54 protein-coding genes (2 of these 54 cut by a window edge) are annotated in these 56,603 nt (G+C 66.3%); 41 read left to right on the top strand and 13 right to left on the bottom strand.

The annotated features are described in order from the left end of the window. Nucleotides 1-23 carry the end of a RidA family protein gene (locus tag ASF45_RS10965; RefSeq protein WP_056661428.1) on the top strand. It extends 370 nt beyond the left edge of the window, so only the last 23 of its 393 coding nucleotides appear in the window; its start codon lies beyond the left edge, outside the window; it ends in the stop codon at nt 21-23. A gap of 31 nt (nt 24-54) precedes the next feature. Here the strand turns inward: ASF45_RS10965 and ASF45_RS10960 are convergent, their stop codons facing one another. Next, a complete protein-coding gene (locus ASF45_RS10960; RefSeq protein ID WP_082550943.1) occupies nt 55-1,593 on the bottom strand; it encodes a gamma-glutamyltransferase family protein in 1,539 nt (512 codons plus the stop codon). A 196-nt stretch (nt 1,594-1,789) separates the two neighbouring features. On the opposite strand from ASF45_RS10960, the gene ASF45_RS10955 reads away from it, so the two are divergent. Next, nucleotides 1,790-2,788 carry an aminopeptidase gene (locus ASF45_RS10955; protein ID WP_082550945.1) on the top strand — a complete coding sequence of 333 codons (999 nt, stop codon included), beginning with the start codon at nt 1,790-1,792 and terminating at the stop codon, nt 2,786-2,788. Nucleotides 2,789-2,792: 4 nt separating this feature from the next. Here the strand turns inward: ASF45_RS10955 and ASF45_RS10950 are convergent, their stop codons facing one another. The 6 genes from ASF45_RS10950 to ASF45_RS10925 form a co-directional block, all read right to left on the bottom strand. Beyond that, nucleotides 2,793-3,050 carry an acyl-CoA-binding protein gene (locus ASF45_RS10950; protein WP_056661419.1) on the bottom strand — a complete coding sequence of 86 codons (258 nt, stop codon included), beginning with the start codon at nt 3,048-3,050 and terminating at the stop codon, nt 2,793-2,795. A gap of 56 nt (nt 3,051-3,106) precedes the next feature. Beyond that, complete coding sequence (locus ASF45_RS10945; protein WP_369802114.1) at nt 3,107-3,553, bottom strand: hemerythrin domain-containing protein; 447 nt, start codon at nt 3,551-3,553, stop codon at nt 3,107-3,109. Between the two features lie 101 nt (nt 3,554-3,654). Next, entirely contained in the window at nt 3,655-4,428 is a 774-nt protein-coding gene (locus tag ASF45_RS10940; RefSeq protein WP_056661416.1) for a hypothetical protein, read from the bottom strand. A gap of 36 nt (nt 4,429-4,464) precedes the next feature. After that, a complete protein-coding gene (locus ASF45_RS10935) occupies nt 4,465-5,142 on the bottom strand; it encodes a TetR/AcrR family transcriptional regulator (RefSeq protein ID WP_056661413.1) in 678 nt (225 codons plus the stop codon). Nucleotides 5,143-5,189: 47 nt separating this feature from the next. Next, nucleotides 5,190-5,606 carry a hypothetical protein gene (locus ASF45_RS10930; protein ID WP_063887638.1) on the bottom strand — a complete coding sequence of 139 codons (417 nt, stop codon included), beginning with the start codon at nt 5,604-5,606 and terminating at the stop codon, nt 5,190-5,192. Nucleotides 5,607-5,612: 6 nt separating this feature from the next. Continuing rightward, nucleotides 5,613-6,134, bottom strand: a complete 522-nt coding sequence (locus tag ASF45_RS10925; RefSeq protein ID WP_056661407.1) for a phasin family protein — start codon at nt 6,132-6,134, stop codon at nt 5,613-5,615. Nucleotides 6,135-6,232: 98 nt separating this feature from the next. Here ASF45_RS10925 and rfbB point away from each other — a divergent pair, with 98 nt between their 5' ends. The 18 genes from rfbB to ASF45_RS10835 all read left to right on the top strand — a co-directional run bounded on the left by rfbB (nt 6,233) and on the right by ASF45_RS10835 (nt 28,684). Beyond that, nucleotides 6,233-7,303: a dTDP-glucose 4,6-dehydratase gene (rfbB, locus tag ASF45_RS10920; RefSeq protein WP_056661404.1), complete on the top strand. Its 1,071-nt coding sequence runs from the start codon at nt 6,233-6,235 to the stop codon at nt 7,301-7,303. Next, nucleotides 7,300-8,208 carry a dTDP-4-dehydrorhamnose reductase gene (gene rfbD / locus ASF45_RS10915; protein ID WP_056661401.1) on the top strand — a complete coding sequence of 303 codons (909 nt, stop codon included), beginning with the start codon at nt 7,300-7,302 and terminating at the stop codon, nt 8,206-8,208. The genes rfbB and rfbD overlap by 4 nt, the downstream gene beginning before the upstream one ends. Then, complete coding sequence (rfbA, locus tag ASF45_RS10910; protein ID WP_056661398.1) at nt 8,205-9,095, top strand: glucose-1-phosphate thymidylyltransferase RfbA; 891 nt, start codon at nt 8,205-8,207, stop codon at nt 9,093-9,095. Before rfbD ends, rfbA begins: the two co-directional genes overlap by 4 nt. Next, the gene (rfbC, locus tag ASF45_RS10905) at nt 9,092-9,637 is read left to right on the top strand and encodes a dTDP-4-dehydrorhamnose 3,5-epimerase (protein WP_056661395.1); all 546 of its coding nucleotides are present in this window, start codon (nt 9,092-9,094) and stop codon (nt 9,635-9,637) included. The genes rfbA and rfbC overlap by 4 nt, the downstream gene beginning before the upstream one ends. Then, entirely contained in the window at nt 9,634-10,485 is an 852-nt protein-coding gene (locus tag ASF45_RS10900; protein ID WP_056661391.1) for an ABC transporter permease, read from the top strand. Before rfbC ends, ASF45_RS10900 begins: the two co-directional genes overlap by 4 nt. Next, nucleotides 10,475-11,866: an ABC transporter ATP-binding protein gene (locus tag ASF45_RS10895; protein ID WP_063887637.1), complete on the top strand. Its 1,392-nt coding sequence runs from the start codon at nt 10,475-10,477 to the stop codon at nt 11,864-11,866. Before ASF45_RS10900 ends, ASF45_RS10895 begins: the two co-directional genes overlap by 11 nt. Further along, nucleotides 11,853-15,650 (top strand): glycosyltransferase, encoded by a 3,798-nt coding sequence (locus tag ASF45_RS10890; RefSeq protein ID WP_056661387.1) that lies wholly within the window; start codon nt 11,853-11,855, stop codon nt 15,648-15,650. The genes ASF45_RS10895 and ASF45_RS10890 overlap by 14 nt, the downstream gene beginning before the upstream one ends. Next, nucleotides 15,647-16,987, top strand: a complete 1,341-nt coding sequence (locus ASF45_RS10885) for a glycosyltransferase family 4 protein (RefSeq protein ID WP_056661384.1) — start codon at nt 15,647-15,649, stop codon at nt 16,985-16,987. Before ASF45_RS10890 ends, ASF45_RS10885 begins: the two co-directional genes overlap by 4 nt. Nucleotides 16,988-17,040: 53 nt before the next feature. Further along, a complete protein-coding gene (locus tag ASF45_RS10880) occupies nt 17,041-17,997 on the top strand; it encodes an NAD-dependent epimerase/dehydratase family protein (RefSeq protein ID WP_056661381.1) in 957 nt (318 codons plus the stop codon). Beyond that, nucleotides 17,994-19,334: a glycosyltransferase gene (locus ASF45_RS10875; RefSeq protein WP_056661378.1), complete on the top strand. Its 1,341-nt coding sequence runs from the start codon at nt 17,994-17,996 to the stop codon at nt 19,332-19,334. The genes ASF45_RS10880 and ASF45_RS10875 overlap by 4 nt, the downstream gene beginning before the upstream one ends. Continuing rightward, nucleotides 19,331-20,287: a glycosyltransferase family 2 protein gene (locus ASF45_RS10870; protein ID WP_200932147.1), complete on the top strand. Its 957-nt coding sequence runs from the start codon at nt 19,331-19,333 to the stop codon at nt 20,285-20,287. The genes ASF45_RS10875 and ASF45_RS10870 overlap by 4 nt, the downstream gene beginning before the upstream one ends. Nucleotides 20,288-20,364: 77 nt before the next feature. Then, nucleotides 20,365-22,308, top strand: coding sequence for a hypothetical protein (locus ASF45_RS10865; protein WP_156472949.1), 1,944 nt, complete (start codon nt 20,365-20,367; stop codon nt 22,306-22,308). Nucleotides 22,309-22,421: 113 nt separating this feature from the next. Continuing rightward, a complete protein-coding gene (locus ASF45_RS10860) occupies nt 22,422-23,621 on the top strand; it encodes an NAD(P)/FAD-dependent oxidoreductase (protein ID WP_200932146.1) in 1,200 nt (399 codons plus the stop codon). Then, complete coding sequence (locus ASF45_RS10855) at nt 23,618-24,304, top strand: glycosyltransferase (protein WP_056661366.1); 687 nt, start codon at nt 23,618-23,620, stop codon at nt 24,302-24,304. Before ASF45_RS10860 ends, ASF45_RS10855 begins: the two co-directional genes overlap by 4 nt. A 3-nt stretch (nt 24,305-24,307) precedes the next feature. Beyond that, nucleotides 24,308-25,303, top strand: a complete 996-nt coding sequence (locus ASF45_RS10850; RefSeq protein ID WP_082550941.1) for a lysylphosphatidylglycerol synthase transmembrane domain-containing protein — start codon at nt 24,308-24,310, stop codon at nt 25,301-25,303. A gap of 82 nt (nt 25,304-25,385) precedes the next feature. Continuing rightward, nucleotides 25,386-26,357: a glycosyltransferase family 2 protein gene (locus ASF45_RS10845; RefSeq protein WP_056661360.1), complete on the top strand. Its 972-nt coding sequence runs from the start codon at nt 25,386-25,388 to the stop codon at nt 26,355-26,357. After that, the gene (locus tag ASF45_RS10840) at nt 26,347-27,063 is read left to right on the top strand and encodes a methyltransferase domain-containing protein (RefSeq protein ID WP_056661357.1); all 717 of its coding nucleotides are present in this window, start codon (nt 26,347-26,349) and stop codon (nt 27,061-27,063) included. The genes ASF45_RS10845 and ASF45_RS10840 overlap by 11 nt, the downstream gene beginning before the upstream one ends. Further along, the gene (locus ASF45_RS10835; protein WP_056661354.1) at nt 27,056-28,684 is read left to right on the top strand and encodes a hypothetical protein; all 1,629 of its coding nucleotides are present in this window, start codon (nt 27,056-27,058) and stop codon (nt 28,682-28,684) included. Before ASF45_RS10840 ends, ASF45_RS10835 begins: the two co-directional genes overlap by 8 nt. A 36-nt stretch (nt 28,685-28,720) precedes the next feature. Here the strand turns inward: ASF45_RS10835 and ASF45_RS10830 are convergent, their stop codons facing one another. The 3 genes from ASF45_RS10830 to ASF45_RS10820 form a co-directional block, all read right to left on the bottom strand. Beyond that, the gene (locus ASF45_RS10830; protein WP_082550940.1) at nt 28,721-29,668 is read right to left on the bottom strand and encodes a GDP-L-fucose synthase; all 948 of its coding nucleotides are present in this window, start codon (nt 29,666-29,668) and stop codon (nt 28,721-28,723) included. Nucleotides 29,669-29,670: 2 nt separating this feature from the next. Continuing rightward, on the bottom strand, nt 29,671-30,786 hold the full coding sequence (gene gmd / locus ASF45_RS10825; protein WP_056661347.1) for a GDP-mannose 4,6-dehydratase: 1,116 nt from the start codon (nt 30,784-30,786) through the stop codon (nt 29,671-29,673). Nucleotides 30,787-30,864: 78 nt separating this feature from the next. Further along, nucleotides 30,865-31,614 carry a glycosyltransferase gene (locus tag ASF45_RS10820; protein WP_056661343.1) on the bottom strand — a complete coding sequence of 250 codons (750 nt, stop codon included), beginning with the start codon at nt 31,612-31,614 and terminating at the stop codon, nt 30,865-30,867. Between the two features lie 40 nt (nt 31,615-31,654). On the opposite strand from ASF45_RS10820, the gene ASF45_RS10815 reads away from it, so the two are divergent. From ASF45_RS10815 to ASF45_RS10725, 19 genes are all read left to right on the top strand, one after another. Continuing rightward, nucleotides 31,655-32,758 (top strand): glycosyltransferase, encoded by a 1,104-nt coding sequence (locus tag ASF45_RS10815; RefSeq protein WP_056661340.1) that lies wholly within the window; start codon nt 31,655-31,657, stop codon nt 32,756-32,758. A 70-nt stretch (nt 32,759-32,828) separates the two neighbouring features. Next, on the top strand, nt 32,829-33,734 hold the full coding sequence (argB, locus tag ASF45_RS10810; protein WP_056661337.1) for an acetylglutamate kinase: 906 nt from the start codon (nt 32,829-32,831) through the stop codon (nt 33,732-33,734). A 20-nt stretch (nt 33,735-33,754) separates the two neighbouring features. After that, the gene (gene slmA, locus ASF45_RS10805) at nt 33,755-34,411 is read left to right on the top strand and encodes a nucleoid occlusion factor SlmA (RefSeq protein WP_056661334.1); all 657 of its coding nucleotides are present in this window, start codon (nt 33,755-33,757) and stop codon (nt 34,409-34,411) included. Between the two features lie 107 nt (nt 34,412-34,518). Next, nucleotides 34,519-35,496 (top strand): nitronate monooxygenase family protein, encoded by a 978-nt coding sequence (locus ASF45_RS10800; RefSeq protein ID WP_056661331.1) that lies wholly within the window; start codon nt 34,519-34,521, stop codon nt 35,494-35,496. Then, entirely contained in the window at nt 35,493-35,810 is a 318-nt protein-coding gene (locus tag ASF45_RS10795; RefSeq protein WP_056661328.1) for a PaaI family thioesterase, read from the top strand. Before ASF45_RS10800 ends, ASF45_RS10795 begins: the two co-directional genes overlap by 4 nt. Before the next feature lie 2 nt (nt 35,811-35,812). Beyond that, nucleotides 35,813-37,333, top strand: a complete 1,521-nt coding sequence (locus ASF45_RS10790; protein WP_056661325.1) for an AMP-binding protein — start codon at nt 35,813-35,815, stop codon at nt 37,331-37,333. After that, the gene (locus ASF45_RS10785) at nt 37,333-37,746 is read left to right on the top strand and encodes a PaaI family thioesterase (protein WP_056661322.1); all 414 of its coding nucleotides are present in this window, start codon (nt 37,333-37,335) and stop codon (nt 37,744-37,746) included. Before ASF45_RS10790 ends, ASF45_RS10785 begins: the two co-directional genes overlap by 1 nt. A 129-nt stretch (nt 37,747-37,875) precedes the next feature. After that, on the top strand, nt 37,876-38,889 hold the full coding sequence (locus ASF45_RS10780) for a tripartite tricarboxylate transporter substrate binding protein (protein ID WP_056661320.1): 1,014 nt from the start codon (nt 37,876-37,878) through the stop codon (nt 38,887-38,889). A 78-nt stretch (nt 38,890-38,967) separates the two neighbouring features. Beyond that, nucleotides 38,968-39,993: an AraC family transcriptional regulator gene (locus ASF45_RS10775; RefSeq protein ID WP_056661317.1), complete on the top strand. Its 1,026-nt coding sequence runs from the start codon at nt 38,968-38,970 to the stop codon at nt 39,991-39,993. A gap of 163 nt (nt 39,994-40,156) precedes the next feature. After that, nucleotides 40,157-41,341 carry a lipid-transfer protein gene (locus ASF45_RS10770; protein WP_056661314.1) on the top strand — a complete coding sequence of 395 codons (1,185 nt, stop codon included), beginning with the start codon at nt 40,157-40,159 and terminating at the stop codon, nt 41,339-41,341. 2 nt (nt 41,342-41,343) lie between these two features. Further along, entirely contained in the window at nt 41,344-41,787 is a 444-nt protein-coding gene (locus ASF45_RS10765; RefSeq protein ID WP_056661311.1) for a MaoC family dehydratase N-terminal domain-containing protein, read from the top strand. Between the two features lie 10 nt (nt 41,788-41,797). Next, nucleotides 41,798-42,214, top strand: coding sequence for a MaoC family dehydratase (locus tag ASF45_RS10760; protein ID WP_056661308.1), 417 nt, complete (start codon nt 41,798-41,800; stop codon nt 42,212-42,214). A 15-nt stretch (nt 42,215-42,229) separates the two neighbouring features. Next, a complete protein-coding gene (locus tag ASF45_RS10755) occupies nt 42,230-43,051 on the top strand; it encodes an SDR family NAD(P)-dependent oxidoreductase (RefSeq protein ID WP_056661305.1) in 822 nt (273 codons plus the stop codon). Further along, complete coding sequence (locus tag ASF45_RS10750) at nt 43,048-44,211, top strand: acyl-CoA dehydrogenase family protein (RefSeq protein ID WP_056661302.1); 1,164 nt, start codon at nt 43,048-43,050, stop codon at nt 44,209-44,211. The genes ASF45_RS10755 and ASF45_RS10750 overlap by 4 nt, the downstream gene beginning before the upstream one ends. 5 nt (nt 44,212-44,216) lie before the next feature. Next, complete coding sequence (locus ASF45_RS10745; RefSeq protein WP_056661299.1) at nt 44,217-45,872, top strand: long-chain-fatty-acid--CoA ligase; 1,656 nt, start codon at nt 44,217-44,219, stop codon at nt 45,870-45,872. A 23-nt stretch (nt 45,873-45,895) separates the two neighbouring features. After that, nucleotides 45,896-46,876, top strand: coding sequence for a tripartite tricarboxylate transporter substrate binding protein (locus ASF45_RS10740; protein ID WP_056661296.1), 981 nt, complete (start codon nt 45,896-45,898; stop codon nt 46,874-46,876). Then, nucleotides 46,873-47,667 (top strand): SDR family oxidoreductase, encoded by a 795-nt coding sequence (locus tag ASF45_RS10735; protein ID WP_056661293.1) that lies wholly within the window; start codon nt 46,873-46,875, stop codon nt 47,665-47,667. The genes ASF45_RS10740 and ASF45_RS10735 overlap by 4 nt, the downstream gene beginning before the upstream one ends. Nucleotides 47,668-47,680: 13 nt before the next feature. Further along, nucleotides 47,681-48,457, top strand: coding sequence for an enoyl-CoA hydratase/isomerase family protein (locus ASF45_RS10730; RefSeq protein ID WP_056661290.1), 777 nt, complete (start codon nt 47,681-47,683; stop codon nt 48,455-48,457). A gap of 176 nt (nt 48,458-48,633) precedes the next feature. Then, entirely contained in the window at nt 48,634-50,391 is a 1,758-nt protein-coding gene (locus ASF45_RS10725; RefSeq protein WP_056661287.1) for a diguanylate cyclase, read from the top strand. 7 nt (nt 50,392-50,398) lie between these two features. Here ASF45_RS10725 and ASF45_RS10720 read toward each other — a convergent pair whose 3' ends face one another. Then, nucleotides 50,399-51,550 (bottom strand): alpha-hydroxy acid oxidase, encoded by a 1,152-nt coding sequence (locus tag ASF45_RS10720; RefSeq protein ID WP_056661284.1) that lies wholly within the window; start codon nt 51,548-51,550, stop codon nt 50,399-50,401. A gap of 205 nt (nt 51,551-51,755) precedes the next feature. After that, on the bottom strand, nt 51,756-53,417 hold the full coding sequence (locus tag ASF45_RS10715; protein ID WP_056661282.1) for an L-lactate permease: 1,662 nt from the start codon (nt 53,415-53,417) through the stop codon (nt 51,756-51,758). 315 nt (nt 53,418-53,732) lie between these two features. Here ASF45_RS10715 and ASF45_RS10710 point away from each other — a divergent pair, with 315 nt between their 5' ends. After that, on the top strand, nt 53,733-54,695 hold the full coding sequence (locus ASF45_RS10710) for a tripartite tricarboxylate transporter substrate binding protein (protein WP_056661279.1): 963 nt from the start codon (nt 53,733-53,735) through the stop codon (nt 54,693-54,695). Here the strand turns inward: ASF45_RS10710 and ASF45_RS10705 are convergent, their stop codons facing one another. Further along, a complete protein-coding gene (locus ASF45_RS10705) occupies nt 54,696-55,646 on the bottom strand; it encodes a hydroxymethylglutaryl-CoA lyase (protein WP_056661276.1) in 951 nt (316 codons plus the stop codon). It lies immediately after the preceding gene. Between the two features lie 139 nt (nt 55,647-55,785). Here ASF45_RS10705 and ASF45_RS10700 point away from each other — a divergent pair, with 139 nt between their 5' ends. Then, nucleotides 55,786-56,603, top strand: partial view of a CaiB/BaiF CoA-transferase family protein gene (locus ASF45_RS10700; RefSeq protein ID WP_056661272.1) — the 5' portion only. It continues 346 nt past the right edge of the window; only the first 818 of its 1,164 coding nucleotides appear in the window; its start codon is at nt 55,786-55,788; its stop codon lies beyond the right edge, outside the window.

Below are 56,603 nucleotides of genomic sequence, written 5' to 3'. Positions count from 1 at the left end.
CCACGGCCGTGCTGCCCGATTGACAAAAAATGGCCGCTGCCGCGGCCATGCCCCCTACCAGGCCACGGCATGCGCCTGCCGGCGCAGGTCGGCGACGGCTTCCAGGCCGCCATGCGCATGGGCGCGCACCGCCTTGACGGAGCCGAAGTACAGCGGCTGGCCCGCGTCCTCCTGCACGGTGAGTCCGTGCGCGCGCAGGGCTGGCGCCACGGCCGCGTCCATGCCGGCTTCCAGCAGCACCTCGCCCGCATCGTTGAAGCTCCAGCGCGGCCGGCCCGCGAGCTCGCCCAGCGTGGCCTCGCTTTCCAGCGCGCCGCTGGCCAGCTGCAAACCGCCGGTGGTCTGGCCGATGCCACCCGGCGAGATGGCGGCCAGCTCGACCCGGTTGCCGTGCACCACGATCCAGGGCGACAGCGTGTGCGCCGGACGGGCGCGCGGCTGCACGCTGTTGGGCAGGCCGGGTTCGGCGCGGAACTCGGCCATGCGGTTGTTCAGCAGAACGCCGGTGCCGGGGTCCACGGCGCCGCTGCCCAGCGGCTGGAACACGCTTTGCAGCAGGGCGACGGCGTTGCCGTCCACGTCCATGGCGACGAAGCCGGTGGCATCGGCGGGCGTGAGCCGCGTGGCGGTGGCGTCCAGTGGGCCGTTGCCGATGTGGCGCTCGCCGAGCTCGAAGTCGGCCGGCATGAGGCGTCGGCGCGCGGGGTCGCCCAGCCGGGCGCGGTAGCGCTGCAGCACGGCCACGGCGCGCAGCACGTCGTGCGCAGGGTCGTTCTGCGACGCGCCGGCGGCGGCCCGCAGGTTGAGCTGGCGCAGCATCAGCACGCCGGCCGAGTTGGGCGGCGCCACATGCACCTGGCGGCCGGCGTAGTGCGTGCTCCAGCTTTCCCACCAGTCGGCCTGGGCCTGCGCCAGGTCGTCCTGGCCCAGCCAGCCGCCGTGCTCGGCGCAGAAGGCGGCCAGGCTGCGCGCGACCCAGCCGGTGTAGAAGCCCCCCTCGCCCTGCCGCGCGATGGCCTGCAACACTTCGGCCAGCTGCGGCTGGCGCATGGGCTGACCCGCGGCGAGCGGCTGGCCGTTGCGGTGGAATGCGTCGGTGAAGCCTGGTTGTGTCGCGATGCTGGGATCGGCCTGCAGCAGGTTGCGCGCAAGCTCCTCGGAGGTGCCGATGCCGGCCGAGGCCGCTGCGATGGCGGGCGCCAGCAACTGCGCCCAGGGCAGCCGGCCGAAGCGCTCGTGGGCGCGGGCCCACAGCCGCGCCAGCGTGGGCGTGACTGCGGCGCGCACCCCGTGCCGTGGCAGGCCGGTGCTGGCCAGCCCCTCCACCGGCGTGGCGGCCGGCGCCCGGCCGGTGCCGTTGAGTACCTGCACCTGGTGCGACACCGCGTCGTAGACCAGCAGCACGCCGCAGCCGCCCAGCGATCCGGCGTGCGGCAAGGTCACTGTCAACATTGCCGACGCGGCCACCATCGCGTCCACCAGCGAGCCGCCTTGCTCGACCACGCGCTGGGCCGTCAAGGTGGCGAGATGGTGGCCGCTGGCAAGCGCGGTGAGTCGACCGTATTGGCTCTTGGGACGGGGAGGCTTTGGCATGTCAGCAGTTCGACGCTGGCGGGGCGTCTTGGTTCACGGCCGTTGCACGGAACACGGAGGGCGTGCCGGACCGCCAGCAACCTGCGTGCCAGGGTGCGGATGGTCTGCCCGTAAACTGCCCGATGTGTGGAATCGTGCATTGTTCAAGCGCGTCGGCGCCGCGCTGGCGCTGTCGGCCCTGGCGGGGTGCGCCGACATGTCCTACTACCTGCAGTCGGCCCGCGGCCACCTGGCGCTGATGCAGGCGGCCCGGCCGATCCAGGATTGGCTGGACGACCCCGCGACGCCGCCCGAGCTGCGCCAGCGGCTGGAGCTGGCGCAGCGCATGCGCCGGTTTGCGGTGGAGCGTCTGCATCTGCCCGACAACGCGAGTTACCACCGTTACGCTGACCTGCACCGCCAAGCGGCTGTGTGGAATGCCGTAGCGGCGCCACCGTACGCGCTGACCCTGAAAACCTGGTGCTTCCCGTTCACGGGCTGCATCGGGTACCGCGGCTACTTCGACGAGGCCGAGGCGCGCGCGCTGGCGGACCGGCTGCGTGCCGAGGGCCTGGAGACGAACGTCTATGGCGTGCCCGCCTATTCCACGCTGGGCTGGATGAACTGGCTGGGCGGCGACCCGCTGCTCAACACCTTCATCCGCTCCAACGAAGGCGAGCTGGCCCGCCTGCTGTTCCACGAGCTTGCGCACCAGGTCGTCTACGTGAAGGACGACACCACCTTCAACGAGTCCTACGCCACGGCGGTCGAGCGGATGGGGGGGGCGGAATGGCTGGCCAGCGAAGCCGGCGATGTTGCGCGCGAGGCCTACCTGCGCTTCGACGGGCGCCGCCGCGAACTGCGCGCGCTGATGCTGCAGACGCGCCAGGCACTGGCCGCGGTATACGCGGACGACGCCAATCCGGAGCCCATGGAGCAGCGCAAGGCCCGCGCGATGGCGGACTTCCACGCATCCTATGCGCGGCTCAAGCGCGAGCACTGGGCGGGCTTTGCGGGCTACGACGCTTACATCGCGCGCGCCAACAATGCCGTGTTCGGCGTGCAGGCCGCCTACGACGGGCAGGTTCCAGCCTTCGAGGCCTTGTTCGCGCGCGAAGGCCGCGACTGGGCGCGCTTCCATGCCGCCGTGGCGGCGCTGGCGGCGCAACCCAGGGCCGAGCGTGACGCCGCCCTGGCAGCGCTGGCAGCGCGCTGAAACCTCAGTCGTCGAGCGCGGCGATGGCGTCGATGTATTGCTGCATCGCGTCTTCGGCCGAAATGCCTTGCAGCTTGTTCCAGGCGTCCCACTTGGCGCGGCCGACCATGTCGGAGAAGCCGGGCTTGGGAACCTTGTTGTCGCCGGTGCTGGCCTGCTTGTACAGGCCATACAGGCGCAGCAGTGTGGCGTTGTCGGGGCGCTGGCTGCGCTGCTGGGAGGCGACGACGGCGGCCTGGAAGGCGGTCTGCAGTTCGGACATGGCGGGCTCCTCTTCTTGGACTTCAGCGGGCACACGGCGCTTGGGCCCCGACGGCATCAGGCCTGCACACGCTGTGTGGTGAATTCTGCCTCGTACTCTTTCGCCAGCGCCGTCTTCTGCGCGGCACTGAGCACTTTGCCGGCCAGCTGGAAGAACTTCTGCTCCTCCTCGTCCAGGTGGTGGTGCAGCTTGTGGTGCAGCGCACGCGCCTTGACGAGCCAGGCCGGCGAGGACATGTCCAGATCCATCAGCTCCTCGACCATCTCGTCCATCTCGTGGTGCTCCGCGATGCCGTGGCGCGAGGTGTCGACGGCGGCGTCGTGCTCCATGAGTGGGGCGTAGAAGCAGCGTTCCTCCGCGGTCTCGTGCGCCGCCAGCTCGCGGCGCAGATCACGGAACAGCCGCTGGCGCTCGGGGCTGTCGCCGCTGGTGGCGACCAATTGGTCGGCCAGCGCGCGTTGCAGCGTATGGCTGATGCGCAGGGCTTCGAAGATGTTCAGCATGGCAAGGGCTCCGGGATGGGTGCCTGTGCATGCTCGCTGCGCCACGCAGCCGACGCCAGCGCCTCGGGCCGGGTCGCGCTGTAGGACAGGTGCGCGTGCTGTCAGTCGGCCAGGGCGGCCTGCGCGACGTCCACGTCCAGCCGCTCGGTGGCGTCCTGCGGCTCGGCAGCCGCGGCACGCTCGTAGAGACGGTTGGCCTCGTCCATGCGGCTGTCGCCTTCGAGCATCAGCAGCGCGTGGGCGTATTCCACCATGCCGATGACCGAGGCCGGATGCAGTTCCAGGCCCTGACGGAACATGCGCAGGCCGACCTCCTTCTTGGCGCCGTAGGTCATCGAGCCGATCAGCGCGCCGACCTTGTCGATGACTTCGGCATGGAAGGTGCCCAGTGCGAGGTGGGCATCGGCATGCCGCGGCGACAGCGCGATGACCTTTTCCAGCGATTCCTTGACCTTGGTGCCAAGGCCCTGGGCCAGGGCCTTGGCGATGCTGATGCCCTGGCTGTAGCGGCCTAGCGCGTAGGCGTGCCAGTACCAGGCGTTCGGGTCGTCCGGCGTGGCCTGGGCCTGCTGCTCGGCCCGTGTGGCGACCAGCCGGAACAGGTCCAGCCGCTCCTTCTCGCTGGGCTCCAGGTAGTTGGCGTAGATGGCGGTGGCCTTGTTGGCCACGGTCATCCCTTTGCCGCCGGCCGCCAGGCCCGCCGCGCAGGCCTGTGCGAAGTCGCCGTTGTGGAACAGTACCCAGGCCTGCAGCACGGCGGGGTCTGAGGGTGGCGGCTCGGCATCGCCAACGTGCAGCCTGGTCCAACATTGGAGCACGCCGGCTGCATCGAAATGGAATGCGCCCGCATGCGGGAATGCGCTCCAGTCGCCCATCGTGGTCTCCTCTTTGTGGCGGGTGTCGCGCCAAGTCTAGGTGGTTTGCATGACAGGCGCTTCGCGGGTGTAGGCCGCGACCAGCGCGAGCAAGTGTTCACGTTGCGCCAGCACCAGATAAGGCGCCAGCAACATCAGCACATGGTGGGCGCCGCGCAGCAGCGCGGCCTGCGCCGCGGCCGGTTCCAGCGCGTCGCGCGGCGCGCGGGCGTATTCGTAGCTGAGCCACCAGCTCAGCACCACCACCATGCTGGTGGCGGTGGGCTCGGCCGTGCGCGGGTCGATCTGCAGCGCGCCGCTGGCCGAGAGGCTGGCCAGCATGTCGCGCACCGCCCGCGTCTTGGCCTGCAGCACCTGCTGGACCTGCTGTTCGAGCCGGCGGTGGTTGCTGAGCAGGTCGTTGAGGTCGCGGTAAAGGAAGCGGTATTCCCAGATGCGCTCGAACAGGCTGTGCAGGAAGAACCAGGCGTCTTCCACGTCGCGGACCTCGGCACCGGCGTCCAGTAGCTCGTGCATGTGCTGGGTGTAGCGATCAAACAGCGCACCCAGCAACTCGTCCTTGGCGGGATAGTGGTAGTAAAGATTGCCGGGGCTGATGCCCAGTTCGGCGGCGATCAGCGTGGTGGAGACATTGGGCGCGCCGAAGCGGTTGAACAGCGCCAGTGTCACTTCCAGGATGCGTTCGGCCGTGCGGCGCGGGGCTTTCTTCGGCATCGGTCCTCCCTGGGAGGCAGCATGCCGCAGCCAGCGCCCGCCGGCCGCTAGGTATTTCCCGGTGCCGGGGCAGTCAGGTCCACCAGGGCCGGCACGACACGGCGGATGCGTTCTTCCTCGAAGTAGCCTCCGTGCTCGGCATAGCGCAGGAACACCGTGGCGCAGGTCCGGCAGCGCCAGACGCCGCAGCGGTTGTAAGGGAACCACGCCGGCGCGATGGGCGCATCGGCCGACCAGTAGCGCGTGTGCTGAGGGTGGTATTCCTCCAGCGTGGCTTCGAGCGGGTTGCCGGCCTGCGGGTCGTAGAGCGTGCCCAGGGGCTCCAGGCGCTGGCGGTCCAGCGAGACGGGGACGGTCTCCCAGCCGGTGGTGGGCAGCGTGGCGCAGGAAGGGCAGGGCGTGGTGTGGGCCTGCGCGGCGACATCGCGCAGGGCCTCGGCACCCCAGATCTTGTCTTCGGGCATTGCCATTCAGTCCTTGCGTGGCGCCGCGCGCTTGCGGGGGGCGCGCTTGGTCGGTGCAGACGGCGGTGGCGTGGCTGCGGCGTGGCGGGGCCGGGCGGCGGCCTTGCGCGCCGGTGCCGGGCGTTTCGCCGCGCGCTCCAGCGCATCGACACGGGCGGCCAGCTGTTCCAGCTCGTCGATCCGCGGCACACCGAGCTTGCGCAGCGCCTTGGCCACGCGTTCCTCGAAGATGCCTTCCAGCTTGTCCCACTGACCGGCAGCGCGCGCACCCAACTCGCTGGCCATGCTGCCAAAGCGGGTGCCAGCTTCGTGCAGTCCTTCCCGGGCGGCCGCCTGGGTCTTGTCCTGCATGTCGGCGCCCTCCTTGACCAGCCCTTCGAAGACCTTGCTGCCCTCGGCCTGGGCCTTGGCGAACGCGCCCAGGCCTGCCAGCCAGATCTGCTGCGCCGAGGCGCGGACCGACTCGGCGAACTGGGCGGCCGAGGCGTCGTCGCCGAACGGATTGAAGGGGTTGGGCTTTTTGGCCATGGTGGGATCCTCGAACGGGTGGATGCCTCCAACTGTAAGCGCCGACTGGCCCGATTCCTGCCTGCGATAATCGCCGGTTCGTTTTGCGGATACTTCCCATGATTCTTGTCACCGGCGGCGCCGGCTTCATCGGCACCAACTTCGTTCTGGACTGGATTGCCAGCGTTGGCGAACCCGTCCTGAACCTGGACAAGCTCACCTACGCGGGCAACCTGGAGAACCTGGCCAGTCTGGCCGGCGACGCACGACACCGGTTCGTGCAGGGTGATATCGGAGACACGGCGCTGGTTGGCCGCCTGCTGGCCGAGAACGAGGTCCGCGCTGTCGTGAACTTCGCGGCCGAATCGCACGTGGACCGTTCCATCCATGGCCCGGCCGCCTTCGTCGAGACCAACGTAGTGGGCACCTTCGGCCTGCTGGAGGCCGTGCGCGCCTATTGGGGGGCACTGCCGGCCGAGCGCAAGTCGGCCTTCCGTTTTCTGCATGTGTCCACCGATGAGGTCTACGGCTCCCTGGATGCACATGCGCCAGCCTTCACCGAGCAGCACCGGTACGAGCCGAACAGCCCGTATTCGGCCAGCAAGGCTGCCAGCGATCACTTGGTACGTGCCTACCACCACACCTATGGTCTCCCGGTGGTCACCACCAACTGCAGCAACAATTACGGTCCGTTTCATTTCCCCGAGAAGCTGATCCCGTTGATGATCGTCAATGCACTCGCTGGCAAACCGCTGCCGGTGTATGGGGACGGGCAGCAGGTGCGGGACTGGCTCTACGTCGGTGACCACTGCAGCGCCATCCGCCGCGTGCTGGAGGCCGGCCAGCTCGGCGAGACCTACAACGTGGGCGGTTGGAACGAGAAGCCCAATCTGGAGATCGTGCGCACGGTCTGTGCACTGCTGGACGAGAAGCGGCCGCGTGTTGACGGCAAGTCGTATGCCGAGCAAATTGCCTATGTGACCGACCGGCCCGGGCACGACCGGCGCTATGCAATCGACGCCCGCAAGATCGAGCGCGAACTCGGCTGGAAGCCGGCCGAGACCTTCGACACTGGCATCCGCAAAACCGTGGACTGGTACCTGGACCACGCCGAGTGGGTGGCGCGTGTGCAGAGCGGTGCCTACCGCGAATGGGTGTCCACCAATTACGGCGAACGAGAGAGCGCATGAAGATCCTGTTGCTGGGCAAGGGTGGCCAGGTTGGCTGGGAGTTGCAGCGCAGCCTTGCGCCGCTGGGCGAACTGGTGGCGGTGGATTTCGACAGCACCGATCTGTGCGGCGACCTCAGCAAACCCGAAGAGTTGGCTGCAATGGTGCGCCGTGTCGCGCCGACCGTCATCGTCAACGCCGCCGCCCACACGGCAGTGGACAAGGCCGAGAGCGAGCCTGAGTTCGCCCGCACGTTGAACGCGACGGCGGTGGGCGTGCTGGCGCGCGAGGCGCAGGCACTCGGTGCCTGGATGGTCCATTACTCGACCGACTACGTCTTCAACGGCAGCGGCAGCGCACCCTGGAGCGAAGACAGCCCGACCGGCCCTCTGTCGGTCTACGGCCGTACCAAGCTGGAAGGCGAACAACTGCTGCAGCAGCATTGCGCCCGGCATCTGATCTTTCGCACCAGCTGGGTCTACGCCGCGCGCGGCCAGAACTTCGCCAAGACTATGCTGCGGTTGGCCGGCGAGCGCGAGCGGCTGACCGTGGTGGATGACCAGTTCGGCGCCCCCACAGGCGCAGAATTGCTGGCCGATGTGACGGCCCTGGCACTGCGCAGAGTGCAGGCAACCGATGGCGACGCGTTGGCCGGCCTTTACCACGTGGCGGCCGCAGGCGAAACCTCCTGGCATGGCTACGCGCGCTTCGTGATCGACTTCGTCCGGCAGCGCGGGATCGCGCTCAAGGCGTTTGGCGAGGCGGTGCAAGCCGTTCCGTCGAGCGCATTCAAAGTCGCGGCGCCGCGCCCCGGCAATAGCCGGCTCGATACAAGCAAGTCACGCGACACGTTCGACCTGGTGCTGCCCCATTGGCAAACCGGCGTTGCGCGCATGCTCACTGAAACCCTGGAACGCTCCGCATGACAGCAAATCGCAAGGGCATTATCCTGGCCGGCGGCTCGGGCACCCGGTTGCACCCGGCGACGCTGGCCATCAGCAAGCAGCTGCTGCCGGTGTACGACAAGCCGATGATTTATTACCCGCTTAGCACGCTGATGCTGGCCGGGATACGCGAGATTCTCGTGATCAGCACGCCGCAGGACACGCCGCGGTTCCAGCAGCTGCTGGGGAACGGCAGCCAGTGGGGAATCAATTTGCAGTACGCCGTGCAGCCCAGTCCAGACGGACTGGCGCAGGCGTTCCTGATCGGGGAGGCGTTTCTCGCGGGGGCACCAAGCGCCTTGGTTCTCGGCGACAACATCTTCTATGGCCACGACTTGGCCCACTTGCTGGGTGCAGCCAGTGCCGAGGAGCATGGCTCCACCGTGTTCGCTTACCACGTCAACGATCCTGAGCGCTACGGAGTGGTGGCCTTCGACAAGGCGGGCCGGGCCAGCAGCATCGAGGAAAAGCCGGTACAGCCCAAGAGCAGCTATGCCGTGACGGGCCTGTACTTCTACGACGAACAGGTTGTGGACATTGCCAAGGCTGTGAAGCCCAGCGCACGTGGCGAGCTGGAGATCACTGCGGTGAACCAGATTTACTTGGAGCGAGGCCAACTCAATGTGCAGGTGATGCAACGCGGCTATGCCTGGTTGGATACAGGCACGCACGAAAGCCTGCTGGAGGCGGGGCAGTTCATCGCTACCTTGGAAAATCGGCAGGGGCTGAAAATTGCTTGTCCTGAAGAGATCGCTTGGCGGGCAGGGTGGATCGACGATGCCCAGGTCTCTCGACTTGCCGACACAGTGCGCAAGAACGGCTATGGCCAGTACCTGCTGCGATTGGTCAAAGAAGGACGTGCTCGATGAAGATCGTGCCGACGGACATCCCCGACGTTGTCATCATCGAACCTCAGGTGTTCGGCGATTCGCGTGGGTTTTTCTTGGAAAGCTTCAACAGCCAGCAGTTCGAGTCCACGCTTGGCCGGCGTGTCGACTTTGTGCAGGACAACCATTCCCGGTCTGCCAAGGGCGTGCTGCGCGGGCTGCACTATCAGATCCAGCGTCCGCAGGGCAAGCTGGTGCGCGTGGTTCGCGGCGCGGTGTTCGATGTGGCTGTCGATGTGCGCAGGTCGTCGCCCACCTTTGGGCGTTGGGTAGGCGTGGAGCTGACAGAAGACAACCAGCGCCAGTTGTGGATTCCCGAAGGCTTTGCGCACGGATTCCTGGTGCTGAGCGACGTGGCCGACTTCCTGTACAAGACCTCTGAGTACTACGCGCCGGAACACGAGCGCTGTATTGCATGGAACGATCCGGCCATCGGGATCGATTGGCCGCTTGAGGGTCTACCCAACTTGTCTGCCAAGGATCAGCGGGGTCTGCCTCTGACGGATGCGGACCAATTCCCATGACAGCATCGTCCGTCGTGACGGATCCCCACGCGGCGCCATCCACCTCTCCTTCGGCACTGGTATGCAGCATCCACAGGAATCGCCATCTGGTCCTCCAGTTGGCCAAACGCGAGGTCGTTGGGCGCTACAAAGGCTCTTTCCTTGGAATGACCTGGTCGTTCTTCAATCCCGTGCTGATGCTGGCGGTCTACACGTTCGTCTTCTCAGTCGCGTTCAAGGCGCGCTGGGGCGCGGGTACCGAAGAAGGGAAGGCGCAGTTCGCGATCGTGCTGTTTGTGGGCCTTATGGTGCATGGCTTGCTGTCCGAAGTGCTCAACCGGGCGCCGGCCCTCGTGCTTGCCAATGCCAACCTGGTTAAGAAGGTGGTTTTTCCTTTGGAGATCCTGCCGCTTGTAAGCGTTCTGGCGGCGCTGTTCCACTGCATGGTGAGCCTGGGTGTCCTACTGGCCGCGATCCTGTTCTTCACCGGATACCTGCACTGGTCCGTGATTTTGGCCCCTCTGGTTTTCTTGCCACTGCTGGTGTTGACGACGGGGTTGGCTTGGATCCTGGCCTCGCTGGGCGTCTACCTCCGTGACGTCAGCCAGACCGTGGGCATCGTCACGTCGGCCATGATGTTTCTGGCGCCGGTGTTCTACCCGGTGACCGCATTGCCGCAAAGCATGCAGTCTTGGCTCTTCCTCAATCCACTCACCTTCATCATCGAGCAGGCCCGTCTTGTTTTGATCTGGGGAAGCGCGCCGGATTGGCTGGGGCTCGGTGTCTACATGCTTGTCGCTGTCTTAGTTGCCTGGGCTGGATATGCATGGTTCCAGAAGACGCGCAAAGGTTTCGCGGATGTCCTCTGAGTTTTCGGTACAGGTCGACGGCCTTGGGAAGTGTTATCAGATCTACGAACTTCCGCGCGATCGCCTGAAGCAGTTCATCGTGCCGCGGCTGCGGCGCATGCTCGGCCGCCCCTCCGCGGTGCCCTACTACCGCGAGTTCTGGGCATTGAAGAACGTTTCGTTTGCAGTCGAGAAGGGCGAGACAGTCGGCATCATCGGGCGAAACGGATCGGGCAAATCAACCTTGCTTCAGATGATCTGCGGCACTCTGACACCGTCAAGCGGCTCAGTCCGCACGTCTGGTCGTATCGCCGCGTTGCTTGAATTGGGGTCTGGGTTCAATCCAGAGTTCACAGGCCGTGAGAACGTGTATCTCAACGGCGCAGTGCTTGGCCTGCGGAAGGACGAAGTCGATGCCCGTTTCGACGATATCGTGGCATTCGCCGACATTGGCGAGTTCATCTCTCAGCCCGTCAAGAACTATTCGAGCGGCATGGTTGTCCGCCTGGCCTTTGCTGTGCAGGCGCAGTCGAACCCTGACATCCTGATCGTGGACGAGGCCCTTGCCGTCGGTGACGCCAAGTTTCAGGCCAAGTGCTTTGCCCACCTCAAGAAGCTGAAGGCGCAAGGCACGTCCATCCTGCTCGTGTCGCATTCGACCGAGCAGATCGCCACCCATTGCGATAGGGCCGTTTTCCTGAAATCAGGCGACGTGGTGACCATCGGCAAGCCGCGCGAGGTTATCAATCTGTATCTGGACGACATGTTCGGCGTGGAACGAGTGGGGGAGGTCGAGGCCGCCACCTTGCCAGCCGAAGACGTCGTGGAACAGAGCTATGGGTTGTCGGTCAGCGACGACCGCTTCCACCAGCATCCCACGTACAACGCCCATGAATACCGATGGGGCGATGGTGCCGCCCTGCTGTTGGACCATTGCCTGCAAGAGGGTGGCCGAGCCGATGTCGGCGCCGTGCGCTCGGGGGCGGCGGTCCAGCTGAAGCTGTCCATTCGGTTTGTCTCGCACATCGTGCGGCCCATCGTGGGGTTCACCATCAAGACCAAAGAGGGCGTGACCCTGTACAACACCAATTCGGAGCTGCAGCGTTGCGGCGGTATCGGCGGTTCCGGCGACGCGGGCCATGCTTTGGGGGTCGAAATCTCCTTCTTGGCATCCTTCGCGCCAGGCGACTACTTCATCTCAGTCGGCGTGGCATCGCGCCAGCCCAATGGCGATGTGGTGCCGCATGACCGCCGCTATGACGCCATTCTGTTCACCGTGCTCGCCGAAGAGCACCAGGCTTTCAGCGGCATCTTCGACGTCGGCGCGCAGATGCAATCGTATTTCCACCGCGCTACCGGTTCCGGCGGTCGCGCAACAGGAGTTGTCGATGCAACTGCCTGAAGCCTATTCGTTTGACGCGCGGACGGGCGTCTGGCGCCGCCCCGACCTCCACGCGTTCGCTTATAGCGACGGGGATGCTGTGGAGCAGCGGATCCTGGGCATCGTCCGTGGTTGCGCCGACCTAAGTATCTTCTCCGAAGAGCTTGCCGCTGCAATCAATGACTGGCCAAGCCTCTACCACCTCGGGCGCGGACGCATCAATCTATTGCGGCCGTTTCGCAGCATGCTGGCGGGCTCCGTGCTTGAGATCGGGTGCGGCTGCGGTGCCATCACGCGGGCGCTGGGTGAATTTGGCGCGGATGTGGTGGCACTGGAGGGCAGCATCGTGCGTGCCGAGATTGCCGCCGCGCGTTGCCGTGGTCTCGACAACATCTCAGTGATCTGCGACAGCTTCGACAGTTTCGAGTCGAAAGAACGCTTCGACGTTGTCACTTTGATTGGTGTTCTTGAGTACGCGCGCAAGTACTTCGCTGCTGGGCCGGGACAGGATCCTGTTGCAGCGACCCTCGCGCGAGCCCGGAGCATGCTGAAACCGGGCGGGGTGCTGCTGCTGGCCATCGAGAACCAGCTCGGTCTCAAGTACTTCGCAGGCCGACCGGAAGACCACAACGGTGTGCCCATGTACGGCATCGAGGACCTCTACGGCAGCTCCGACGCCGTGACGTTCGGTGAGCATGAACTGCGTGGCCTTCTGAGCGCTGCGGGCTGGGATCACCAGCGCTGGTGGTATCCGTTTCCCGACTACAAATTTCCGATCAGCATCCTGTCAGAGTCCGGCGTGCATGCCTCGGCCGATCTGGCGCCGCTGTTGCAGAACTCGGTGCTTGCCGATCCCCAACGCGGTGCCACCAGCTTCTCGCTCGAAAGCGCATGGGCGCCGGTGTTCCGCAACGGCTTGGCTGGCGCATTGGCGAACTCGTTCGCGGTCGTGGCTTCCGATCGACCGCTGCCAGAGCCGCAGGCGCTTGCCTTCCACTACGCCAGTGCGCGTCGCCAGTCGTTCGCGAAAGAGGTGGCCTTCACACAGGGCGCTGCGGACAACATCCTGGTGCAGCACCGACCACTTGTCGGGTTTGAAGGGTCACGGGAACAGGCAGCGGACGGCTTGGCTGTCGAATTCGAGCAGGTCGAGTTCGTTTCCGGCCAGCATTGGCAGAAGGAACTGGTGCGCATCCTGAATCGTCCGGGCTGGTCCATGGACCAACTGCTGCCCTGGGCGGCAACCTGGTTCAGCGCATTCGTCCGGCATGCGGGCCTGGCTGTGGGCGCCGAACTGGACAAGCACACGCCCATCGACGGCAGCCACTTCGATGCCGTGCCGCGTAATTTGATCGTGCGTTCGCCCGACGATGCCGTGTTCTTCGACCAGGAATGGCATTTGAGCGAGCCCTGTACGCTCGGCTTCATCGTGTTTCGCAGTCTGGGTTTGAGTTTCTTCGGTGTGACATCGGTGGCCCAGGCCGCGCCGGAATGCAGCGTTGCGTTGCAGGACATTCTGCTCAGCTTGGCAAGCGGCATCGGCATCCCTTTGGCTAAGGATGATCTGCCGGCCTATGTGGCCCAGGAAAACTCCATACAGGGCCGGGTCGGTATACAGCCGACCGCCGCGCTCACGACCGAACTCGTCGCACAGTGGCGTTTGAATGTGCGCGTCTCCAGCTGGAACCCGGAGAACCTCTACCGCCTGGAAGCGGAGGTGGCTCGCAAGGACGGAGAGCTGGCGCAACTCGGTGCGGAGATCCACCGCCTCGAGGCGGTCGTCCTCTCCAAGGACCAGCGGCTCGAGGAGGTTGGTCTGGAGTTGCAGGCGCTTCGCCAAATGCAAGGTGCCGCACCGTCCGATGTGGCTGGTCTGATCACGGTCATTGCGGCGAAGGACCTGCGGCTCTCCGACATTGGACAGGAGCTTGCGAATACCCATGAGGTATTGGCGCGCAAGGACCGGGATCTCGGTCTGCAGGCCGCGGAGATCGCGCGACTGGAAGCCGAGATCCATGACAAGCACGACCGCCTGCAAGCGCTTGGTGTGGAGTTGAGCGGTCTGCACGTTGTTCTGGGAACCACGGTGGAAGCCAAGGACCAACGGCTGCAGGAGATCGGTCAGCAACTGGAGGGCGCCCATGAAGTGTTGTCGCGCAAGGAGCGGGAGCTGGCCCACCAGGCCTCAGAGATCGCGCGGCTCGAGGCCGCAGTGCACGAGAAGCAGGAGCGGCTCCACGCACTGGGTCTGGAGTTGAGCAGCATGCAGGCCGACCATGCGCTGCAACTGAACACATTCCAGCAGAACGCCCTGCAGGAAGCCGAGTCGCTGCGTGAGAGCTTGGCAGCACTGCCCGTGCGGATCGAAAGACTCGAGCACGAGATCGCAGTCCACGCGCAGCGCACTGACGAGGAGCGCCATTACTTCTATGCAGAAGTGGCCAAGCGCGACCAATTGCTGGCGGACGGACAAGCACGCCAGGACCAACTGAAGGCGGAACTGCAGAACGCTGCCACGACGCTGCAGGCTCTGAAGCTGACGCGCTGGTTTCGGCTGCGCGACATTCTGCTCACGCATCCTTTCGGGTTCCGCAAGCTGTTGCTGCTTGCCGCCACCATTGGCGGCGGCTTGCTGCCCCGCCGTTGGCGTTCCAGCATCGTGCCGCGCATGCAGCGCCTGCTTGGACTCGCGCCCGTGGCGCCCACTGCCAAGAGCAGTGATTCAAGCGCTTACCAAGTGAAGGTGCCGCCAGCCGCCCCCGCTGCCGCGCCCAAGATCATCCATGCGATCGCCAACTTCATGACGGGGGGCTCGTCGCGCCTGGTGATCGACCTGGTCGAATATTTGGGCAGCCAGTACCGGCAGACCGTGCTGACGAGTTTTAACCCGGATCCGCCTGCATACGTGGGAGTGGACATCGAGGAGTGCCGCTTCCCGCAGGACATCGGACCGCTCGTCGCGTACTTCCAGCGCATGCAGCCAGACGTGGTGCACGTGCACTATTGGGGAGACTGCGACGAGCCGTGGTATGCCAAGGTCATCGAAGCAGCCAACCACCTTGGCTTGCCGGTGGTCGAAAACATCAACACGCCGATTGCGCCGCACCGCTCCGCCGCCGTGGTGCGCTACGTCTATGTGAGCGACTACGTCCGCAATGTCTTTGGGTCGCCCGGCGCCGAGCATGTGACGGTGTATCCGGGTTCAGACTTCGGGCTGTTCACACGTGGCCCCGCTGAACACGCACCGGCCGATTGCGTTGGCATGGTCTACCGGCTCGAGCGCGACAAGTTGAACGAAGACGCCATCCTGCCTTTCATCCGCATCGCGCAGTTGCGACCGCAGACGCGCATCCTGATCGTGGGCGGCGGCAGCCTGTGCGAGCCCTACCGCGAGGCGGTACAGGCCGCAGGCGTGGCGGACAATTTCGAGTTCACGGGCTATGTCAGCTACGACAAGTTGCCGGCGCTATACCGGCGCATGAGCCTGTTCGTCGCGCCAGTGTGGAAAGAGAGCTTCGGCCAGGTCAGCCCGTTCGCGATGAGCATGAAGGTGCCAGTGATCGGCTACGACATCGGCGCAATCGGCGAGATCGTCGGCGACCCCGCACTGTTGGCCCCCCCAGCGGATGCGGAGCGTCTCGCCCAGATCGCGGTTGATCTGCTCGAGACCCCCGACAACATCCACCGCCTGGGTGATGCGCAGCAGCGCCGTGCCCAGGAAAACTTCTCCATACAGGCCATGATTGCCAGCTACGCGCAGATCTACGCTGAAGTCAGCGGACAGGCGCGCAAGGATCTCCCGTGAAAGTTGCATTCTTCGTCCACTGCTTTTTCCCGGAGCATTTCTACGGTACCGAGACGTACACACTGGATCTGGCCAAGCACTACCGCGCGGCTGGTCATGAGGTCGTCGTCGTTTCAGCCGTGTTCCAGGGCGAGCCGGCGCGCGATGGGCTTGTGAGTCGCTATGAGTACCAGGGGATCCCGGTCGTCTGCATCGACAAGAACGCGGTGCCCCACACGCGCGTCAAGGAAACCTACTACCAGCCCGATATGCGGCCGGTTCTTGAGGCCGTACTGCGCGAGCTCAAGCCGGACATCGTGCACGTGACGCACCTGATCAACCACACGGCTGCGCTGCTCGAGGTCACCCAGCAACTCGGCATCGCCACCTACGCCACGTTCACCGATTTCTTCGGGTTCTGCCTGAACAACAAGCTGGAGGCTGCCAACGGCGACCTGTGCGCGGGGCCCTCACCCTCTCGCACGAACTGCATGGCCTGCTATCTGAAGGATGCCGCGCGCAGCCCTTATGCAGATCGGTGGGTCCGGCAAGCCACGTCCCCGCGATCCGCCCAGTGGATCGCCAGCCTGTCCAACGTAGGCAGGCGGCTGCCCGGCCTGCGAAACGGGCCTGTGGATGGCTTGCTGGAAGACATTGCCCGACGGCCGGACACCCTGCTAGGCCTGTACAACGGGGCATACCGCGGCGCCGTTGCGCCCACGCGCTTCCTGAAGACAGCCTACGAGAGCAACAGCATCACAACCCCCATGCGTGACATCTGGTTCGGGGTCGACATCGACCGTAGCCCGAAAACGCCCCGGGTTGCCAGCCAGCGGCCTGTCATCGGCTTCATCGGTCAGATCGCACCGCACAAGGGCACGGACCTGCTCATCGAGGCGTTCGCGCGGCTGCCGCGTGGTGCAGCGGAACTGCACATCTATGGCCCAGCAGATCAGGACCCCGTGTATATGGCCAAGCTTGAGGGGCTCGCTGCAGGTCACGACGTGGCCTTCAAAGGCACGTTCCCTTCCGCCCGCATGGCACAGGTGCTGGCCCCGATGGACCTGCTCGTGATCCCTTCGCGCTGGTATGAAAATAGTCCGCTGGTGCTGTTGAACGCGTTGGCAACCCACACTCCAGTGCTGGTGTCCGATGTCGCCGGAATGACCGAGTTCCTGGAGCCTGGGCGCAACGGATACGCGTTTGCGCGAGGCAGCGTTGATGATCTTGCGAAGAAGCTGGCAGATCTGGTGCGCGATCCAGCAGCCCTGCATGCGCTGGCGAGAAGCACCTCCTACGACCGGACGCCGGAGCGTATGGCCTGGGACACGCTCGCGATCTACCACGAAGCTGCGTAGCAAGTACGGTTGTATGGCTGCGTCGGCACGTTGCGTTCTGTGAGGGGAAGCGGATGAAGGTACTGGTTCTGGGCGGTGGCGGTTTCATTGGGTCGACCATCGCAGACCGACTGCTGGCAGACGGCCACATGCTGCGCATCTTCGAACGTCCGCGCGTCGAGCCTTACCGTGTGTTCGCAGCGCACGAATCGGTCGAGTGGATCGGCGGCGACATGTCCAGCACGCACGACGTTGGTCGCGCCGTGGATGGCGTCGATGCGGTGATGCACCTGGTCTCCACCACGCTGCCCAAAGGTTCGAACGACGATCCCATCTACGACGTTCAATCCAACGTCGTTGCCACCCTGCAACTGCTCGACGCGATGGCTCAAAAGCGCGTGTCGCGCATTGTGTTCATTTCTTCGGGCGGCACGGTCTACGGCACACCGCAGTACCTGCCGGTGGACGAGGTGCACCCGACCGAGCCGCAGGTGTCTTACGGCATCACCAAGCTGATGATCGAAAAGTACCTGGGCCTGTACAGGCAACTGCATGGCATCCAGCCCGTGATCCTGCGCGTAGCCAATCCTTACGGCGAACGTCAGCGCATCGAAACCGCTCAGGGCGCCGTGGGCGTTTTCGTCCATCGGGCGTTGAGCGGCCAACCGATCGAGATATGGGGGGATGGCGGCGTCACGCGCGACTACATCCACGTGCAGGACGTGGCCGAGGCCTTCGCGCGGGCGCTGACGTACGAGGGCAAGCAGACCTGCTTCAACATCAGTGCCGGCGTTGGCACCAGCCTCAACGAACTGGTCGCGATGCTGGGCGAATTGCTGGGTCAGCCGCTAGACGTGCGATACAAGCCCGGCCGTCCGTTCGACGTGAAGGTCAATGTCCTGTCCAACGCGCTCGCGCGCCGGGAACTCAACTGGACTCCGCGGATCGGCATGCGTGAGGGCATAGAGCGCACGTTGGCATGGACGCGCCAACGCCTGGCGACTGGCCTGGGGGTGAACGAGGCGTCATGAACATCCTGCTGGTGGTGCACCAGTTCTTCCCCGAGTTCTCTGCGGGGACGGAAGTGCTGACGCTGGGCGTCGCGCGCCAGCTGCGCGCGCGCGGCCACACGGTGCGCATTCTGAGCGGACATCCCGGAGCTGCCGATTGCGGGCACGCCGGCCGGCGCGAGCGCTACTGGTATGACGATTTCGAGGTCTACCGCTTTCACCATGCCTATGTGCCCATGGGTGGACAGACCTCGATGCTCGAGGTCGGCTCGGACAACCGTCTGGCTGCGCTCTATCTGCGCGACATCCTTGCGGAGTTCCGTGCCGACCGTGTCCATTACTTCCACTTGAACCGTCTTGGCACCGGGCTGATCCTGGAGGCCGAGCGGGTGGGTGTGCCGCAGTCATTGACCCCCACCGATTTCTGGGTCGTGTGCCCTACGGCGCAGCTGCGCCTGCCTGACGGAAGGACCTGCGATGGGCCGTCCCGCCATGCCGGCAATTGCGCGTTGCATTTCGCGCAGAACATGGTACGCCCACGTCTGCAGGGCCTTGTGCGCCGCGTGCCGACCGCACTGGCCGACTGTGCGGTGCGCGCGGCCGTGGCTGTCCATGCACGCGCGCCGACGCAACTGCGCGAGCTGCGCGCCATGGGGGAACGCCTTCCCAAGTCCATCGAGCGGCTCAACCGGCTGGACCGCATCATGGCGCCCACTGACTTCATGCGCGACAAGCTGATGGCCTACGGTGTCGAGCCGTTGCGTATCGTGCAGATCCCATACGGCGTCGATTTGCCATTGAATGGTGCCGTCCCATTGGCGCCGGGCCCCGGTACCGTCCTGCGCATCGGTTTCATCGGCACGCTGGCAGCGCACAAGGGCGCGCATGTGCTGCTCGATGCGTTCGGTCAGCTCGTGCCCGGCCTAGCCACGCTGCGCATCCATGGCGGCATGCACGAGTTCCCGGACTATGCCGCGCGACTTCGTGCGGCGGCGGCTGCAACCCCTGGCGTGGAGCTGGCAGGCACCTTCGCTTCGTCCGAGATATTCGGTGTGCTCGCCGAGTTGGATGTGCTCGTCGTGCCCTCCCTGTGGTACGAGAACACGCCCTTGGTGGTCTATTCCGCCCAGGCTGCAGGCCTGCCGGTAGTCGCCTCGGATTTCCCCGGCCTAGCCTCGGCCGTGCGTGACGGCATCGATGGCCTGCTGTTTCCCCCTGGCGATGCGCTGGCTCTCGCACGCCAGTTGTCGCGGCTGGCTGAGTCGCCGCGGTTGTATGCCCAACTGCGTGCCCAGGTGCGGCCGCCCAAGTCGACCGCGACCTACGTCACCGAGTTGCTGCGAGCATGGCAGGCATGAGGCAGACGGTCACCATCGTCATCGTCAACTGGAACAGTGGTGCACTGCTGCGCGAATGCCTGGCGCATTGCCTGCGTCAGACCGTGCCGGCCGACGCCATCTTGGTCGTGGACAACGCCAGCCAGGACAACTCGCTGGATGGTGTGGACGCGTTGCCGGGCGTCACGGTCATGCCCATGGAGCGCAATCTGGGCTTCGCCGCGGCCAACAACCGGGCCATTGCACAGTGCACGACCGATTGGGTGCTGCTGCTCAATCCGGATGCGTTCGCCGAACCGGGTTGGATGGCGGCTTTGTTGGCTGCAGCAGCAGAGCGGCCAAACGTCGTCGCGTTCGGGTCGCGCCAGATGCAACATGGCAAGCCTGGAATACTCGACGGCATAGGCGACAGCTACTACATCAGCGGCCAGATCCTGCGCGACCGCTACCAGCAGCCCTGCCGGCCCGAGGACTTGGTCGCGCGCGAAATCTTCTCCCCGTGCGCGGCCGCCGCCATGTACCGGCTCGACGCGGTACGGCAATGCGGTGGCTTTGACGAAGACTTTTTCTGCTACGCCGAGGATGTGGATCTCGGCTTCCGCCTACGCCTGGCCGGGCACAGTTCGTGGTATGTACCGGATGCGGTGGTCTGGCACATGGGGTCGGCTACCGTGGGAGGGCAGCACAGCGACTTTGCCACGTACTACGGCCACAGGAATCTGGTGTGGGTGTTTGTCAAAAATATGCCCGGACCTCTCTTTTGGCCGCTACTTCCCATCCATGTTTGCATGAATGTCGCGAGCTTTTTCCGGTTGTCGCGCCGTGGCCAGGCAAGCGTGGGGTGGCGTGCGAAACGAGATGCGCTGCGCGGCTTGCCCGCAATGTGGCGTCACAGGACATTGATTCAGCGGGCTGCCCGTGTCAATGCGCGCCATGTCTGGAATTTCTTGAGTAAACGAATTTTTTCTGGTTGACCAATCCAATTGGGTCGTGTGACGTTTTCGCATTGGTTCATTTCAATGCCTGGGTCGATCTGCGATGCAGATTTTCAATGAAGATGATGAAGTCAAAAGTTCTCTGGTTGCTTCTTGGATTGCTGTCATTGGCAAAGATGTTTCTCATTGCGAACAATGAGATCATTGCACTGCCTTATGATTCGGAGCAGTATGTCCGGCAAGCATCTGAGGGGGTTTGGCGCGTCGCGGTCCCGCCGGGCTATCCATTCTGGTTGGCTGCAACATCTTGGACAGGGCTGCCACAGCGATTGGTGATCGAGATTTTCTTCATCGCAACCAGTCTCTGCCTTGCTTTGACCATTTTCCGAAATATCGGCAAGTTGCCCGCGGTGGTCGTTTATTTGATGCTGCTATTCTCGCCGGCAACATTTTTTATGTTCGACTACGCTTTGAGCGATGGTTTCTTTGCGTGTCTCAATATTCTTGCGCTTGCCTGTTCGTTTGAGTTGGTTTTTTCACAATCCTGGCGCAGGTCGTTTGTTTCCGCTAGTGGCGTCGGTCTGACGCTTGGCTTGATGGCCGTGACGCGTAGCGAAGACCCACTAATTTATCTTTGGGGTGTGTTCATCGTCTTGGCCGTCTGGCTGTCCAATCGACGGATGGCGCTTTTGCCTGGAGCCGCTGCACCTTGGTGGACCGCCACGAAATTGGGTGGAATTGCATTTGTCTGCGCGTTGGTCGTCGTGCAAGTGGTCAATGTGGGGCATTTCGTGTCGAGCGGGGTGTGGACTCGTAGTTTGGCCGGTATGCCGTCGCACATGGAGTTTTTGCGCAATATGGCAAAAATCGATACTGGGCAGCCTGCCGTGCGATTTGTTCCAATCTCGCTGGCGGCCCGACGGTTGGCCTACGAGGCCAGTCCGACCTTGAGAAAGATCAGTGCCGGGGTCGAGGATGACCGCAATCTCTATCAGGTCGTGAGTCGTGCCAACGGAATTCCCGCCGGGGAAATTGGAGCGGGGTGGATCTGGCACGTATTCAATGGCGAATTATTCCGGTCGTTGAAGACGGACTCTGCTCTTCGGTTGGATCAGGAATTTTTGCAGATCAATCAGGAGCTGACAGCGGCCTTCTCGTCCGGGACATTGCCTCGCCGCGCGATCCTGCATCCGTTTGTCACAGCCCCGCTTGGCGAAATCTTCACCCGACTGCCCGAGTCGATTGGGTCCGTCATCCAAAAAACCTTCCAGGCGTACAGCTATCGCGAAGATTCGGCCCATGAGAAGAAGATCTTCGATGCAGTGACTTTGCGGCGTTCGGCGCTGGTCGTGAGCGGGATAAATGTGTCAGCGCAAGGTTGGGTGTTTGTGGATAGTCCGGGGCGGCGTGTAGTGTCGGTTTCGGTCCGCGCCGCCGATGGCGAAAGTTCTGCAAGTCTGGCGTCGATGGAACGCCCCGATGTCGTGGACGGATATGCCAAAGAGAAGGGATGGGCCCCCTCCGTCTCGGGGTTCCGCGTGGCGGAGAATTTTGTCAGCCGACATAAGCTATCGATCGTGTACCGGCTGGATGATGGTACGGAAGTTCTTAGCACTGATGGGTTGACGGCGGGGCGGGTGACCGAATTGGATTCGGGTGGGGCCGTTAGTCTGTTTCAAGGGATTGACTACATGACGGTGCAGGTGAATGAGCGCGTTGGGTGGCGGCACCGCGTTCAGGCATTGGCTGTCGAGATTTCCAACACGCCGGTCGTGTCATCAGCCCTGGCCGTATTGTTCACATTGGCAGTTGCCGTCGTATTGTTTTTTGGCCGTTCGCTGGAAGGCGGCCGCAGGGTGCAAGCCATGCTGGCGTTTGTTGTAGCACTTTTTGCATCGAGAATTTTGTTCTACGGTTTGATGGAATCGGAGGCATGGGTTGTCGAGGCGCGCTACATGTTGAGCGCCAATTTCATGTGTTCCATTGTTCTTGGCTTGATTTTGGCCGAGTCGATTCGCTTGCGCAGGCGGGCTAGGGCTGGCGCGTCGCGGCCTCTTTAGTGTGAGCGCATCCGTCACCTATGTTTTTTCGGGCGTCTATTAGCTGACAACCGTTTCATTCAGCCCGACAACTCGGATTAATATTTAGTAGTTTTATGATTCAAAAGAAATACATGATTCTGGGCGCAGGCCCCAGCGGCCTGACATTGGCGCATTCGCTGATCGAGGCCGGCATTGCCCGCGAAGAGATCGTGGTGTTGGAGAAAGAGGCTATTTCGGGCGGTCTGTGCCGTTCTGAAGAAGTTGATGGCGCGCCGCTGGATATTGGCGGTGGCCACTTCCTAGACCTGCGCCGCAAGGAGGTGCTGGACTTCATCTTCCGCTTCATGCCGCGCGACGAATGGGCGCTGTTCGACCGCGTCTCCAAGATCCGGCTGCGCGGCATGGAGGTGGACCACCCGCTGGAGGCCAACCTATGGCAGTTCCCGGTGGAGGTGCAGGCCGACTACCTGGAGTCGATCGCCCAGGCCGGCTGCGTGCGCGGCGAGCCCATGCCCGAGTCCTTTGCGGCCTGGATCGAGTGGAAGCTGGGCCAGCGCATCGCGCAGGAATACATGCTGCCCTACAACCGCAAGATCTGGTCGATGCACCCGGATGCCCTGGGCACCTACTGGCTCTACAAACTACCCGACGTGTCGTTCCGCGAGACGCTGTTGAGCTGCCTGGAGGGCAAGCCCATGGGCGCGCTGCCGGCGCACGGCACCTTCCTGTATCCCAAGGAGTTCGGCTATGGCGAGGTCTGGCGCCGCATGGGCGTGGCCCTGGGTGACTCGCTGGTGACGGGTTGCGCGCTGCAGAGCGTGGACCTGGAGAACCGCGTCGTCAACGGCCGCTGGAAAGCCGAGACCATCGTGTCCTCCGTGCCCTGGACCTGCTGGCTCGAAGCGGCCAAGCTGCCGCAGGCGGTGGTCGATGACGTGCGCACGCTGCGCAACGCGCCAATCGACGTGGACTACGTGCCCGACACGCTGGACAGCCCGTCGCACTGGACCTACGAGCCCGACGAGTCGGTGCCGTACCACCGCGCGCTGCTGCGTTCCAACTTTGCGAAGAATGCCAAGGGCTACTGGACCGAGACCAACGCTACGCGGTCCAAGCCTACCGACGGCGTGCGCTTCCACAACGAGTACGCCTACCCCATCAACACGTTGGGCAAGCCCGAGGCAGTGGCGCGCATCCTGCAATGGGCCAAGACCTGCGGTATCGTGGGCATAGGGCGCTGGGGCCGGTGGGAGCACATGAACTCCGACGTGGCTGTGGCCGAGGCGCTGCAAGTGGCGCGTGATCTGACCGGCCAGGGAGCGCGCGCGTGAAGGTTTCCCTGTGTCTGATCGTCTGGAATGAATTGCAGGGCTGCCAGGCCGACGTGCCCAAGCTGCCGCTGGACCAGTTCGACGAGGTCTTCGCCGTGGACGGTGGCAGCACCGATGGAACGGCGGAGTACCTGGAGTCCATGGGCATTCCGGTGCATCGCCAGCCCAAGCGCGGCCTCAATGCCGCCTATGTGCACGCCAATAATGTGGCGACAGGCGACGCGGTGGTGGTGTTCTTCGCCAAGGGCACGCTGCCGGTCGAGGATGTGCTGAAGTTCAGGCCCCTGTTCGATGCTGGCAAGCAACTCGTGGTGGCCAGCCGGCAGATGCCGGGTTCCGTCAATGAGGAGGACGTCCATCTGCTGCGACCCCGCAAGTGGGCTGTGCTGGGCCTGGCCGGGCTGGCGGCGCTGGTCTGGCGGCGCGAGGGGCCGATGGTGCGCGACGTGCTGCATGGCTTCAAGGGCTGGAACCGCCAGGCCTTCGCCGCGATGAAGGTGCTCGACCACGGCCTGTCCATCGACATCGAGATGGTGGCGCGTTCGTACAAGCTGCGACTGGCGCGTTGCGAGTTCCCCACGCAGGAACTGGCGCGCGGCTACGGCGAGACGCATTTCAAGATCTGGCCGACGGGCAAGCGCCTGCTGGCCTATTTGTGGTTCGAACTGCGTCGCAAGGAGTAAGCCATGGCTGCCGCTAGGGGGCTGAGCCGGGTGGTGGGGTCGGTCTGGTTCAAGCTCTTGATCGCTGCCGTGGTCATGGGCCTGCTGTTCGCGTTCAATCGGGTCAACACCGGCGCGCTGCTGCATCTGGAGGAAACCTGGCCGTGGCTGCTGGCTGCCTTCCTGCTGATGCTGCCACCATTTGCGGTGGTGTCCTACCGTTTCCAGATCCTGCTGCGCAGTCAGGGCGTGGAGGTGAGCTTCCGCGAGGCGCTGCGATGGACCATGATCGGTTCGTTCTTCGACCTGGCTATGCCCAGTTCGAACGGGGGCGACATCATCAAGGCCGGTTACGTGATCAAGCATGTCGGCGCTGGCATGCGCACGCGGGCGGTCATGTCGGTGCTGTTCGACCGGGTGTTGGGGCTGCTGGGTTTGTTTCTGCTGGCCAGCATCGTCGTGTTGTTGGGATGGTCCGTGGTGCGCGACATGCCGGCACGCAACCTGCTGGTGTTCTGCCTGTTCGGCGCCAGTTTCGGGGTGCTGCTGGGCTTTCGCGTCGTGGGCGCGCGCCGCTTTTACAACCTGCCGTTGATGCAGCGTTTGTTCGAGCGTGGAGCCTGGGGCGCGCGTGTGCGCTCGCTAATCGGTGCGTTCAACGATTTGCGCGAACGGCCGGCCAGCATGGCGGCTGCGCTGGGCCTGTCGCTGTTTAACCACGTATTCTGGTGCGTGTCGCTGCTGTGCATCGCGCGCGCCGTGGGCAACCATGTGGACTGGGTCCACGGCTTCGTGGTGTTTCCGCTGGCGATTTTCAGCAACATCTTCGGCGTGGCCGGCGGCTTTGGCGTCGGCACGGCAGCGTTCGACTTGTTTCTGTCGCAGTTGCTGGGCATTGCAAACGGCGCGCTGATCGGGTTGCTGTTCCAGGGCTTGGGCGCGCTGTCGCGGCTGGCTGGCTTGCCGTTCTATCTGAGAGCGGCGCGCTCGGGGCAACTGCAAGCTTTGCAGGAGACGTGACCAGAATGAGGGTCACTTGGTCGCATGGCGGTCCGAAGATGTATTGCGTGCGTGATGACCAACTAGTCGGAGGGAATGTTTGATGCCTGCGATCGAACGGGGCGGAGCGTTGACGCTGTCATTGGTCGTGCCCGTCTTCAACGAGGCCCAGAATCTCGCGCCATTCCTGCACCGCGTTACGCAGGTGCTCGGGGAAGATGCGCGGATCGACGCCGAGATCATTTTTGTCAACGATGGCAGCGACGATGACACCGTTGCGCGACTGCTCATGCTGCGCACCCACGATGCGCGGATCAAGGTCGTCGACCTGAGCCGGAACTTCGGGAAGGAAGCGGCCTTGAGCGCGGGGTTGAACCTGGCGGTGGGGCGGGTGGTGGTTCCGATCGACGTCGATCTGCAGGACCCACCGGAGCTGATTCCGAGGATGGTCGAGCTATGGCGCGCAGGGCATGACGTGGTCGTGGCGCGCCGCATTGATCGCAATTCCGATCCGCTGTGGAAGCGCAAGACCGCCCAGTGGTTCTACGCTGTCCACAACCGCCTGTCGCATCCCAAAATTCCGGAGAATGTGGGTGACTTCCGGTTGATGGACCGATCAGTAGTCGAGGTTGTCAACCAGCTTCCGGAGACCCATCGGTTTATGAAAGGGATCTTCGCCTGGGTTGGCTTCGATGCGGCGCATGTCGATTACGAAAGACCTCGGCGCGCCGCCGGTCACACGAAGTTCAACATCTGGCAGCTGTGGAGTCTGGCCCTGGAGGCGCTGACCAGTTTTGGCAACGCGCCTTTGCGCGCCTGGACATACATCGGCGTGGCTGTGTCGATGGCCTCACTGGCGTTCGCCACCTTCATCGTCGCTCGAGTGCTGGTGACGGGGGTGGATGTTCCAGGATATGCATCGCTGATAGTCGCCACGACGTTTCTAGGTGGGGTCCAGATGCTTGGGATCGGTCTGATCGGCGAGTACGTCAGCCGTTCCTACATCGAGACTAAGAAGAGGCCGGTCTACGTCGTCAAAAGAATCTTTGGAATCGGAGCGCAAGGTGGACCTTAAAGAGCTGGAGATTCTCGGGGAGGGAATCAACCGCCATTGGTACTACAAGGAGAAGGCGAACGCCGTGCGGCAACTGTTGCGAGGAATTCCGTTCCATGGGGTTCTTGATGTTGGCGCTGGGTCTGGCTTCTTTTCGAAGTGCCTGCTGCAAGAAGAGTCGGTGCGTGCGATCTGGTGTGTTGACACCAGCTACGATCGAGATTGGGAAGAATCTGTGGACGGCCGCACGGTGCACTACCGCCAGGTGGGTGCGAGAGTTCCGGCGAACCTTGCGCTGTTCATGGATGTCCTTGAACACGTCGATGACGACGTCGGCTTGCTGAGGCACTACATCCCGTTGGTGGATGGTGCGTCGAATTTCCTGATCTCCGTGCCGGCTTTTCAGAGCCTGTGGAGCGGCCATGACGTGTTCCTCGGCCACCGCCGGCGATACCGTCTGGAGCAGATCGAGGATGTCGTGCACCGAGCAGGCCTGCAGTTGGTGCGCTCGGGTTATTTCTTCGCGACGGTCTTCCCGATTGCGGCGGGCTTGCGGTGGTCGCAGCGCCTTGTCGGCCGAGACGATGTAAGCGCGCGTTCGCAACTCAAACGCCACCATCCTGCCGTGAATTGGCTATTGGGCAGCTTGAGCCATGCCGAATTGCCGCTGATCGGCCGCAATCGCCTGTTTGGACTTACCGCGTTCTGTGTGGCACGCCATGCTTAGGGCGCTGCGCCCGTCCTTGGCGCTGGAGGCGTTGATCGCTGCGTTCGTCATGTGCTGCGCCTCGTTTGTTCTGCAAGGCGATGTCGGTTTCGGGTGGGCCGACGAGGGCCTCCTCTGGTATGCGTCCCAGCGAACGCATGCGGGCGAGCTCGCGATCCGGGACTTCTTCGCCTACGACCCGGGCCGGTATGACTGGAATAGCTGGATTTTTTCTCTACTCGGCGATGGCGGGCTGCGCAGCCTCTTGATCGCGGCGGCCGCATTCGGTGCGCTGGGTTTGGCCACATCGTGGTACGCCATGGGCGTAGCACGCGTCGCGTTCGGGTGGCGCCTTGTGTTCGGGGTGTTGCTTGCGATCGGGCTGGGTTATCCACGCCACAAGGTCTACGAGCAGACGATTTCGCTGCTTCTCGTCTGCGTTGCTTTTTTGGTCCTGACATCACCGCGTGCCGGCGGTCGGTGGTTCGTGTTTGGCGTATCAGCAGGTCTGGCGGCCGCGTTTGGCCGCAACCATGGCGTCTTCTTTCTCGCGACGGCGCTGCTGTTGGCCATTTATCTCACCGTTGTGGTCCGGGCCAGGCCCTCGGCTTCCTCGATGGTGCTGTTCCCTCTTGGCGTGGTGGTTGGCTACCTGCCCGTGATCGTCCGCTTGGCGGTGGATACGGCGTTCAGGAACAGTTTCCTGGCTTCTGTGCAAGCGGTGGCGCAGTGGCAACTTCCTGTTCCGATTCCGTTCGTCTGGAGAATCGACTACACGCAGGGTTCGCCCTATGACCTTGCGCAGGCCACGGCGATCGGTGTGCTGTGCGTATTGATTCCCACGGCTTATTTACTCGTCGCCGCCTGGATGTGGCGCGGCCGCACACGGTGGGATGGGCTGCCACCCGCCGCGTTGCTCGCCTTTGCCGCGGCATGCGCTGGGTTGCCTTATCTGCAACAAGCGTTTGATCGAGCCGATTTCGGCCATATCGCCCAGGCGACCCTGCCCGTATTCGTGCTCCTGGCCGCAGTCAATGCTTGCCGGTTCGAGCACCGTTTGGGTGGCTTCGCCGTTCGCGCTGGCGTCGCGGGGGCGGTCGTGGTCATCCTGCTGGCTTGGCTACCGAGCCAGCCTGGGATACGGTTCATGCGGATGGAGGCATTGCAACCGGGATCGACGCAGCCCATTTCCATCTCGGGGTCGGTCTTTCGCGTCAACAGCCCTCAGGCGGAGTTCTTAAGCACGCTCGATAAGCTCAAGCGCCAGTGCGGTCTTGTCGATCGGCAGTTGCTTGCCATGCCGCACTTTCCGGGCGTTTACGCGTACTTGGGTTTGACGGCCCCGTTCTGGGAGATGTACTACCTCTACGCACGGGATTCGGCCTTCCAGAAAAAGCACATCGAGGCTATTGCCGACGTGAAGGTCGTCGTCATGGCGCCCGAGGCGACGTTCGACAATCTGGAGCGGCTTAAGTTGCGCCACACCTACGGGGATTTGCTGGACTACGTCCATTCGCAGTACCGCAAGAGCGCCGTCTTGCCGTATGGCGCCGAACTACATGTGCGTGCTTGCGGCGATGGCGATTCCGGCACGGCGGCACAGGGCTGCTGCGCAATCCCGCCATCGGTCGCCGCGCGTTGACGCGGCCGACGGCGCCGCAGCGCGTGCCCGGCGCTTTCAGTGCCGGGTCTTCGCCAGGAAGTCTTCGTACGACCGCGCGATGCCTTCTTCCAGGCCCACGCGCGGCTGCCACCCCATGGCGTTGAGCCGGCCGGAGTCCATCAACTTGCGCGGCGTGCCGTCAGGCTTGCTGCGGTCGTAGACGATGCGGCCGCCGAACCCCACCACGCGCATCACAGTTTCGGCCAGCGTGGCGATGCTGACATCGGTGCCCGCGCCCACGTTGATCAGCGGCCCGTCAAAGCCACGTTCCATCAGAAACACGCAGGCGTCGGCTAGGTCGTCTACGTACAGGAACTCGCGCAGCGGTGTGCCCGTGCCCCATACCATGTACTCGACATCGCCGCGCAGCTTGGCTTCGTGCGCTTTGCGGATCAGCGCGGGTAGGACGTGGCTGTTCGCGAGGTCGTAGTTGTCGTTGGGGCCGTACAAGTTGGTCGGCATGGCGCTTGTGTACTGGCGCCCGTACTGGGCGTTGTACGCCTCGCACATTTTGATGCCGGCGATCTTGGCGATGGCGTAGGGCTCGTTGGTGGGCTCCAGCAAACCGGTTAACAGGTGATCTTCCTTGATTGGCTGCGGCGCCAGCTTTGGGTAGATGCAACTGGAGCCCAGGAACATCAACCGCTGCACGCCGGCCAGGTGGGCGCCGTGAATCAGGTTGTTCTGGATGCTGAGGTTCTGGTAGAGGAACTCGGCACGGTAGATGTTGTTCGCCTGGATACCGCCGACCTTGGCAGCCGCGATGAACACATAGTCGGGCCGTCGATCTGCGAGGTAGGCGTGCACGGCTGCCTGATCTTGCAGGTCCAGTTCGGCACGTACGGGAGCCAGAACGTGCGTGTAGCCGCCGGCTTGCAGGCGTCGCACGATGGCCGAGCCCACCATACCGCGTGCTCCCGCAACCAAGATGGTCGCGTCGTGGGGAATCATCGAAGTGTCCATGCTCACTCGTGGAAGTCGTAGGCAGTGAAGCCTGCCATGCGCACCAGTGCGTCGCGCTTGGCGGCGGTGAAATCGGCTTGCACCATCTCCGCCACAAGCTCCTTCAGCGTGGTCTTGGGCGTCCAGCCCAGCTTTTCCTTGGCCTTGGTCGGATCGCCGAGCAGGGTTTCGACTTCGGTGGGACGGAAGTAGCGTGGATCTACCTTGACGATGACGTCACCAACCTTGCACTTGGCCTCCTTGCCTTCAACCGCAGTCACGATGCCGCGCTCTTCGACGCCGGTGCCCTCCCAGCGCAAGCTGATGCCGAGTTCGCTCGCTGCAAATTCCACGAACTGGCGCACGCTGTACTGCACGCCCGTGGCAATGACGAAGTCCTCCGGCTGGTCTTGCTGCAGCATCAACCACTGCATCTCGACGTAGTCGCGCGCGTGGCCCCAGTCACGCAGCGAATCCAGGTTGCCCAGGTAAAGGCAATCCTGCAGGCCCAACGCGATGCGTGCGGCAGCGCGCGTTATCTTGCGCGTGACGAAGGTCTCGCCGCGCAGCGGGCTCTCGTGGTTGAACAGGATGCCGTTGCAGGCGTAGATGCCGTATGCCTCTCGGTAGTTCACTGTGATCCAGAAGCCGTACATCTTGGCCACGGCATAGGGGCTGCGCGGATAAAAAGGCGTAGTTTCCTTCTGCGGCGTCTCCTGCACCAAGCCGTAGAGCTCACTGGTGGAGGCCTGGTAGAAGCGGGTCTTCCTTTCCAGGCCGAGGATGCGGATCGCTTCCAGGATGCGCAGCGTGCCAATGCCGTCGGCGTTCGCCGTGTACTCGGGCGTCTCAAAGCTAACGGCCACGTGGCTCATGGCCGCTAGGTTGTAGATTTCGTCAGGCTGCACCTGTTGGACAATGCGGATCAGGTTGGTGCTGTCCGTGAGGTCACCATAGTGCAACACCATGTTGCGGTGCTCCACATGCGGGTCCTGGTACAGGTGGTCGATCCGGTCGGTGTTGAACAGCGAGGCGCGGCGCTTGATGCCGTGCACTTCGTAGCCCTTGTGCAGCAGGAATTCAGCGAGGTAAGCACCATCTTGGCCAGTGATGCCGGTGATTAGGGCGACTTTTTTCATAGCTTCGAAACGATTCAAGACCTAGGCGATCGGAGTGGGAATTTGTTGAAGTATCGCAGCCTATGCGTGCCGATCAGGCTATGTATCGCGCAGTAGTGCTGCTCGATAGCGCCAGAAGGCCCTTGACATCCACACCCTTAACAAGCTCGTGACGTGCCACTGCAAGTGGCGCAAGTTGCGTTGACTCGCGCGCTGGGCAGCATGGCGCACACGGACAGTCTCCACCGCATGTACCTTCCATCCGTCCAACTGCAGGCGGGCGCAAATATCGAAGTCCTCGCCGTACATGAAGAACCGCAGGTCAAAACCGCCGATCCCTCGAAAGGTCTTCGAACGGAACAACATGAACATGCCCGGAATCCATGCCGGCTGTGCAGGGGGGGTGTAGCCAGGACGGCGGCGCAAGATGATCTCGCAAGGCGTCAGTAGACCTCTATAGGGTTCAGGTTGATGCTGTCCTGGTTCCAGAATGCGCGGTGTGAGCACCCCATCATCTCCGCGCGCGAGTCGCTGCATCGCTGCTAGCACATCTCCATCGATGCGGATATCTGGATTGAGCACGAGAAACCACTCGGTACTGCAGTCCTCGAATGCCGCATTGTGATTCGCGCCAAATCCCCGTGGCCGAGGATTGACGATACGCACGATCGGAAACTTGTAGCCAGTGGTATCTACAAAATCTTGCTCCGGGATATTGACCGTCAACACCAGCTTCTCAATGGACCTGGCGCAGTGGCGATCCAACTGATCCAGGAGAGGGAGTATCAATGCCTGCTGCCCATGGCTGACGATGGAAACGGTGATCGGTCGGATAGGCGTGGCTGGCATGGTCTAATTTCGCGCAGGGAATTCTAGGTTCCCTTCTCCCATGGTCTTCCTCGTCGTCTTCAGCTTCTTCATCTCCGCCATCGCGGCATTCGTGGTCATCCGGCTCGCGCGCCGCCACGCCCGCCAGTACGCGCACGACCTGCCGCAGCGCTTCCACCTCGGCCACATCCCCCGCATCGGCGGCCTTGGCATCTTCTTCGGCCTTGTCATCGCCTGGGCCTACGCCGGCACCCCCCAGGCCGGCTCCCTCAACGTCGACTGGCGCGCCAACTCCACATTCCTTTGGCTCATGGCCATGTGCATGGCCCCCGCCGTGTTCGCCGGCATCGCCGAAGACATGACCCAGCGTCTGCGTGCCCGCCTGCGCCTGGGCCTGACCGCACTATCCGCCATCCTGCTGTGCTGGCTGCTGAACCTGGGCGTGCGCCGCATCGGCTTCGCCCCGCTCGACGACTGGCTCCAGGCTGCCCCGCTTGCTGCCGCCATCTTCGCCATGGTCGCCATCGCCGGCCTGCCGCACGCCTTCAACCTCATCGACGGTTACAACGGCCTCGCCGGCATGGTCGCGATCCTCATCAGCCTGGCGCTGATCCACGTGGCCCTGCAGGTCGGCGACCGGCAGCTCGCTGCCATGCTGGCCTGCCTGGTGGGCGCCACGGGCGGCTTCCTGCTCTGGAACTACCCCTACGGCAAGATCTTTGCGGGCGATGGCGGGGCCTATGTCTGGGGACTGGTGATCGCCGTGGCCTGTGTGCTGCTGGTGCAGCGCCACCCCACCGTGTCGCCCTGGTTCCCTATGCTGTTGCTGATGTATCCGGTCGGCGAGACGCTGTTCTCCATCTACCGCAAGCTTGCGCGCGGCCAGTCGCCCAGCACGGCCGATGCCCTCCACCTGCACCAGCTGATCTTCCGCCGCATCGTGCGCGTGGTGTTCGAGGACGACGAGGCCAGCGACCTGCTGGCCCGCAACAACCGCACCTCGCCCTACCTCTGGATCTTCTCGCTGCTGACCGTGGTGCCGGCCGTCATGTTCTGGAGCAACACCCCCGTGCTGGCCGCGTTCTGCGTGCTGTTCGTGGTCACTTATGTCGGCGCCTACCTCATGATCATCCGCTTCAAGGTCCCACGCTGGCTGGGCAAGTGATGCTGGGGAAGTGACACACAGCGGCCCCTACAATCCGCCGCAGTTTTCTGCAGCCTCCGGAGTGCCCGCCATGACCAGCCCCACCGAGCCCGACCTGTCCGCCATCGCCCCGCGCGACAAGGCCGAGATCCTGGCCCAGGCCCTGCCGTACATCCGCAAGTTCCACGGCAAGACCATCGTCATCAAGTACGGTGGCAACGCCATGACCGATCCGGCCCTGCAGGCCGATTTCGCCGAAGACGTGGTGCTGCTCAAGCTGGTCGGCATGAATCCGGTGGTGGTGCACGGCGGCGGTCCGCAGATCGAGACCGCGCTCAAGCGCCTGGGCAAGACCGGCCACTTCATCCAGGGCATGCGCGTCACCGACGCCGAGACCATGGAAGTCGTGGAATGGGTGCTGGCCGGCGAGGTGCAGCAGGACATCGTGGGCCTCATCAACCAGGCCGGCGGCAAGGCCGTGGGCCTGACCGGCCGCGACGGTGGCCTGATCCGTGCGCAGAAGCTGCAGATGCCCGACCAGGCCGACCCGAGCAAGTTCCACGACGTGGGCCAGGTCGGCGACATCGTGGGCATCGACCCCAGCGTGGTCAAGGCGCTGCAGGACGACCAGTTCATCCCCGTCATCAGCCCCATCGGCTTCGGCGAGAACAACGAGAGCTACAACATCAACGCCGACGTGGTGGCCAGCAAGCTGGCCACGGTGCTGCAGGCCGAGAAGCTCATGATGCTGACCAACATCCCGGGCGTGCTCAACAAGGCCGGCGCGCTGCTGACCGAGCTCACGTCGCGCGAGATCGATGAGCTGATCGCCGACGGCACCATCTCCGGCGGCATGCTGCCCAAGCTGGCCGGCGCGATCGACGCGGCCAAGAGCGGCGTCAACGCCGTGCACATCGTCGACGGCCGCGTGCCCCACGCGATGCTGCTCGAGATCCTGACCGACCAGGCCTACGGCACCATGATCCGCGCGCGCTGAGCGCAGGACGACACCACCGCATGCCCGAAGACGCCGCCCTGCCGACCGCAACGTCCGAAGGCGGCGAGGACGCCTCGGCAGCCGCTGCCCCACCACGCAAGCGACCCAAGCCCGGCGAGCGTCGGCTGCAGATCCTGCAGACCCTGGCCGCCATGCTGGAGCAGCCCGGCGCCGAGCGCGTGACCACCGCGGCGCTGGCCGGCCGGCTGCAGGTCAGCGAGGCCGCGCTGTACCGCCACTTCGCCAGCAAGGCCCAGATGTTCGAGGGCCTGATCGAATTCATCGAGCAGAGCGTGTTCCAGCTGGTCGGTGCCATCACGGCCGAAGAGGGTGTCGGTGGCACGCAGCAGGCACGCAGCATCCTGACCGTGCTGCTGCAGTTCGGCGAGAAGAACCCCGGCATGGTGCGCGTGATGGTCGGCGATGCGCTGGTGCTCGAACACGAGCGGCTGCAGGGCCGCATGAACCAGTTCTTCGACCGCATCGAGTCCAGCCTGCGCCAGTGCCTGCGGCCGGCGCTGGCCGATGACGGCGCGGCCACGCCCACCGTGGACGCCAACGTGCAGGCCTCGGTGCTGACAGCCTTCGCCATCGGCCGCCTGCAGCGCTTCGCGCGCTCGGGCTTTCGTCGGCTGCCGACCGAGCAGCTGGAGGCCAGCCTGCAGCGCCTGCTGTAGCTTGCCCAGGGTTTTCCCTGGGCCCCACTTCTTTGTCACTTTGCGCCAATGGCCCCAGCCATTCGGCCATTGATGGCGTGCAGGGCGCTCCAGATACTGCGCCCACCATGCCACATCCCCTCTTCCAACACCTGCGCCTGCCCGTCATCGCCTCGCCGCTGTTCATCATCAGCGTGCCGCAGCTCGTGATCGCGCAGTGCAAGGCCGGCATTGTCGGCTCCATGCCCGCCCTCAACGCGCGTCCCGCCGAGCTGCTGGACGACTGGCTGGCCGAGATCACCGAGACGCTGGCCGCGCACGACCGCGCCCACCCCGAGGCCCCGGCCGCACCGTTCGCGATCAATCAGATCGTGCACAAGAGCAACGACCGGCTCGACCACGACATGGCCATCTGCGCCAAGTACAAGGTGCCGCTGACCATCACCTCGCTGGGCGCACGCACCGAAATCAACGACGCCGTGCACGCCTGGGGCGGCATCGTCATGCACGACGTGATCAACGACCGCTTCGCGCACAAGGCCGTGGAGAAGGGCGCCGATGGCCTGGTCGCCGTGGCCAGCGGCGCCGGCGGCCATGCCGGCACCACGAGCGCCTTCGCGCTGATCGCCGAGATCCGCCGCTGGTTCACGGGCCCGCTGGCGCTGTCTGGCTCCATCGCCACGGGCGACGCCATCCTCGCCGCGCAGGCCCTGGGCGCCGACTTCGCCTACATCGGCTCGGCCTTCATCGCGACCGAGGAGGCCCGCGCCGCCGAGGCCTACAAGCAGATGATCGTCGACAGCAGCAGCGAGGACATCGTCTACTCCAACCTGTTCACGGGCGTGCACGGCAACTACCTGAAGCCCTCGATCCGCAACGCCGGCCTGGACCCCGACCGGCTGGAGACCAGCGCCCCCTCGGCCATGAACTTCGGTACGAACCGCGTCAAGCCCTGGAAGGACGTCTGGGGCTGCGGCCAGGGCATTGGCGCGGTCTCGGCCGTGCAGCCGGCCGGCCAGGTCGTGGCCCGCATGGCGCGCGAGTACGCGGCCGCGCGTGCGCGCATCGCCGTGCCGCTGCGCCAGCCTGAAGCCGTCGCAGCGTGAGCGCTCTGGCCACCGCTGTCTGCGATGTACCGCAGGGCGCCACCAGCCGCAGCCAGGCCATCGCGCTGCTCGACGCCGCGCTGATCCAAGCCGCACTGGCCCGCAACCCTGCTGCGCAGTCGGTCGACGTGATCGACCTGCACCTGGGCTTCGTGCAGCCCGGCGGCACCGGCCTGCAGGCCGAAGGCCAGGTGACGGGCGGCGGCCGCTCGGTCTGCTTCTGCGAGGCCGAACTGCGCGACGCCGCGGGCCAGCTGGTGGCGCGCGCCATGGCCACGCTGCGCTACCGCCCCTCGACTTCTCCCGGAGCCTGAAGATGTACCTGACCCAAGGCCTGCACCGATCGCTGCAACGCCACCCCGACAAGACCGCGCTGCGCCACCTCGCGCCCGACGCCGAGCGTGCCTACACCTTCACCCAGCTCATCGACCAGGTCGCGCGCCGTGCCGCCGTGCTGCGCGCGCGCGGCATCGCCCCCGGCGAGCGCGTGGCCTTGCTCGCGCCCAACGACGACGCCATGGTCCTGGGCCTTTTGGCCTGCTGGTGGCTGGGCGCCGTGGCCTGCCCGCTCAACACGCGCTGGAGCGTGCCCGAGCTGCGCTACGCGCTGGCCGACTGCGGCGCGCCGCTGCTGGTGGCCGATGCCAGCTTCGCCGGCCCCTCCGCCGAACTTGCCGACCTGGCCCAGGTGCTGCCCATGGCCGACCTCGCCACCCAGGCGGCCGCTACAGCCCCTGTGGACGACGCGCGTGTCGGCGGCGATGCCCTGGCCGCCATCCTCTACACGGGCGGCACCACGGGCCGCTCCAAGGGCGTGATGCTCACGCACCTGAACTTCTGGTCGGCCTCGATGACGCGCGGCGCCGAACTCAACAACGCGCCCGACAGCGTTTCGCTGCTGGTCGCGCCGCTGTTCCATGTGGCGGGCCTGGGCAGGCTCATCGGCCAGAGCATCGTGGGCGGCAGCTGGGTCACCATGCCGCAGTTCCGCGCCGAGGTCGTGCTCGATGCGATCTTCACGCACGGCATCACCGACACCATCGTCGTGCCCACCATGCTGCAGGCATTGCTGGAGGCACCCAACTTCGACGCGGCCAAGGTGCAGAGCCTGAACCGCATCGCCTTCGGTGCCGCGCCCATGCCGCCCGACCTGCTGGACCGTGCGCTGGCCACCTGGCCGAACGCCGAGTTCTTCCAGGCCTACGGCCTGACCGAGACCGCGGGTGCGGCCTGCATCAACCTGCCGGCCAACCACCGCCCCGGCGCGCCGGCCGAGCGGCTGCGCTCGGTCGGCCGCGCCGGCCTGGGGGCCGAGATCCGCATCGTCGATCCGGAGGGCAACGACTGCCCGCGCGGCGAAGTTGGCGAGATCATCATCCGCGGCCCCATGGTCACGAGCGGCTACTGGAAGCTTCCCGAGGTTTCGGCCCAGGCCCTGCGCAACGGTTGGCTGCACACGGGCGACGGCGGCCGCATGGACGAGAACGGCTTCATCTTCATCGCCGACCGCTTGAAGGACATGATCATCAGCGGCGGCGAGAACGTGTACTCCGGCGAGGTCGAGGCCGCGCTGCGCAGCCACGGCGACGTCATCGACGCGGCCGTCATCGGCGTGCCCGATGCGCGCTGGGGCGAGGCCGTGCACGCGGTCGTGGTGCTGCGCCCGGGTGTGGCCGAGAGCGCCGAACTCGCAATCGCGATCCAGGCCCAGTGCCGCACGCGGCTCGCGGGCTACAAGTGCCCGCGCAGCCTGGCCTTCGCGGCCGCGCTGCCGCTGTCGGCGGCCGGCAAGGTGCTCAAGACCCAGCTGCGTGCGGAACACGCCAAGGCACGCTGATGGACGCCGCCGAGAGCCTGCGCCTGTACAACACCGTCCCGTTCTCGCAGCTGCTGGGCATCCGGCGCGAGTTCTCCGAGGGCGGCCGCGCGCGCCTGGTGGTCGAGGCGCGGCGCGAACTCGAGAACCCGATCCGCGCCATGCATGGCGGTGTGGTCGCCACGCTGCTGGACGTGGTCATGGCCAGCGCGGCCGTGTCCAAGATCGGCTTTGCGCGCACGGCCGTCACGCTGGATCTCAACATCAGCTACCTGCAGCCCGGCCGGGGCCGGCTCACGGCCGATGGCGAGGCGCTGGCCATCGCCGACGATGGCGACACCGTGCAGTGCCGCGCCGAGGTGCGCGACGACGAGGGCCGCTGCGTGGCCCGCAGCATGGGCTCGTTCCGCTACCTGCCCTTGCCCAGCGCTTGAGCGTTTGATCGATGCGGCCATCGTCGCTTGACGAAACGGCCATATCCCGGCGGGCCGGCCGCCCCTAGTCTTGCCGGCGAGTTCTTTTCAACAGCACCCGGCCCCGTTCGAGGCCGCAAGGAGACAGCCATGCCTATCGCACCAGCGTTTGCATCCCAAGCCCCCACCACGTCCATCGCACGCCGCGCGGTGCTGCGCGCCGGTCTTGCCGCCGCAGCTGCGAGCGTGCTCGGCGCGCCAGCCCTGGCCGGCAGCAACTTCCCGAACAAGCCCATCCAGCTGCAGCTGCCGTTCCCGGCCGGCGGCATGTTCGATGCCGTGCTGCGCGCGCTGGCCGAGGCCGCGGCCAAGGACCTGGGCCAGCCCATCGTGCTCATGCACCGCGCTGGCGCGGGCGGCGTGACGGGCGTCTCCAGCCTGACCAGCATGGGCGATGCGGATGGCTACCTGCTCGGCGTGATGCACAACTCGGTGATCCGCTGGCCGCACATGAACAAGGTGGCCTGGGACCCGCGCACCGACTTCACCTACCTCATGGGCCTGAACAACCTGACCACGGGCGTCGCGGTGGCAGCCGATGCACCCTGGAAGACCTTGGCCGAGCTGCTGGCCGACGCCAAGGCCAGGCCCGGCCAGCTGAGCTGGGGCAACGTGGGGGCCATCAGCGCCAACCGCATCTACGGCGAGCGGCTCGCGCGCGCCACGGGCACCAAGTTCAACTTCATCCCGTTCAAGGGCGGCAACGAGCAGCTGACGGCCGTGGTCGGCCGCCACCTGGACGTCTACGGCGACCCCGGCTTCGGCGCCATGGCGCGCAGCGGCAAGCTGCGCGTGCTGGCCACCTTCACCGAGCAGCGCCTGGCGCAGTGGCCCAACGTGCCCACGTTGCGCGAGCTGGGCCACGACCTCGTCGTGCAATCGCCGTTCGGCCTGGTCGCGCCCAAGAACATGGACCCGGCCGTGCGCGCGCGGCTGGAGTCGGCCTTCCAGAAGGCCGTGCACGACCCGGCCTACCGCCGCATCGTCGACGACTTCGACCTGGCGCCCTGGAACATCAACGGCGAGGCCTACCGCCAGTACGCCGTCGCGCAGTACGAGCGCGAGAAGCAGATGCTCGACGAGATCGGCTTCAAGCCGGAGTAGCCGACCTGCGCCGGCCGTCCCGGGCCACGGATGCGACAGGCGGGCAGGCGCTGCGCTCCTACAATTTGCCGCGATCCCATGCCTCCTTCCTCCAGCGGCACCACCCGGCAGACCATCCCCATCGGCCAGGTCCGGCAGATCGTGCTGGGTGCACGGCGCTCCGGCCTGGACTGCGAAGCCCTGCTCCAGCGCGCCGGCATCCCGCCCGAACTGCTGGGCTCGCCGCTCTCGCGCGTGAGCCAGGCGCAGTACGCCGCGTTGATCTTCCAGTTGCGCCACCGCCTGCGCGACGAGCTCTGGGGCCTGTGCAGCCGGCCTCTGCCGCTGGGCAGTTTCGAGGCCGTGTGCCGCCTTGCCGTGGGCTGCCGCACGCTGGAGGAGGCCCTGCGGGCGGGCCTGCGCCACTACCGCTTGCTGCTGTCCGACTTCACGCCGCGGCTGCAGGTGCGCGAGGGGGTGGCCAGCATGTCGCTGGCGCCGCGTGCGCCGGTCGACGAACCGCTGGGATACGCCATGCGCTGCTTCGGCTTCCTGGGCTACGGCCTGGTGTGCTGGCTGGTGGCGCGGCGGTTGCCGCTGCTGGCGGTGGACCTGCGGTGCAAGGAGGCAGACCAGCCGGGCGACGCGCCACAGCTGTTCCAGGCGCCGCCGCATTACGGCCTGCGCACCGGCTGGCGCTTCGAGGCCCGCTGGCTCAGCCTGCCCATCGTGCAGACGCCCGAAAGCCTGGCCGGCTTCCTGGCGCAGGCGCCGGCCAGCCTGCTGCTCAAGTACCGCGACGACAGCAGCCTGGCCGAACGCATCCGCCGTCTGCTGCGCCGCCACCTGGGCGGTCCCATGCCGTCGCTCGAGGACGTGGGCGCGCAGCTCGCGATGACGCCGCAGACGCTGCGCCGGCGCCTGCGCGAGGAGGGCGCGGGCTTTCGCGCGATCCGCGACGACCTGCTGCGCGACGCGGCCATCGACTACCTCACACACCCGGGTCTCACGCTGCCCGAAATCGCGGGCCAGCTCGGTTTCTCCGAGGCCAGCACCTTCCACCGCGCATTCAAGAGCTGGACCGGATTGGCGCCCGGCGCCTACCGGCAGGAACGCCTGTCCTGAGGCTTCGGGTTAACCCCCGGTCCCTGCACTTTTGAGCGTTCGGGCCAATGCGGTCCATCGCTTCGGCCATGGGCGGTGCCGATCCCCGTCCCTAGACTTCCCCGCAGTTCCGGTCGCACGCCTGCCGCGCGCCATCGGTCCGCTCCAACCAGAGGAAGACAACATGAAACGCAATGTCTACGTTGCCGGCGTCGGGATGATCCCCTTCACCAAGCCCGGCAAGAGCGAGGCCTACACGGTGATGGGCGCACGCGCGGCCGAACTCGCGCTCCAGGACGCCGGCGTGCCCTACGACGCCGTGCAGCAGGCCTACGTGAGCTACGTCTACGGCGACTCCACCGCCGGCCAGGCCGCCATCTACGGTGTGGGCCTCACGGGCATTCCCGTGTTCAACCTCAACAACAACTGCTCCAGCGGTTCGTCTGCGTTGTACCTGGCGCGCCAGGCCGTGGAGAGCGGTGTGGCCGAATGCGCGATCGCGCTGGGTTTCGAGCAGATGGTGCCGGGCGCGCTCAAGGGCGCGTACGAAGACCGTCCCTCGCCCATGGCGCGCTTCGCCGAGACCATGGACCAGCTGCAGGGCACGCTGCCCACTGCGCCGCGCGCGGCCCAGTTCTTCGGCGGCGCCGGCCGCGACTACATCAAGCAGTACGGCATCCGCCCCGACACCTTCGGCCGCATCTCGGTGAAGGCCCGCCAGCACGCCGCACGCAACCCGCTCGCGGTGTTCCGCGACACCGTCACGCTGGAAGAGGTGATGGCTTCGCCGGCCGTGTTCGACCCGCTCACGCGCCTGCAGTGCTGCCCGCCGACCTGCGGCGCTGCCGCCACCATCGTGTGCTCGGAAGAGTTCGCCAGGAAGCACGGCATCGCGCTCAAGGTGCGCATCGCGGCCCAGTCCATGACGACGGACACGCCCAGCACCTTCGACAGCGGCGACATGCGCCGCGTGGTCGGCTACGACATGACGGCCGCCGCCGCCAAGCAGGTCTACGAGGCCGCTGGCGTGGGCCCCGAGGATCTGGACGTGGTCGAGCTGCACGACTGCTTCACGGCCAACGAACTCATCACCTACGAAGGCCTGGGCCTGACGCCCGAGGGCACGGCCGAGAAGTTCATCCTGGACGGCGACAACACCTACGGAGGCAAGGTCGTGACCAACCCCTCGGGCGGCCTCTTGTCCAAGGGCCACCCGCTGGGCGCCACCGGCCTGGCGCAGTGCTACGAGCTCACGCACCAGCTGCGCGGCACCGCCGACCAACGCCAGGTGGAAGGCGCGCGCCTCGCGCTGCAGCACAACCTGGGCCTGGGCGGCGCCTGCGTCGTGACCCTCTACGAGCGCGTCTGAACATGATCGACAAGAAGTACATCGGCCACACCCAGCCGGCCTTCACGGTCGCCGTGGAAGCCTCGCGCCTGCGCTTCTTCGCCAAGGCCACGGGCCAGCAGGACCCGGTCTACAGCATTGACTCGGCCGCGCGCGATGCCGGCCACCCCACGCTGCCCGTGCCGCCCACCTTCCTGTTCTGCCTGGAGATGGAATCGCCCGACCCGGCCGCGCTGCGCAACCTGCTGGGCCTGGACTACCGACGGCTGCTGCACGGCGAGCAGCGCTTCGTCTACCACCGCATGGCCTATGCCGGCGACCAATTGACGTTCGAGCAGCGCATCGAGGACATCTACGACAAGAAGGGCGGGGCGCTGGAATTCGTCGTGCGCGCGACGCGCGTGACCAACCAGCGCGGCGAGCACGTGGCCGACCTCAAGGGCGTGACGGTGATGAGAAACGCGTGAGGAGCACGAGATGACGATTTCCTACGACCAGATCCGCGTCGGCGACGCACTGCCCGCCTTCGAGACCGAGCCCATCTCGCGCCTCACGCTGGCGCTGTATTGCGGCGCCTCGGGTGACCACAACCCCATCCACGTGGACACCGACTTCGCCAAGGCCGCCGGCGTCGGCGACGTCTTCGCGCACGGCATGCTGTCCATGGCCTACCTGGGCCGCCTGCTGACCAACTGGGTGCCGCAGAGCGCGTTGCGCGAATACGGCGTGCGCTTCGTCGCCATCACCCAGGTCGGTGCCAAGGTCCGCTGCGAAGGCCGCGTGACCGAGAAGTTCGAGCAGGACGGCGAGCGCCGCGTGCGTGTCGAACTCTCCACCACGGACCAGAACGGTCAGACCAAACTCTCGGGCGACGCCGTCGTCGCCCTGTCCTGAATCCAAGAGAACGACATGACGCTCAAGCTCCAAGACAAGGTCGCCCTGGTGTCCGGCTCCGGCCGCGGCATCGGCAACGCCATCGCCCTCAAGCTGGCTTCCGAAGGCGCGCGCCTGGTCATCAACGACCTGGACGAAGGCCCGGCCAACGAGACGGTCGCCGCCATCCGCGCCGCGGGCGGCCAGGCCGTGGCCTGCGTGGGCAGCGTGACCGATGCCGACTTCGGCACGCGCTTCGTCGGCACCGCGCTCAAGGAATTCGGCGGCGTGGACATCATCGTCAACAACGCCGGCTACACCTGGGACAACGTGATCCAGAAGATGAGCGACCAGCAGTGGGAAGACATCCTGGCCGTGCACCTGACCGCGCCCTTCCGCATCCTGCGCGCCGCTGCCGACTTCATCCGCGAGGCCGCCAAGAAGGAGGCCGACGCACCGGTGTTCCGCAAGGTCGTCAACATCTCGTCCACCTCGGGCGTGTACGGCAACGCGGGCCAGGCCAACTACGCCGCCGCCAAGGCCGGCATCAACGGCCTGACCAAGGCCATGGCCAAGGAATGGGGCCGCTACAAGGTCAACGTCAACAGCGTGGCCTTCGGCCTGATCCAGACGCGGCTGACGCAGCCGCTCACGGCCGGCGAAGCCAGCGTGGACATCGGCGGCCGCACCATCGCGGTGGGCGTGCAGCCGGACCGCCTGAAGGCCGCCGAGGCCACGATCCCGCTGGGCCGTGGCGGCACGGCGGAAGAGGCGGCAGGTGCGGTGTACATGTTCTGCATTCCGGAGTCGAACTACGTGAGCGGGCAGGTGCTGGTGTGCGGCGGAGGCCGGCCATGAGCTTCGGTGCCGCCACGCGCCCCTGGATGACCGACGAGCTCGAGATGGTGCGCGACACCGCGCGCCGCTTCTTCGAGACCGAGTGCGTGCCCCACCAGAAGAAGTGGCAGGAGCAGGGCCACGTGGACCGCGCCATCTGGCGCCGGGCCGGCGAGCTGGGCCTGCTGTGCGCCGGCGTGCCCGAGCAATACGGCGGCGGAGGCGGCAGCTTCCTGCACGAGGCCGTGATCTGCGAGGAGCAGATGCGCGCGATGGTCAACAGTTTCTCGATCAACGTGCACAGCGGCATCGTGGCGCACTACCTGCTGGCCTACGGCACCGAGGCGCAGAAGCGGCGCTGGCTGCCCAGCATGGCGAAGGGCGAGACCATTGCCGCCATCGCGATGACCGAGCCCGGCGCCGGCACCGACCTGCAACGCATCACGACCAGCGCCGTGAAGGACGGCGAAGACTACGTGATCCATGGCGCCAAGACCTTCATCACCAATGGCCTGCTGGCGGACATCATCGTCGTGGCCTGCAAGACCGACCCCACAGCCAAGGCCAAGGGTGTCTCCCTGGTCGTGATCGAGACCAAGGACCTGGAAGGCTTCCGCCGCGGCCGCCTGCTGGAAAAGGTAGGCCAGCAGGGCCAGGACACGGTGGAGTTGTTCTTCAACGACATGCGCGTGCCGCAGGCCAACCTGCTCGGCGGCGAGGAGGGCAAGGGCTTCGCACAGCTCATGCTGCAACTGCCGCGCGAGCGCCTGGTGCTGGCCATCGGCTGCGCGGCCACCATGCAGCGCGCCGTGGACGAAACGCTGGCCTACACGCGCGACCGCAAGATCTTCGGCGACTCGCTTCTGCATCTGCAGAACACGCGTTTCAAGCTGGCCGAGTGCCAGACCAAGGCGACGATCGCGCGCAGCTTCCTCGACGACTGCGTGGCCCGCCTCGCGCGCAACGAACTGGACATTCCCACGGCCGCGATGGCCAAGTGGTGGGTCAGCCAGGCCACCTGCGAGGTGGTGGACGAGTGCCTGCAGCTGCACGGCGGCTATGGCTACATGCAGGAATATCCGATCGCCCGCATGTACGCCGATGTGCGCGTCTCGCGCATCTACGGCGGCGCCAACGAGGTGATGAAGGAAATCATCGCCCGCGCGATGGAAAACGGCTGAGCCCGATGCAACACACCACGCCCTGGGTGAAGCACTGGCCGCGCGGCTTCCCGCACGCGCTGGCCGTGCCGCAGACCACGCTGTTCGACAACCTGGCGACCAGCGCCGCGCGCTACCCCGCGCGGCCCGCCATCGTCTACTACGACAGCGTGCTGACCTACGCCGAATACCTGCGGCAGGTCGAAGCGCTGGCCGGCCACCTGCAGCGCGCCGGTGTCGCCAAGGGCGACCGCGTGCTGCTGATGAGCCAGAACTGCCCGCAGTTCGCGATCGGCTTCTTCGCCGTGCAGCGCTGCGGCGCGGTCGTCGTGCCCGTCAACGCCATGTGCACGGCCGGCGAGGTCGACCACTACCTGGAGGACAGCGGCGCACGCCACGCCATCGCGGCGCAGGAGCTGCTCCCGGCCATGCAGCCCGCGCTCGCGCGTGGCGCGCTGCGCGAGGTGGTGGTGATCTGCTACGCCGACGCGCTGACGGCGCCGACCGAACTCGCCGTGCCCGATGCCGTGCGCGCGCCGCGCCAGCCACTGGCGCAGGCCGGCTGCGTGGCCTGGACCGAGGCGCTCGCGGGGGCGCCCGCCACGCCCGTGCCGAGCCAGTCCGGCGACCTGGCGGCGCTGCCCTACACCTCGGGCACGACCGGCCGGCCCAAGGGCTGCATGCACACGCACGAGAGCCTGATCGCATCCAGCGCGGGCGCCTGTCTGTGGCGTTCGCTGCACGCCGAATCGGTGGTGCTGGGCGTGGCGCCCATGTTCCACCTGCTGGGCATGCAGAACGCGATGCTGATGCCGGTCTGGCAGGGCGCTACCGTGGTCATGCTCGCGCGCTGGGACGCCGGCGCCGCAGCCGCGCTGATCGAGCGCTACCGCGTCTCGGTCTGGGCCTCGCCGCCGGCCATGCTGATCGACTTCTTTGCGCATCCGGAGGCGCAGCGGCGCGACCTGTCCAGCCTGGCCATGCTCAACGGCGGCGGCGCGGCCATGCCAGAGGCCGTCTCCGCCATGCTCAAGGAGCGCTTCGGCATCACCTACATCGAGGGCTACGGCCTGACCGAGACGGCCTCGTTCCTGCACTGCAACCCGCTGCAGGCCAGCAAGCGCCAGTGCCTGGGCATCCCGACCTTCGGCGTGGATTCGCGCATCGTCGACCCCGAGACGCTGGCCGAGCTGCCGCCCGGCGAGACTGGCGAGCTGGTCAGCCGCGGCGCGCAGATCATGCAGGGCTACTGGCGCGACGAGGCGGCCAACCGCGCGGCCTTCCTGGAGATCGCCGGCCAGCGCTACTTCCGCACAGGCGACCTGGCCAGCATGGACGCCGACGGCTACTTCTTCATGCGCGACCGCTTGAAGCGCATGATCAACGTGAGCGGCTACAAGGTCTGGCCGGCCGAGGTGGAGAGCATGCTGTACGAGCACCCGGCCATCCACGAGGCCTGCATCGTGTCCCGGCCCGACGCCAAGCAGGGCGAGTCGGTCTGCGCGGTGGTGGTGCTGCGCCCCGGCCAACTGCTGGACGAAGCAGGGTTGATCGCCTGGTGCCGCGAGCGCATGGCGGTGTACAAGGCCCCGCGCGCGGTGGAGTTCCGCGCGGCCCTGCCCAAATCCAACACCGGCAAGGTGGCCTGGCGCGAGATCCAGGAAGCCTTCGCACGTTCCTAGAACATTCCAAAGGAGACAACCCGATGCAGCAAGACGTCACGCGCCGCCAGGCCCTGGCCTTCACCACGTTCGCCCTCGCCGGCCTGCCCGCACTGGCGCAGCAGGACTTCCCGAACAAGCCGCTGCGCATGGTCGTGCCCTACGCACCGGGCGGCGGCACCGACACCATCGGCCGGCTGATGGCCACCAAGCTCGGCGAGAACTGGAAGGCCACGGTCGTCGTGGAAAACAAGCCCGGTGCGGGCGGCGTGATCGGCAACGACATGGTGGCCAAGGCACCGGCCGACGGCTACACCATCCTGATGGCCATCACCGTCATGGTGCAGCACCCGGCATTGATGCCCAAGCTGCCCTACGACCTGCTGAAGGACTTCCAGCCGCTGGCCGTGGCGGCGCGTTCGGCCGACCTGCTGCTGGTGCACCGCGATGTGCCGGCCAACACGGTCGAGGAGTTCGTGAAGCTGGCCAAGGCCGACCCGCGCACCTACGCGCTGGGTTCCTACGGCAACGGCACCTCGGGCCACATCCACGCGGCCATGCTCAACCAGCAGGCCGGCCTGGACCTGTCGATCGCGCACTACAAGGGCGCCGGCCCGCTGATGGCCGACCTGCTGGGCGGCCAGGTCAAGGCGGGCTTCCTCGATGCCACGACGGCGGCCGCGCAGATGGCCGGCGGGCGCGTGAAGGTGCTGGGCGTGACGGGCGCGCGCCGCTCACCGCTGGCGCCCAACGCGCCGACCTTCACCGAGCTGGGCTACAAGTCCTTCGAGCCCTACGGCTGGTTCGCGCTGTTCACGCAAGCCGGCACGCCGCCGGCCATCGCCAAGAAGCTGTCCGACGAACTCATCGCCATCCTGGCCCAACCCGAGGTGCGCAAGCGCCTGGAGGAGCTGGGCCTGTTGCCGGGCGGCGAGCCGGTCGCCGAGTTCGCGAAGGAGATGCGCCGCGACCTGGACATCTGGGGCAGGGTCATCCGCGAAGCCAACATCAGGATCGACCAATGAACACCCCGTTCTTCGACTTCAAGGGCCACCACGTCTTCGTGGCGGGTGGCTCCTCCGGCATCAACCTGGCGATTGCCGATGCGTTTGCGCAGGCGGGTGCCAAGCTGTCCATCGCCAGCCGCTCGGCCGAGCGCATCGCGGGCGCCGTGGCGCAGCTGCGCGCCCACGGTGGCGAGGCCGAAGGCTACAGCGCCGACGTGCGTGAGGCTTCTGCCATCGAGGCCGCGCTGCAGGCCGCGCACGGACGCTTCGGCCCCATCGACGTGCTGGTCTCGGGTGCGGCCGGCAACTTCGTCGCGCCGGCGCTGGGCATGTCGTCCAAGGGCTTCAAGACCGTGGTCGACATCGACCTGATTGGCGGCTTCAACGTGGTGCGCGCCGCCCATGCCTTCCTGCGCAAGCCGGGCGCTTCGGTGCTCAACATCTCGGCGCCGCAGGCCGCCAATCCGACCAGGCTGCAGGCCCATGTCTGCGCGGCCAAGGCCGGGTTGGACATGATGGTGCGCGTGCTGGCCATGGAGTGGGGGCCGGACGGCATCCGCGTGAACTCGCTGGTGCCCGGCCCGATCGCCGGCACCGAGGGCATGAAACGCCTCGCGCCCGACGCCGCGGCCGAGAAGCGGGTCACCGATTCCGTGCCGCTGGGCCGCATGGGCAGCACGCAGGAGATCGCCAACATGGCCCTGGTGCTGGCCTCGCCGCTGGCCAGCTACGTGACCGGTGCCATCGTGAACGTGGACGGTGGCAGCTCGTTGCCGGGCGGGCGCGACCTGGGCGCGAGCCCGCAATGACGCAGGAGCATCGATGAGCAAGATCCGTTTCGAACAGCAGGGCGCCACCGCCATCCTGACGCTGGACGACCAGCCCGTGCGCAACGCGCTCTCGCCCGAGATGCGCGTGGAAGTGGCCGAGGTGGTCGAGCGCGTGCGCACCGACGCCGGCATCCGCGCGCTCGTGATCACCGGCGCCAACGGGCATTTCTGCTCGGGTGGCGACCTGCGCAACATCGCCCATGCCGGCCTGGACAACGCCGGCTGGCGCGACCGCCTGCACCTGCTGCACGGCTGGCTGGCCAAGCTGCTTGCCCTGGACAAGCCCGTGGTCTGCGCGGTCGACGGCGCGGCCTACGGCGCGGGCTTCGGCCTGGCGCTGGCCGGCGACTTCATCGTCGCCACGCCGCGTGCGCGCATGAGCGTGTCCTTTCTGAAGGTCGGCCTGGTGCCGGACTGCGGCATCTTCTACACGCTGCCGCGCGTCGTCGGTCCGCAGCGTGCGCGCGAACTCATGCTGTCGGCGCGCGAGGTCAGGGCCGACGAAGCCCTGCGCCTCGGCATCGCGATGGAAGTGGTCGAGGCCGACCAGCTGCTGCCGCGCGCGCTGGCGCTGGCCCAGAGCTTCGAGGGCGCCTCGCCCATGGCCGTGAGCCTCATCAAGCGCGCCTGCGCGTCCACGGGCGACCTGGTCGGCCAGCTCAACCTGGAGGCCGACGCCCAGGCCCTGGCCATGGGCTCGCCCGAGCACAAGAGCGCGATCCAGGATTTCCTGCACAAGCGTCCGCCCAAGTTCTCCTGGCCGGAGTAGGCGCACCGCGCCATTCGGCGTACAGACTGTTGCACGGGCGCTGCGACAATGCGCCGCTTTGCCGTGGGGCGGTGCGCAATGGGGCGCCCGTTGTCGTGCGGGCGTCCGGGTGCCGATCGATGTGCAGGGCTCTGGGGTGGCTGTGGGGAGTCTGTCTGTGGCTCTGTGCCGGCGCGGTGTCGGCCCAGGCCGTGCAGGTCGTGCCCGGGCAGGGCCAGGTGGTGCTGCACGAGGCCGTGGAGGTGCTCGAAGACCCCACGGGCCAGCTGACGTTGGACGCGGTGCGCGGCCAGCGCTTCGCGCCACCCACGGGCGGCTTGTCCAGCTTCGGCTTCACCTCGTCCGCCTACTGGTTCCGTTTCACGCTGGACAACCCCGGCACCACCACGCTGGCACGGGTGCTGGTGCTGCGCACCAATTGGCTGGACACCGTGGACCTGTACGCGCCCGGGGTGGACGGCCAGACCACCCACCGCCGTTTCGGTGACACGCTGCCGTTCGGCGAACGCGAGGTCGACGCGCCGCAGTTCGTGCTCAGCCTGCCGGTCGCACCCGGCCCGCACACCTACTACCTGCGCATCACCAGCGCGCAGGCCTTCATGACGCCCATGGAGCTCTGGGAGCTCAAGGCCTTCCACGAGAGCGACCGGCTCTGGTCGGCCTACTACGGCATGTTCTACGGCATCCTGGCCGTGATGGTGCTCTACAACGCCTTCATCTGGACGTCCACGCGCGACCGCAACTACCTGGCCTACTGCGCCTATCTGCTGTCGTTCTTCCTCATGAACGCCTCCTACAACGGCTTCGCCTACCAGTACTTCTGGCCCGAGTCGCCGCGCTGGAGCAACTGGGCCCACACGCCCTTCATCTTCGGCTTCCAGGCCATGGCGCTGTGGTTCTCGATGCAGTTCCTGGAGTCGCGCCAGCGCACGCCGCGCGTGCACCGCGTGATGCAGGCCTACCTCGCGCTGACGCTGGTGGCCTGGGTGGTGGTGTCGCTGTCGGGCGACCTGGTGGCCTACAACGCGGCACCCGTGTACTTCATCTTCCTGGGCACGCCGCTGATCCTGACCGCCGGCCTGCGCGCCTGGCTGCGCGGCTACCGCGCGGCGCGCTTCTTCGTGCTCGCCACCATGGCCAGCCTCACGGGCAGCTTCGTCACCGCGCTGACGGTCAGCGGCTTCCTGCCCTACACCTTCGTGCATTTCCACGCGGCCGAGTTCGGCATCCTCGTCGACGTGGTGCTGCTCTCGCTGGCACTGGCCGACCGCATCAACCTGCTGCACCAGCAGCGCCGCGCGGCGCAGGCGCAGGCCACGCGCCAGCGCCTGCAGGCGTCGTTCCAGCTGGAGAAGGCCAACATCCGGCTGGAGCAGCAGGTGCAGGAGCGCACGGCCGAACTGGCGCGCGCACGCGACGAGGCCGAGCAGCTGGCGCGGCTGGACGCGCTGACCGGCGTGGCCAACCGCCGCTCGTTCCAGGAAGTGGCCGAGCGCGAATTCCTGCGCGCGCGGCGCTACGGGCACCCGCTGGCGGTGCTGGTGTTCGACATCGACCTGTTCAAGCAGGTCAACGACACCCATGGCCATGCCGCGGGCGACATGGTGATCCGCGCCGTGGCCGGCATCGTGCGCGGTGCGGTGCGCGAGGTGGACTTCCTGGCGCGCATCGGCGGCGAGGAGTTCGCGGTGCTGCTGCCCGAGGTGCAGCTGCTGGACGCCCAGCGCACGGCCGAACGCCTGCGCGAGCTCATTGCCGACTGGCGCGGCGCGTTCGAAGGCCAGGCGCTGCGATGCACCGCCAGTTTCGGCGTCAGCACCATCGAGGCGGACGACCCCGGCTTCGACACCGTGCTGCAGCGTGCCGACCACGCCATGTACGCGGCCAAGCAGGCGGGCCGCGACCAGGTGAGCGTCTACAGCTCCTTGTTCTGATCTGCGCTCAGCCCGGGATCGTTCCCGGCAGCAGGATGCGCTTGTCCACGTTCTGGATGTCGGTGTGGCCGCAGAAGGCCATGGTCACGTCCAGCTCCTTGTGCAGGATCTGCAAGGCCTTGGTGACACCCGCTTCGCCCATGGCACCCAGGCCGTAGGCCATGGCGCGGCCGATCATGGTGCCGCGCGCGCCCAGGGCCCAGGCCTTGAGCACGTCCTGGCCGCCGCGGATACCGCCGTCCATCCACACCTCGGTCTTGCTGCCCACGGCATCGACGATGGGCGGCAGCGCCTCGATGGAGCTGGGCGCGCCGTCGAGTTGGCGGCCGCCGTGGTTGCTGACCACGATGGCGTCGGCACCGGCGTCCACGGCCAGCTGCGCGTCCTCGGGCACCATGATGCCCTTCAGGATCAGCTTGCCGCCCCATTGCTTCTTGACCCATTCGATGTCGGCCCAGGACAGGCGCGGATCGAACTGCTCGTTGGTCCAGGCCGACAGCGAGCGCATGTCGCTCACGCCCTTCACATGGCCCACCAGGTTGCGGAAGGTGCGGCGCTGGGTGCCCAGCATGCCGAGGCACCAGCGCGGCTTGGTCGCCAGGTTGACGATGTTGCGCAGCGTGGGCCGCGGCGGCGCCGTGAGGCCGTTCTTGAGGTCCTTGTGGCGCTGGCCGATCACCTGCAGGTCCAGCGTGAGCACCAGCGCGCTGCACTTGGCGGCCTTGGTGCGCTCGATCATGCGGGCCATGGCGTCGCGGTCGCGCATCATGTAGAGCTGGAACCAGAACGGCGCGGTGGTGTTCTCGGCGATGTCTTCGATGGAGCAGATGCTCATGGTCGACAGCGTGAACGGGATGCCGAACTTCTCGGCCGCGCGCGCCGCGTGGATCTCGCCGTCGGCATGCTGCATGCCCGTCAGGCCCACGGGCGCGATGGCCACGGGCATCTTGGCGGCCTGGCCCACCATGGTGGTGGCCGTGCTGCGGTTCTCCATGTTCACGGCCACGCGCTGGCGCAGCTTGATCTTGTGGAAGTCGGCCTCGTTGGCGCGGTAGGTGCCTTCGGTCCACGAGCCGGAATCGGCGTAGTCGTAGAACATGCGCGGCACGCGCTTCTCGGCCAGGACCCGCAAGTCCTCGATGGTGGTGATGACGGTCATGGCCTGATTTTCTCTGTTGCGTGTCCAGCGTGCGGAATGGTTGGTTGCCGGCATGCGGAGGCGCTGGCAGGACGCGGGGCGAAGGGCCGCGGAGCAGGCCATGCCAGCAGACGCCGCGGAACGGGCTTTGCCCGGCCGCTGGCGGCGCCCCCTCGAGGGGGGATGAAACTTCTACACGCAGTGAGAAGTTCAAACGGGGGTGGGTTCACCTCACCACCATCAGGGTGAACGGCCAGACGTAGGCCTGCATCGTGACGTACAGCCCGACCAGGCAGGCCAGCGCGATCGAGTGGAAGAACACGTAGCGCAGGATCTCGCCTTCCTTGTTGAACCAACGCGTGGCCGTGGAGGCCACGACGATGGACTGCGCGTCGATCATCTTGCCCATCACGCCGCCCGAGCTGTTGGCCGCGCCCATGAGGTTGGGCGACAGGCCCAGCTGCTCGGCCGCGACCTTTTGCATGCCGCCGAACAGCACGTTCGAGGCCGTGTCCGAGCCCGTCAGCGCCACGCCGATCCAGCCCATCAGCGTGCCGAAGAAGGGGTACAGCACGCCGGTGTTGGCGAAGGCCAGGCCCAGCGTGGTGTCGGTGCCCGAGAAGCGCGTCAGCGTGCCCAGGGCCAGCATCAGCACGATGGTCAGCAGCGAGTACTTGACCAGCCAGAAGGTCTTGAAGAAGGTGCGCACGATGGCGACCGGGTTGTACTTCATGACCAGCGCCGAGACGATGGCCGCCAGCAGGATGCCGGTGCCGGTGGCCGACAGCAGGTTCAGCGTGTAGACGGCGGCCTCGGGGTGCGGCGTGGGCACGACCGGCGGCACCTTCATGATCAGGTTGTGCAGGCCCTCGATCGGGAACTTGGGCGCGAACAGGCCGTTGAGCCAGGCCTTGACGGGCGGCAGGCCCCAGACGAACACGAAGATCGAGAGGATGGCCCAGGGCGTCCAGGCGGCGACCAGCGCCTCCTTGGAATGGCGCACCACGGGCTGCGGCGGCTTGGCTTCGGCGGCGCTCGGGTCCTTGCCGCGCATGGCCGGCGAGGTCCAGACCTTCCTGGGCTGCCAGACGCGCAGGAAGGCGACCAGGCTGAGCATGGAGACGATGGCGGCGATGATGTCCACGAGCTCCGGGCCCATGAAGTTGGACACCAGGTACTGCGGGATCGCGAAGGACAGGCCGGTGACGAGGATCGCGGGCCAGATCTCCAGCATGCCCTTGCGGCCGGCAAAGGCCCAGATCAGCCAGAACGGCACCAGCAGCGAGAAGAAGGGCAGCTGGCGGCCGATCATGGCCGTGACTTCCATGAGGTCGTAGCCATGCACCTGGGCCAGCGTGATGACCGGCGTGCCCAGCGCGCCGAAGGCCACGGGCGCGGTGTTCGCGATCAGCGACAGGCCCGAGGCGGCCAGCGGCGAGAAGCCCAGGCCGATCAGGATCGCGGCCGTCACGGCCACGGGCGTGCCGAAGCCGGCCGCGCCCTCGAAGAAGGCACCGAAGCAGAACGCGATCAGCAGCAGCTGGATGCGGCGGTCCTCGGTGATGCCCGAGAGCGAGTCCTGCAGCACCTTGAAGCTGCCGTTCTGCTCGGTCAGCTGGTGCAGGAAGATGATGTTCAGCACGATCCAGCCGATCGGCAGCAGGCCCGTGAAGCCGCCCAGCATGGCGGCGCGGCCGGCCATGTCGGCCGGCATGCCGTAGGCGAACACGGCCACGACCAGCGCGGCGACCAGGCCCATGCCGGCGGCGATGTGGGCCTTGATGTGGAAGAAGCCGAGGGCTCCGAGCATCACGATCACCGGAATCGCCGCGAGCGCGGTCGATAGGAACATGTTGCCGAAGGGGTCGTAAATCTGCTGCCAGGTCATGGCGGGTCTCCTGCCGGTATTGAAAAAGTGGTGGTGCAGCGGGCACGGAGCGGCGGGCGCCCGGGTGCGCGGTGCACGGCGCGTCGGACTGTAGGGCGCGCGGTCGCTGCAGGGTTTGAAATGCCGGCGGCGGGCTTGTGAAGGTTTTTCACGCGGATGGACGCCGTGGTTGTCAGCGCCGTGTCAGTCGGCTGGTGCCGTCGCGCTGCGCGATGCGTGGCCGAAAAAAATGCACGCAGCCAGCCACGCGGGCCGGGATCATGGACCGGCACGGGGGCGGGAGCAACCCCCCGGCCACGACAACAAGGAGACGACATGGACCGCAGACAACTGCTGGCCAGCGCCCTCGCGCTGGCCGCTGCCGCGCCAGCGCGCGGGCAGGCCTTCCCGAACAAGCCGATCCGCATGATCGTGCCGTTCCCGCCCGGTGGCGGCACCGACTTCATGGCGCGCACCGTGTCCATGCGGCTGGCCGAGTCCACGGGCTGGACCGTGGTGCCCGACAACAAGGCCGGTGCCGGCGGCACCATCGGCGTGGCCGAGGCGGCCAAGGCCGAAGCCAGCGGCCACACGCTGCTGCTGGGCCAGCTCGACAACCTGGGCGTGGCGCCCCTCTTGTACAAGGGCCTGGCCTACCAGCCGCAGCGCGACCTGCAGCCCGTCACCAACGTGGCGGACTTCCCCATCATCCTGCTGACCTCGTCCGCCTCGCCTTACAGGACGCTGGCCGACGTGGTGGCGGCCGCGCGCGAGCCTGGACGCATCACCTTCGCCTCGGCCGGCAACGGCACGGTCTCGCACCTGGTGGGCGAGCTGTTCCAGCTGCGTGCGGGCGCGAAGATGCAGCACATCCCGTACAAGGGGTCGGCGCCCGCGCTCGTGGACGTGGTCAGCGGCCAGGTCACGGTGCTGTCGTCCTCGATCCCCTCGGCGCTGGCCCAGGTGCAAGCCGGCAAGCTGCGGCCGCTGGCCGTGAGTTCGGCGCGGCGCAGCGCCATCCTGCCGGACGTGCCGACGATTGCCGAGAGCGGCGTGCAGGACTTCGACGTGAACGTCTGGTACGCCGTGTTCGCGCCGGCCGGCGTGCCCGCGCCCGTGGTGGCGCAGCTCAACGCCGCGCTGGGCAAGGTGCTGCAACTGCCCGAGCTGCTGAGCGCCGTCCACGCCCAGGGCGGCGAGGTGCGGCCCGGCACGCCGCAGGCGCTGGGCGAGCGCCTGGCCGCCGACATCGCGCAGTGGCGCGAGGTCATCGCGACCGCGAAGATCCAGCTCGAATAGTCAGCCGACGGCGGCAGCCTGGGCTTCCGCGGCATAGCGCCGCAGCCGCGGGCCGGCGCGCATGACCTGCCCCGGCAGCGGCCGGCCCAGCACGCGCTCGAGTTCGCGTGCGGCCTCGCACAGCGCGTCCAGGTCGATGCCGGTGGCAATGCCCAACTGCTCCATGAGGTGCACGGTGTCCTCGGTGCAGACATTGCCCGTGGCACCGGGCGCGAACGGGCAGCCGCCCGTGCCGGCCAGCGCGGCCTCGTAGCGTGTGACGCCCAGCGCCAGGCCTTCCATGACATTGGCCAGGCCCAGGCCGCGCGTGTTGTGGAAATGCAGTGCCACCGGCAGCTGCGGCACGCGCGCGGCCAGGCGCTGCACGGTGGCGCGCACGAGTGGCGGCGTGGCCATTCCCGTGGTGTCGCCCAGCGTGAGGCCAGAAAAGCCGAGTTCGGCGAACTGCCGCGCGATGGCCTCGACCTGGTCCAGCGCCACGTCGCCTTCGAACGGACAGCCGAAGGCGCAGGCGATGGCGCCGTGCAGGCGCATCGGCGCGCCGCGCGCGATGGCGGCGATCTCGCGCATGTCCTGCAGCGAGTCGGCGATGCTGCGGTTCAGGTTCTTGCGGTTGTGCGTCTCCGAGGCCGAGAGGAAGACCACCGCCTCGTCGGCATCGGCGGCCAGCGCGCGCTCCACGCCCTTGCGGTTGGGGGCCAGCACCGAGAGCTGCACGCCCGGGCGGCGCCGCACCGTGGCCAGCAGTTCGGCCGCGTCGCGCAGCTGCGGCACGGCGCGCGGCGAGACGAAGGACGTGGCCTCGAAGTGGCGCACGCCGGCGTCCATGAGCCGCTCCAGCAGCGCGACCTTGGTGGCGGTGGGCACGAACGCGGCCTCGGACTGCAGGCCGTCGCGCAGGCCGACCTCGGTGATGCGGACCTGGGCGGGGTAGGTGGGGGACGTGGGCATGCGGGATCTCCTGCGGCCAGCATAGCGGCGCGGGCCGGTGCTGGCTTGGCCGATGGGCAGGGCGGCATCGCCAAATGCGATGCGTGGGCGCTGCGCATGCCGCAAGATCGCGCCTGCTTCAGACACAGGAGATTTCTTCATGCAGTTGAGCGGCATCCGCGTCATCGATCTGACGCGCATCCTCTCCGGCCCGTTCTGCACCATGCTGCTCGCCGACATGGGGGCCGACGTCGTCAAGATCGAGGCGCCCGAGGGCGACCCGGTGCGCGGGCAGGGCGAGATCGTCGACGGCATGAGCTGGTACTTCGCCGCGTTCAACCGCAACAAGCGCTCGGTGCGGCTGGACCTCAAGTCCGAGGCCGGCATGGCCGCGCTGCGCCGGCTCATCGCAGGCGCCGACGTGGTGGTCGACAACTTCCGCCCGGGCGTGATGGAGCGCATGGGCCTGGGCTGGGAGCCGCTGCGCGCGCTGGCCCCCGGCATCGTGCACACCAGCGTGACCGGCTTCGGCCCTTCCGGCCCCTATGTGGACCGGCCGGCCTTCGACTTCATCGCCCAGGCCATGAGCGGCTTCATGAGCATGAACGGCACGCCCGAGACCGGCCCCATGCGCAGCACGCTGCCGGTCAGCGACCTGATCGCGGGCTGCTACGCCGCGCTCGGCACGGCCGCCGCGCTGGTGCGGCGCGCGCGCACGGGGCAGGGCGAGCGCGTGGGCGCCTCTCTGGTGGACGGGCTGATCAGCTTCGGTGCTTTCGCGAGCGCGGACTTCCTGGCCACTGGCAGGCTGCCCGTGCCGACCGGCAACGACCACCTGCTCGTCGCGCCCTACGGCCTGTTCACGGCCAGCGACGGCGAGATCGCGGTCGCGCCGTCCAACGATGCGGTCTACCACAAGCTTCTGCAGGCCTTGGACCTCACGCACCTGCGCGAGGACCCGCGCTTTGCCACCAACGC

Source organism: Pseudorhodoferax sp. Leaf265, from assembly GCF_001422365.1.
Taxonomy (GTDB): Bacteria; Pseudomonadota; Gammaproteobacteria; order Burkholderiales; family Burkholderiaceae_C; genus Pseudorhodoferax.
Note: the sequence above shows the minus strand (reverse complement) of the source record. Positions and strands in the feature narration are given on the sequence as shown.

Coding starts and splice junctions, on each gene's coding strand:
- ASF45_RS10960 (WP_082550943.1), bottom strand. CDS start 1,593: ATGCCAAAGCCTCCCCGTCCCAAGAGCCAATACGGTCGACTCACCGCG.
- ASF45_RS10955 (WP_082550945.1), top strand. CDS start 1,790: ATGTCCTACTACCTGCAGTCGGCCCGCGGCCACCTGGCGCTGATGCAG.
- ASF45_RS10950 (WP_056661419.1), bottom strand. CDS start 3,050: ATGTCCGAACTGCAGACCGCCTTCCAGGCCGCCGTCGTCGCCTCCCAG.
- ASF45_RS10945 (WP_369802114.1), bottom strand. CDS start 3,553: ATGCTGAACATCTTCGAAGCCCTGCGCATCAGCCATACGCTGCAACGC.
- ASF45_RS10940 (WP_056661416.1), bottom strand. CDS start 4,428: ATGGGCGACTGGAGCGCATTCCCGCATGCGGGCGCATTCCATTTCGAT.
- ASF45_RS10935 (WP_056661413.1), bottom strand. CDS start 5,142: ATGCCGAAGAAAGCCCCGCGCCGCACGGCCGAACGCATCCTGGAAGTG.
- ASF45_RS10930 (WP_063887638.1), bottom strand. CDS start 5,606: ATGCCCGAAGACAAGATCTGGGGTGCCGAGGCCCTGCGCGATGTCGCC.
- ASF45_RS10925 (WP_056661407.1), bottom strand. CDS start 6,134: ATGGCCAAAAAGCCCAACCCCTTCAATCCGTTCGGCGACGACGCCTCG.
- rfbB (WP_056661404.1), top strand. CDS start 6,233: ATGATTCTTGTCACCGGCGGCGCCGGCTTCATCGGCACCAACTTCGTT.
- rfbD (WP_056661401.1), top strand. CDS start 7,300: ATGAAGATCCTGTTGCTGGGCAAGGGTGGCCAGGTTGGCTGGGAGTTG.
- rfbA (WP_056661398.1), top strand. CDS start 8,205: ATGACAGCAAATCGCAAGGGCATTATCCTGGCCGGCGGCTCGGGCACC.
- rfbC (WP_056661395.1), top strand. CDS start 9,092: ATGAAGATCGTGCCGACGGACATCCCCGACGTTGTCATCATCGAACCT.
- ASF45_RS10900 (WP_056661391.1), top strand. CDS start 9,634: ATGACAGCATCGTCCGTCGTGACGGATCCCCACGCGGCGCCATCCACC.
- ASF45_RS10895 (WP_063887637.1), top strand. CDS start 10,475: ATGTCCTCTGAGTTTTCGGTACAGGTCGACGGCCTTGGGAAGTGTTAT.
- ASF45_RS10890 (WP_056661387.1), top strand. CDS start 11,853: ATGCAACTGCCTGAAGCCTATTCGTTTGACGCGCGGACGGGCGTCTGG.
- ASF45_RS10880 (WP_056661381.1), top strand. CDS start 17,041: ATGAAGGTACTGGTTCTGGGCGGTGGCGGTTTCATTGGGTCGACCATC.
- ASF45_RS10875 (WP_056661378.1), top strand. CDS start 17,994: ATGAACATCCTGCTGGTGGTGCACCAGTTCTTCCCCGAGTTCTCTGCG.
- ASF45_RS10870 (WP_200932147.1), top strand. CDS start 19,331: ATGAGGCAGACGGTCACCATCGTCATCGTCAACTGGAACAGTGGTGCA.
- ASF45_RS10865 (WP_156472949.1), top strand. CDS start 20,365: ATGAAGATGATGAAGTCAAAAGTTCTCTGGTTGCTTCTTGGATTGCTG.
- ASF45_RS10860 (WP_200932146.1), top strand. CDS start 22,422: ATGATTCTGGGCGCAGGCCCCAGCGGCCTGACATTGGCGCATTCGCTG.
- ASF45_RS10850 (WP_082550941.1), top strand. CDS start 24,308: ATGGCTGCCGCTAGGGGGCTGAGCCGGGTGGTGGGGTCGGTCTGGTTC.
- ASF45_RS10845 (WP_056661360.1), top strand. CDS start 25,386: ATGCCTGCGATCGAACGGGGCGGAGCGTTGACGCTGTCATTGGTCGTG.
- ASF45_RS10835 (WP_056661354.1), top strand. CDS start 27,056: ATGCTTAGGGCGCTGCGCCCGTCCTTGGCGCTGGAGGCGTTGATCGCT.
- ASF45_RS10830 (WP_082550940.1), bottom strand. CDS start 29,668: ATGGACACTTCGATGATTCCCCACGACGCGACCATCTTGGTTGCGGGA.
- gmd (WP_056661347.1), bottom strand. CDS start 30,786: ATGAAAAAAGTCGCCCTAATCACCGGCATCACTGGCCAAGATGGTGCT.
- ASF45_RS10820 (WP_056661343.1), bottom strand. CDS start 31,614: ATGCCAGCCACGCCTATCCGACCGATCACCGTTTCCATCGTCAGCCAT.
- ASF45_RS10815 (WP_056661340.1), top strand. CDS start 31,655: ATGGTCTTCCTCGTCGTCTTCAGCTTCTTCATCTCCGCCATCGCGGCA.
- argB (WP_056661337.1), top strand. CDS start 32,829: ATGACCAGCCCCACCGAGCCCGACCTGTCCGCCATCGCCCCGCGCGAC.
- slmA (WP_056661334.1), top strand. CDS start 33,755: ATGCCCGAAGACGCCGCCCTGCCGACCGCAACGTCCGAAGGCGGCGAG.
- ASF45_RS10800 (WP_056661331.1), top strand. CDS start 34,519: ATGCCACATCCCCTCTTCCAACACCTGCGCCTGCCCGTCATCGCCTCG.
- ASF45_RS10790 (WP_056661325.1), top strand. CDS start 35,813: ATGTACCTGACCCAAGGCCTGCACCGATCGCTGCAACGCCACCCCGAC.
- ASF45_RS10785 (WP_056661322.1), top strand. CDS start 37,333: ATGGACGCCGCCGAGAGCCTGCGCCTGTACAACACCGTCCCGTTCTCG.
- ASF45_RS10780 (WP_056661320.1), top strand. CDS start 37,876: ATGCCTATCGCACCAGCGTTTGCATCCCAAGCCCCCACCACGTCCATC.
- ASF45_RS10775 (WP_056661317.1), top strand. CDS start 38,968: ATGCCTCCTTCCTCCAGCGGCACCACCCGGCAGACCATCCCCATCGGC.
- ASF45_RS10770 (WP_056661314.1), top strand. CDS start 40,157: ATGAAACGCAATGTCTACGTTGCCGGCGTCGGGATGATCCCCTTCACC.
- ASF45_RS10765 (WP_056661311.1), top strand. CDS start 41,344: ATGATCGACAAGAAGTACATCGGCCACACCCAGCCGGCCTTCACGGTC.
- ASF45_RS10760 (WP_056661308.1), top strand. CDS start 41,798: ATGACGATTTCCTACGACCAGATCCGCGTCGGCGACGCACTGCCCGCC.
- ASF45_RS10755 (WP_056661305.1), top strand. CDS start 42,230: ATGACGCTCAAGCTCCAAGACAAGGTCGCCCTGGTGTCCGGCTCCGGC.
- ASF45_RS10750 (WP_056661302.1), top strand. CDS start 43,048: ATGAGCTTCGGTGCCGCCACGCGCCCCTGGATGACCGACGAGCTCGAG.
- ASF45_RS10745 (WP_056661299.1), top strand. CDS start 44,217: ATGCAACACACCACGCCCTGGGTGAAGCACTGGCCGCGCGGCTTCCCG.
- ASF45_RS10740 (WP_056661296.1), top strand. CDS start 45,896: ATGCAGCAAGACGTCACGCGCCGCCAGGCCCTGGCCTTCACCACGTTC.
- ASF45_RS10735 (WP_056661293.1), top strand. CDS start 46,873: ATGAACACCCCGTTCTTCGACTTCAAGGGCCACCACGTCTTCGTGGCG.
- ASF45_RS10730 (WP_056661290.1), top strand. CDS start 47,681: ATGAGCAAGATCCGTTTCGAACAGCAGGGCGCCACCGCCATCCTGACG.
- ASF45_RS10720 (WP_056661284.1), bottom strand. CDS start 51,550: ATGACCGTCATCACCACCATCGAGGACTTGCGGGTCCTGGCCGAGAAG.
- ASF45_RS10715 (WP_056661282.1), bottom strand. CDS start 53,417: ATGACCTGGCAGCAGATTTACGACCCCTTCGGCAACATGTTCCTATCG.
- ASF45_RS10710 (WP_056661279.1), top strand. CDS start 53,733: ATGGACCGCAGACAACTGCTGGCCAGCGCCCTCGCGCTGGCCGCTGCC.
- ASF45_RS10705 (WP_056661276.1), bottom strand. CDS start 55,646: ATGCCCACGTCCCCCACCTACCCCGCCCAGGTCCGCATCACCGAGGTC.